We start from the raw sequence: 56,900 nt of genomic DNA, 5'->3' as shown, positions 1-56,900 counted from the left end.
CTTGCTGCTGAAACGGCCAGAGAGGTCAATCACGCTACCTTGGTCCTCAAGCCAGATTTTGTTGCCCTTTTCTGCCGTCGTGTTGCCGTGGACTTTAGCGCCCGGTTCACCTGTGGCTATGGACGTACTACTGTCAACTTGCTTAACAAAGGGACCGTTAAACAGATTCGGATGGAGTTGGCCCGAAGGCAAAATAGTTGGCATAGACATAATGAAATCCTCCTAATTTAGAAACTAAAGCTATGAGTAACTTACTTGCTGTTGAATCGATAGAAAACGTAGTTTCCAGCACTTTGTTTGAGCGGAATTTACTCTGCATCGTTGCTAACGCTCTGTTTGTTTCATCACTGAAACATCGCTCTGGGGATGTGTCCGCTGAAAGCGATTGAGGGCGGCATCGCTGATTTCCACCGTATCAGTGCTATCTTGGGTGGAACATGCCTGTTTGCTGCGCTCTCCCAAAGTCGTACCCTCTGTGGCATATAGTAATTCAGAAACCCTCTGCTGTGCGGCAAAATAGGCATCCGTCAGTTTATGCCGCTCTTGCAAATAGCTTTCAAAATCATATGGAGTCAGACCGTACTCCTCACAGTAGGAGGATACGCGATCACGCCATTGTTTAGCCCCTGTTTCCATACGGTCAATCATGCTGGTAGTTTGGGATACAAAATTTTCCTCGGTATATTCAGTTTGATCCTGATACTCATATGCGGCATATCCGCCCTGGTCGGTGTTCTTCAAATAATCCGCATATTGCCTTTGCGAGTTCGTATATCGGTTTGCCTGCTCCACAAGGGCGGAGATGTCATGGTTTACCGCTGCAAGCTCGTTCTCCAGCGAGGACACACGCAGGGATAGCCTGTTGTGTTGGGTAATATCCAATGTGGTTTCAGCTGCGGCGTAAGCCTCATAATCAGCTCTGGCGGCAGACAGTTCATCTGTAAGTTCATCACGGCGGCTACTCAAGGTCTGAAAATTCTCTAACTGCTTTTGTTGTACGTCCAGTTCACCCTCATAGGAGGTCTGTCGAGAGCGCAGGGCGCGGTAGCCGCTCAATGCGTTTTCAATTTTCTCGTTTCGATGTTCATCCAACTTGGCCTTTGCATCAAGAAGGGCCTGTTTCGCGGCCTCCAGCGGAGACTGTCCCTCCGCTTTGTCGTTCAGCATGGAAACAAGCCGATCCATAGGAGCGGTCTGCTGTACCTGCTTTTGCTGGATGTTATAAAAATTAGGGAAGTTTGCCACATTCATAATATCATATACCAACCTTTCTCTTTATACCTTTACATCAGAACTATTCTATCTCAAAGGTATTATATTTGCATATCCACACCCTGCCGGTAGCCGTCAAGAATGCTGGTATCAAAGGGCTTTCCCCAATCCCAACTTGGGTCTTGCTGATGGACAAACTCGCCCAGCCGAACGGCCTCGCTATGGAATATCTCATTCAGCGTCCATGATGCACTGAGCCGTTTTTCTGGGGACAGGGACATGGTATAGTCCCGGATGACCTTGCTGGTGTCCTCGCCATCGCTGACCCCGTAGCCGTTTTTCATGTGGTCGAAAGCGATTTGCTTGACCTGCTGCACCACGCCCTCATCCACGGGGACAATCTTGCGGTAGTCGCCGGCATCGTTCAAGCTCATGCCAGGTGTGCCGTAGGGATTGACATGAGGCTTGCCCTGCCGCTTCTGGGCCAGCACACCGATGCGCTGCTGCTGATGGTTCTGTACTATCTGTGTGATTGTCATAGAAGTTCCCCCTTCGCTTTTACGGAAATGTAGAAAGGCGCATTATACCTGCGGTAAACCGCAGGCACAACACGCCCGGCAAAGCAATATTTTCAACGGCAGGACAACACAAAAGGACAGACTTACCCTACTGTCTGTCTGTCTGTCTGTCTGTCTGTCGTAAGTATATTGCGGTAAGTCATAGCTTGTCAAGCCCTTTCTGCAACTCTTATTATCTATGTCGGCATATTGTTGTCAAAAATTAAGAGGATGACTGTAAATGCTTCAACCATCTTAATTTTAGCAGAAATTTGTCCACTACGCAAGAGATAAAAAACATATATGCTTGGATACTTCAAAACGTCAACAGCAGCTTTTGAGGCAGATGGTCTACATCACAAGCCCTAACGTACACTATTACTCTTTCTGCGAACACATGGCTATTCATCGTATCCCACTCAGCCAGTCGGATGATCTCCGCTGTGCCGCTTACAAAGTCAAACCGAATTTCTCCCCACTCGCCGTCGCAGTCTGCCTGATACTCATAGACTGCGGCGGCGATTTTCTTTTTTATCTGCTTCACCGATTTCCGTTTGAGCCGGACGGCGTGGAGCGCACCGGCCTCCACCAGCAGGGCAGTCAGTTTCTCCACCGCCTTGCGGTAGGCCCTTTCTGCACCGCTGACGGTACTGCCCTCAAACATCACCGCCAATTCCTCAAAGGACTTGCGCTCGGATATTGGACTGACCCGGCCACAGGTCATGCAGATGGCATTGCGTTCCTCCAAAAGCCGCTGCTCCCGATAGGTCAGCTTTTCAAAGGCGGCTTGAACCGCTGCCGCCTGAGTACCATTCCAGAGGATCGCCGTATAGTCCCAGGAATCGTCCCTGGTCACATCCTCGCCAGTTTCCTCTCCGTCCTCGTCCTGGGCTGTGACATAAAGTGAAACCTGGCTACGGTTGAGCCGGGCCACGGTCAAATACTGCTCCGCCGTTTCATCCGAACAGCCCTCTTTTTTGGCATACTCGCTTACCACCTCGCCCATAGATTTGCCTGTTTCATTGTAGAGCCACGCAATACCCCTCACCCGCTTGTACTCGTCCAGAGAGGAAAAGGAACCGCTTTCCTCTATCACCCGGCATTGGATTAGAGCGTTTCCAATGGCGTGATGAGCATATGTAAGGAACTCCGCGCCCTTGTACGGGTCGTAACTTTCCAGACATTCCAGCATGGCGAGAACACAGTTTTGTTTATAGTCCAGAAACCGCTCCGGGTCATACCTGTTCAGCCCCTCCCGCAAGAGAAAGTTTGTAACCCGCCTATTCAGACGAGGTTCAATGTGGTGCAGGAAGAAAGCGAAAAAGCGGAGATCATGCCACGTTTGCGCGGCAACGATATACTCGTTGACTGTATACAGTTCCGGCGGCGGGGGCGTAAGCTGGTACACATGGGTGACTTCAAACATGGTGAGGCCGTGGGCATTTCCTTGAAACGGATATTTTGCAAATCGCTCTTTCACAGCCTCACCACCTCCGTCATTTCAAATAGTTCTGCGCCTCTGCCAGTAGTGCCTCCTGTGTCATTTCCGCTTCATAAGAACCGGCGGCATACTCCTGGTCAGCGATGGCTCGTTCCAGCTTGTTCTTAGCCAGTCGCTTCATCACGGCAGCGGTCTTTTCGTCCAGCGTTCCCCGGTGCAGTTTCTGGATGATCGTATTGGTGCGGCGCTCATAGATTTTCTTCAGCGGGTGATCGTCAGCCCGTTCCCGTTGCTCCCGCCCCCGGAGGTTGCCGACCTGACGGCAAGTGCGCCCGCGCCTGTCCCCCGGAGCCAGACCACCGCAATATTTTGTGGGCCTCGCGTCCGTAGTCAGAAACCATGTTCCGCAGATGGGGCATTTGCGGGGCGCATGGCCTACGCACAGCCCCTCAAACAAGTCAGAGCGGAACATTCCCACAAAAGAAACATAGTGCATCCGTTTCACAAGCTGGGATTTCTCTTTGCCGGGAATGGTCGCGGCGGCATACTGAACAGAGGCGTTGGCAAGAGACATCCAGCCAGGATTGTCCGCCGCTATATCAGGATTGCTGGAAAAGTATTGCCCAAAGCTGGCGGCGTATCCGTCCGGCGTTCTGTCGCTCTCATGGAGTTTTTCCGCAAACGGCAGAAGCTCCCGCTTGAACTCTGCCAGGGAGAAACCCAGGTGTGCCATGACAGGCAGTACCCGCAGCAGAGTGAGCGCCTTTTGGTATTCCGGCGAAACCGCCCCGGCAAGATTTCCAGACTTAGCAAAGTCCGTTGTGTTTCGCAGATAGTCCTCCGTAAAAACGGCATCGACATAGCTGCGGACAATTTCATATTCCAGGCAGGAGAACGGCGGTACATTCCGCAAAAGCTCCACGATCTGAAAGGCGCTCTCCCTCGCCGCTTCCATCTGCGCCATGTCTGCCTGTCCAAGTTGGAGCGACCCCATATACAGGTTGAGCGGCGTACAGAGCTGGGACAGCTTTGCTATGACCTCATCGGAGAGGTTCAGCGCGGCACAGGCCAGCGTTCCGGTCGGCATAGACTTCCCCTCGTAGGTCACATTGTCCTGCCAGAAATCCAGTGTTAGGAGCGTGTGTTCAATCAAATTCAAGTGCGCTGCCTCCTGTCATGTTTTTTCATTTTCCATTATACCACAGCCAACTTCGATTGGAAAGATGGCTTGTCATGTTTTTTGAAACGGGGCTGTCATGCTGTTAGCCTGTTTTTCTCGATTTTGCTCATAACCATAATAGAAAGCCGTTGGCTGGATGCGTGGGAGCGTACCAGCCAGCGGCTCTTTTTCGGAAGTCCTCCGACTTCCGAAAAATGCGGGAGTGCAGAGGGCGGCAGGCCCTTTGCGCCAAGTCCAGAGCGGCGAGCGTCTGGTCAGTGTCCAGAGGTGAAACCTTTGGGCCGGGTGCAGGGCGGCAGCGCCTGCTGGGTGTCCAGAGGGCGAAGTCCTTTGGGTCGGGTGCAGGGTGACAACGCCTGCTCCGGTGTCCAGAGGGTGAAACCCTTGGCCCAGTAAAGTGATGCTCTGCGTCACTTTATACTGGGTTATTATCTGGCGCAAAGCACGCAGATTCGGCGGCTTCGCCGCTCCCTGGTCACTCCCGGAACAGCAAAAAATGAAAAGCAGGAAGGAGAGCAGAATGGCAAAAAGACTGACCCGGCACAACGGGAGGGCCGGAAAAAGCGGCGTCTACAAATCAACGCACAACGACAGAACCTTCAATACCGAACACGCAGATCACATTGACGGTGAGCGCATTCAGCAGAACATCTATTGGGATTGCTTTCGGGGTGCGACCTATCCGGCCCAGCAGGACGGTGAGGTGTCCTTTGCGGATGTGGAGCGGGCCTTTTATCTGAGCCGCTACTCGGATTACCTTGACGGCCAGCATAAGCGGAACGCCAAACGCCGTCACTCTGAGCGTGACCGGAGCGTGGATGATCTGCTGGCGGACAAACGCTTCTGCCCGGAGGAGACCATTTACCAGATCGGCACAATAGAGGACTCCGTTTCCCCGGATGTGCTTCTGGAAATTGTCGGGGAATTTATGATGGAGCTGGAACGGCGCTTCGGTGAACGCATCCATGTTATTGACTGGGCGCTTCATCTGGACGAGGCCACGCCCCATATCCATGAGCGTCATGTGTTCGACTATGTGAACCGCTACGGCGAGGTGGAGCCAAAGCAGGAAAAGGCGCTGGAGGCCCTTGGCTTTGAATTACCTGACCCTGAGAAAAACCAGGGGCGCACCAACAACCGGAAGATGGTTTTCGATGCGGTCTGCCGGGTCATTCTGTTTGATATTTGCAAAAGGCATGGTCTGGCAGTAGAGGAAGAACCTGACCCCGGCAACCGTGGGCGCAGCTACCTGATGAAGAACGACTATATCATCCAGAAGCAGAAGAAATTGATTACAGAGCAGGAGACGGCGATTGAAGAAAAGGCACAGGCGTTAGAGGCCATGTCGCTTCGGCTGGAAGATGCCGAGACTCTTATTGATGCAGTTACAGAAATTGCCTATGACAAGGCCGTGGAGCTTGTGACCGATGCCGTCCACGCCGAGACACAGTTGCAGGATGAGAAGATCGTCTCCGATTACAAGGATTGGTGTCTTGCCCCGGAGCGGCGCTTTTCCCCAGCAGAGAAAGGGCTGATCGGCAGGGTGTTGGGAAAGGCGCAGGAGCTGATCCACAAAGCCGCTCAGAAGGTGCTTGCCAGAGTGCAGGCCGTTTTGCGAAAGCCGGAGGTCAGAGCCGCCGCCACCAAACAGATCAAGGAGAAAGCCAGAGCGTCCGTCCTCGCAAAATTGGAGCAGGGCAAGGCCGAGATTGCCAGACAGGATGCGGAGCGCAGGGCGGCACAGTCCACAACGAGGCACAGCATGGAGAGGTGATCGCTATTACACTGACAGAGGGAATTATGGTAGCCGCTGCCGAAATTCCCTCTGTCATGTTTTTTGAAACGGGGTTGTCATGCCATTAGCCCGTTTTTTTCAAATTTGCTCATAACCACAGCAGAAGGGCGCGGTGGCCGCTCGATTTTTACAGATTGGAGGTATGCAAGAATGAATGAAAATGAAGAATTGCAGTCCGGTTTTCCCGACTGGCTGACGGAGGACTACAAGGTTTTGGAACCGGTTTTCTGCCGGACATTCCTTCGGGAACATCCCATGCGCTGTATCCGGGGGCGGTTCTACACAGTGGACGGGCTGGTGGCGGACGAGAGCGTCTTGAAAAAAGAAATCTATGACCAGGTCAGCCCGTGGCTGGAAACCAAAATCGCCAGGAAGGTGGACGAGCTTCTGAACGCTCTGCGGATGGCGGCGTATTCTGAACCGATAGCGTTGGAGTGCGACCGTATCCATGTTGCCAACGGCACATTATTTGTAGATGGCCGGTTTACGCCGGAGAAAGCCTACTGCAACAACCGCCTGACCGTCAGCTACCGCCCCGATGCGCCGCCGCCGGAGAAATGGCTGCGCTTTCTGTCGGAGCTGCTCTATCCAGAGGACATCCCCACTTTGCAGGAGTACCTGGGCTATTGCCTGCTCCCCACCACCAGGGGGCAGAAGATGCTCATGCTTATTGGCAAGGGTGGCGAGGGCAAGAGCCGGATTGGATTGGTGATGCGTTCCATCTTTGGAGACAGCATGAACACCACCAGCATCCAGAAAGTGGAGAACAACCGATTCAGCCGCGCCGACCTGGAAAGCAAGCTCCTGATGGTGGACGATGATATGGATATGAGCGCCCTGCCCAAGACCAATTATATCAAATCCATTGTAACCTCGGAATGCAAAATGGACATGGAGCGCAAAGGGGTACAGAGCTACCAGAGTCAGCTTTATGTGCGGTTCCTCTGCTTCGGCAACGGAGCCTTGACCGCCCTCCATGACCGGTCTGACGGCTTCTTCCGCCGCCAGATCGTGCTGACCACCAAGGACAAGCCCCCAGGTCGGACGGATGACCCTTTCCTCTCTGAAAAGCTGATTGCCGAGCGCGAGGGGATATTCCTCTGGTGTCTGGACGGACTTCACCGCCTGCTGGTCAACAACTACCGCTTCACCATCAGCGACCGGGCCAGGGAGAACATTGCGGTCGTAGTTCGGGAGGCCAACAACATCGTGGATTTCCTGACCTCTAATGGCTATGTCCAGTTCAAGGCGGACAGCGAGGCCGCTACCCGTGACCTCTATGCCGCCTATAAGGTCTGGTGCGAGGATAACGCAGAGAACCCGCTTTCCCCCAAGAGCTTTTCCGGCTTCATCGCCCAGAATGTCGATGCCTACCGGCTGGAGGCCACCAATAATGTGTATATCGGCAGTGGCAAGCGGTGCCGGGGCTATGTGGGCATCGAGGTTCTGATAAGACCGACTGCATTATAAACAGAGAAATAAAATCATCCGTACATGCGTACACGAGTACACGGCACAGCCTTTGTACCGATGTACGCATGTACGGATAGTTTTGAGTTCGTTCTTATTCTTTATAGGCAGTCTCGTTCGACTGCCCCAAAAAGCTAACTGACCCAACAAACTACGAATTATGGAGGTACTATGACGAAAAATTTTGAACTGCTGACCTTTGAAGAACTTCTGAACCTGCCCATCGACATTGAGAGCTGCTTTGACCCCATCTTCGAGCCGCCTGCCGACTTCGTTGAGGAATGGCGCAGAAAGCGAGAACAGGAGAACCCGTTTTCCTGCACTGTGACCCGCAAAATCGGCAACACCTGGTATAACATCGAAACGGAGTGCGCCGGGGACGAGCCGCTTCCCAGTTTGATACGCCGTATGATTTTTTCGGATAAGGGGGCGGTTTGATGTCGACAAAACGGGAAGATCATGCTATCATAGAACCATGCACTACGGTACTGTCAGCTGACCCACAGAAGAAAGGAGAAGACAACGTGGATCAGCAGAAAATCACGATTTTGTACTGCCGCCTCAGTAACGAGGACACCCTTGATGGGGAGAGCAATTCGATTGCCAATCAAAGGGCTATTCTGACCAGATACGCCGCTGACCAGGGCTTCACGAACACCCGCATTCTGGTGGATGACGGGTATACCGGAACGAACTTCAACCGCCCCGGCGTACAGGAGGGGCTTTCCCTTGTGGAGCAGGGCTTGGTCGGCACTTGGATCGTCAAAGACATGAGCAGATTCGGGCGCGACTACTTGCAGGTGGGCCGGTATACGGAAATCGTTTTTCCCAGCTATGATGTGCGGTTCATTGCCGTCAATGATGGCGTGGACAGTGCCAGGGGAACTGACGATTTCACCCCGTTTCGTAATCTTTTTAACGATTTTTATGCCAAAGACACCAGTAAAAAGGTTCGTTCTGTGATGAAAACCCGTGGGACCAGTGGCAAGCACCTGGGCAAGCCGCCCTATGGCTACCAGCCTGACCCGCAGGATAAAGACCACTGGATTCTGGACGAAGATGCCGCCCCGGTTGTCAAGCGTATCTTTGACTTGGCGATTGCCGGAGCAGGCCCGTCCCGGATTGCCCGAATCCTGGAAGCGGACGGTGTGCTGACTACCAAGGCCCTCTACGCCCAGCGCAAGGGCAAGCCCATGCCGGAGCGTCCCTGCCACTGGGTGGAACAGTCTGTTGTCGGCATTTTGGAACGGATGGAGTACACCGGCTGTGTCTGCAATTTCAAGACCTACTCCAAGTCCTATAAGCTCAAGAAGCGCATCCCCAACGCCAGTGCGGATATGTTTATCCTGCCTGACACTCAGGAGGCCATCGTGCCGAAAGAGCAGTGGGACAGGGTGCAGGAGCTTCGCCAGCACAAGCGCCGCATGACCAAAGCGGAGCGGCAAGGACTGTTCTCAGGTCTGGTGGTCTGCGCTGATTGCGGGAGCAAACTCCACTTTGCCACTTGTAAGAACTTCGACGGCAAGCAGGATCACTACGTCTGTGCCAAGTACAAGAGCGGACGGGGAACCTGTTCGGCGCACTATATCCGGGAGGATGTTCTGCGGGATGTGGTGCTGGAACGCATCCGGGCCGTGACGGACTATATCCGGGCCGATGTGGAGGGCTTTCAAGAGGACTGGCTGATGTGCCGGAGAGACGAACAGGAGAAGTCCATCCGGGAGGACAAGCGGCGGCTGGAAAAGGCAAAGAAGCGTCTGGCGGACATCGACAAGCTCATCACCCGTATCTATGAGGACATGGTACTCGGCAATCTGAGCCAGGAGCGTTACCAGAAGATGCTGGAGGGCTACGAGGCGGAGCAGGCTGCGCTCAACAATGAGGTCATTGGTCTTGAGGACTGGGTAGCGACCCGTGAGGAAATGGAGGACAATGTTGACCAGTTCCTCGCCCTGCTGGAAAAGTATGTGGACATCCCGGAGCTAACGCCGACCATTGTGAATGAGTTCATCAAGCAGATCATCGTCTACGCCCCGGACAAGTCCAGTGGCAAACGGACGCAGGAGGTCAAAATCGTTTTCAACTTTTTAGAGGAAGTGGAAGTACCGGAAATCAGCGAACCTGTAATTACGCAAACTACCTATGGACGCAGAAAGACGGCGTGACACTCGGTCACGCCGCCCTCTGCGGCAAATAGTTACTTGTCACTATTAAGCCTTGATAAATCAGGACTTTCTAAGGAGATGTAAAGCAATATGAAATTAGGAATCGTAGGACTTCCGAACGTTGGAAAGTCCACTCTGTTCAACGCCATTACAAACGCCGGCGCGGAAAGCGCCAATTACCCTTTCTGCACCATCGACCCTAACGTGGGCATGGTGGCGGTTCCCGACGAGCGGCTGGACAAGCTGGCGGAGATGTACGAACCGGACAAGAAGACCCCTGCGGTGATTGAATTCGTAGATATCGCGGGCCTGGTGAAGGGAGCCTGCCGGGGCGAGGGGCTGGGAAACAAATTCCTGGCCAACATCCGGGAGACCGACGCGGTGGTGCATGTGGTCCGCTGCTTTGACGATGAGAATGTCGTCCATGTGGAGGGCTCGACCGACCCGAAACGGGACATTGACATCATCAACATGGAGCTGGTGATGGCGGACCTGGAAATGGTGCAGCGCCGGGTGGAGAAGGCGGCGAAGGCCATGAAGGGAGACAAGAAGTTCGCCCATGAGGTGGAGCTGTTCACCGCGCTTCAAAAGCATCTGGATGAGGGAAAGCTGGCCAGGACCTTTTCGTGCGGAGAGGAGGACGCGGCGCTTCTGCGGACCAGCGAGCTGCTGACGCTGAAGCCCGTCATCTATGCTGCCAACACGGATGAGGACGGATTTGCCGGCCTGGAGCACAACGCCTACTACCAGCAGGTTCGGGAGATCGCCGGGGCTGAGGGCAGTCAGGTTCTGCCCATCTGCGCCAAGCTGGAGCAGGATGTGGCCGAGCTGGAGGGCGAGGAGAAGCAGATGTTTTTGGCGGAGATTGGAGTGGAGGAGTCGGGATTGGACCGGCTGATCAAGTGCTCCTACTCTCTGCTGGGGCTGATCTCGTTTTTGACCTACGGGAAGGATGAGTGCCGGGCGTGGACGATCAAAAAGGGCACCAAGGCCCCGCAGGCCGCCGGAAAGATTCACTCCGACATTGAGCGGGGATTTATCCGGGCGGAGGTGATTGCCTACAGCGACATGGCCGCCTGCGGCAGCGTCGCCGCGGCCAGGGAGAAGGGCCTTCTCCGCAGCGAGGGCAAGGAATACGTGGTCCAGGACGGCGACATGATTTACTTCCGCTTTAACGTGTGAGGCGGGGAGAAGGACAATAGAGGGAACGGGCGGACGCAGGGCGTCCGCCCGTTTTAATAAAAATTTCCCGGTAGAGTGAACAGAAGGCCATCCCCAGACGTGTTAGTAGTGAAAGGCGCTTTTCAGACGAAGGAAAGGAGGCATTGCCTTGACAGAGCAGGAATTGAGCAATGCCATGAAAACCTACGGCGACACCGTGTACCGCCTGGCCCTATGCCGGCTGCAAAACGCCGCCGACGCGGAGGACGTCTACCAGGACGTGTTCCTCCGCCTGCTGGAGCAGCAGGCGGGGCGCTGGGACGGGGAGCACATGAAAGCCTGGCTGATTCGCACGGCACTGAACCGCTGCGCCGACCTGGGGCGGCTCCGCCAGAGGCGGGGGACGCTGTCCCTGGAGGAGGTGCCGGATATGGCCCGGCCCGCAGACGAAGGGGCGGCGGAGCTGTGGGACGCGGTGGGGCGTTTGCCGGAAAAGCTTCGGACGGCAGTCCACCTTTTCTACGGCGAGGGCTATGAAAGCGGCGAGATTGGGGCCTTGCTGGGCGTTCCGGCGGCGACAGTGCGGAGCCGCCTCCGCCGGGCCAGGGCGGAACTGAGAGATTTATTGGGAGGGTTTGATGATGAAAAACCGCTATCAGAAACTGACGGAGGCCATCCATACGCCCGCCGGGCTGAATGACCGGGTGCTCTTTGAGGCCCGCCGCCGGGCGGCGGAAGCGGAGCAGGCGGAGGTTTCCCGCCGGAGACGGCGAAACTGGGGAAGGCCCTTCCTGCGGACGGCGGCCTGCGCCGCCTGTGCCCTGGCGCTGGTGCTGGGAGGCTTCTCCCTCCGGCCCGCGCCCACGGCGGGCCCCGGGGTCTCCGGTCCCGCCGGAAGCGCCGCCCCGGGCGCGGAGCAGAGCCCTCCGGCCCAGGTGCTGGTGCCCACCTTCGGCCTGACGGCTTACGCCGCCATGACCGAGAACGCCTACGGCCCGGCGGAGGACGGCAGCCTGGCCTTTGCTATTGGGGAGGGCTGCACGACGCTGGAATTCGGCGACTTCACCGGGTGTCTTTTCCAGATCACCGGGGAGAACATCGCCCAGGTGAGGATGTCCATTGACCGGGGCGGATTGTACCGTTACCAGCTCCGGGACAACCTGACGGAGGAGCAGATGGCGGAGTACCGCCAGGCCATGGCTGATGGCAGCCTGGCCCCCGCCGCCATCAGCCAGCGGGACGACGGGACCTGGTACATGCCGGAAATGACCGCCCTGGGTCAGAGCGTCCAGGAGGACTATGACCCCGAGGCCCGCTATGGCTTCTGGGTGCCGCCGGAGGACATGGCCGTCAACACCGGCCTGGGCATCTCTACTGAGGCCCAGATGGATGCGGACTACTTCGACGGCGCGCTGCTGACGGTGACGGTGGTTTCCTCCGACGGGACGGAGAAAAGCCAAAGCTACCACCTCCACAGCGGCGCGTTGAAGATGGAGTTTGCAGAAGATAACTCCATCACCGTCCTGCCGGAGCTGGCAAGCCCGGAGGAGCAGGAGAAGAATTCCTTCATCTACGGCATTTACGCCGCGCCGGAGGATTAAAAGGAAAGCCACGCCCGAAAGGCGTGGCTTTCTCCGCTGAATCCGTGGTGGTCTCGTGGGGCCGGTCCTGAGTGCCGCCGGAATCGGTCACGTTGCATAGCCCATCCCAGCCAGCTTCTCCGCCGCCTAGGCGCTACGGCGGCCGGAGCGGCAGTACACCATAATTTCCGCCTCCTTCTCAAAGGGGAGCGGAAGCTCCGGCAGGATGCCCTCGTTGGGAAAGCACACCGCGCCGGGGATGTGCTCTCCGTCATACTTTTCCTGGGTCCGCAAGTCCAGCGGAAAAAGCTGCGGATCACAAAAAAACCCGAAAGGGGCGCCCGGAGGGACATGCGGCCGTCAAATCCTTCGGGCCCCTTTCCGGGGTTTTGTTCGCGGCGGGTGTTTTGGAGCTCGCATAATCCTCCGGCTCAGGCGGAGGATTTTTTCTTGACCGCCCAGAGCTCAGGGCGCGGGGCTTCGGACCAGGTTCATGGGCTGCAGATCGTAGGCCGTGACACGTCCCCTTCCCTCCAAAGCGAGCGTCCGGCGGCGGTCCTCCGGATACCATTTGGCAGTCAGAACCGTCTCGCCGTCGTTCACAAAAATCTCCAAGGTGCTGGCATCTGCCAAAATGCGCAGATTCCGCAATGTGTCCACCGGCGCCGTCCGGCGGGTCCGTCCGCAGCCGCCCTCCCGAATGGTCAGAGCCAGCGTTCCCTCTTCCGTGCGCAGCTCCGCTCCGGAGAGGTTCAGAGACAGGTCCCCCTCGCAGGAAACCAGCAGGTCGGACATGGGGGAGACCTCCATCTCGCAGCGGCCCGAGAACGCCGTTTCCCGTATCCTCCCGCGCAGTGCTTCCAGCTCCCTCGCAGGCCGCATCCGCAGCCGGCCGTCTTCCCAGCGCAGCTCCCGAGGGACCGTCAGGCAATGCTGCCAGCCTTGGGCAGCGGTGGGATTTTTATAATCCGCGTCCGGCATTCCCATCCAGCCCACCAGCAGACGGCGCTGGCCGTCGGTGAAGGTCTGGGGCGCGTAGAAGTCAAATCCGTAGTCCAGGGGAACGAACTCACCCAGGGCGCAGCGGCTCCGCACATCGCCGGAGACGGGGAAGTAGCCGCAGGCGTAGGGATTTTCAAACCCGGGTCCCCGCCGCCGCACGCCCTGGGGACAGGTCAGAAGCAGCTGCTGTCCGTCGATCTCAAAGATGTCCGGGCACTCCCACATATAGCCGAAGGGCTCCTCGGTGCGAAGCGTGTGGATGTGGGTCCAGCGGAGCTTGTCTGTGGATTCGAATAACAGCGCCTCTCCGGCGTCCTCCCGGGTGCGGGCCCCCTGGACCATGTAATACCGTCCGTCCTCTTCCCAGACCTTCGGGTCCCGCACGTGGAGCGTCAGCTCCGGCGGATAGTCCTCATTCCGCATCAGCAGACGCTTCCAGGCAAGGTGCACGCCGTCCGGGGAATAGGCCAGGACGGTGTTGCTCTCCCGGCCGGTGAGGATGTAATCGCCCTCCTCCTCCTTGACGTTCCCGGTGTAGTAGAGGTACAGTCCGTCCTCCCCGCACAGGGCCGAGCCGGAGTAAACCCCGTGGAGGTCGAAGGGGGCGTCCGGGCAGAGCATCACCGGACATGTTTCCCAGTTCAGAAGGTCCCGGGACTTATAGTGCCCCCAGAACCGGACGCTGCGGCCCTCCGGGTCGAAGGGCGCGTATTGGTAGAAGACATGATACTCCCCGCGAAAACGGCACAGGCCGTTGGGGTCGTTGAGAAAGCCCACTGCCGGGGCCAGATGGAAGCCCGGCCGCCAGGGGTCCGCCGGAACGGCTTGGTCTGCGGCTGGGGCGGCCTGTTCCGCCAGGGCGGCCAGCCGTTGAAGGTCCTGTCGTAAAACGTTCATGAAAGCTCCTCCTGGAACAGCCCCGCCCGCGTCCGCCGGAGGGCGGGCGCGGGAGTGGGCGCGTATTTATTTTACCTGAATCACCGAGTCCATCGCCTTGCAGCTTCCGGTCTGAATGGCCAGCTCCGCATAGTCGTCGGAGTTGGTCACCAGCACCACCACCACGTCGGGATGTCCCGCAGCGGCGATCTTGGCCCGGTCGAAGGTCAGAAGCCGGTCCCCCGCCTTGACCTTCTGCCCCTCTTGCACCAGGGCAGTGAAACCGTCGCCGTTCATGGCCACCGTGTCCACGCCCACGTGGATTAAAAGTTCCATGCCGTCGGGGGAGGAGAGGCCCACCGCGTGCTTGGTGTCGGCGACCGTCGAAATCTCGCCGTCGAAGGGGGCGGCGATCACGCCCTCGCCGGGCTGGATGCCCACGCCCCGGCCCAGGACCCCGGCGGCAAAGGTCTCGTCGGGAATCTCCTCGGAGGGAATGACCGTGCCGGAAACGGGAGCATAGACCGTGCCGGGCTGGCAGTCCACGGCGGGAAGGGACGCGTCCGCCTTGGCGGGTTCGGTAGAGGCCGGGGCGGCGTCCTTATAGCCGAACATCCAGGTCAGGGCAAAGGCCACGGCAATGGAAACCGCTGCCATGATGATGTAATGAATCGGGCTGTGGAGGCAGAGCAGCAGGCCGAACAGGCCGGTCACGCCGGTGCCGCTGGCCCCAAGGCCCACCAGGGAGGCGTACATGGCTCCCGCGGCCCCTCCCACGGCGCCGCAGACGAAGGGCTTGAAATGCCGCAGGTTCACGCCGAAGATGGCGGGCTCCGTAATGCCCATGAAGCAGGAGAGGGAGGCGGGCAGAGCCATGGACTTCAGCTTGCCGTTTTTCGTTTTCAGGGCCACTGCCAGGGCGGCCGCGCCCTGGGCCATGTTGGCGGCGGAGGCCAGGGGAAGCCAGTAGGTCAAACCGAACTGGGAGAGCTGACCCACGTCAATGACCGTATACATGTGGTGAATACCCGCCACGACGGTGGTGGAGTAGAGTCCGCCCATAATCAGGCTGCCAATGCCGAAGGGAAGGGCCAGCAGGGTCTGGATGCCGCCGATGATGCCGTGTTCCACTGTGGAGAAGATGGGGCCGATGATGGAGTAGGTCAGGTAGCCGGTGGCAAAAACGCTGACCAGGGGCGTGACAAAGAGGTCGAACATGGCGGGGACCACCTTATGGAGGCGCTTTTCAATGAAGCACATGACCCACACGGCGATGATCACCGGGATGACGCTGCCCTGGTAGCCCACCAGATTTACCTCGTAGAGACCGAACCAGACGCTCTGCGTCCGCAGGACGCCCTCCGTTGCCACGGTCCAGGCGTTTTGCAGGTCCGGGTGAATCATCAGCATGCCGATGACCGCCCCGAGATAGGGGTTTCCGCCGAAGGCCTTCGCGGCGCTGTACGCGATCAGGATGGGCAGGAACACATACGCAGTGTTGGCGAAGAGATTGGCGAACACATAGATGGAGCCGGTGGTGTCGATGTTCAAAAAGCCATTGTTGACCATGAAGTTCAGGGCCTCCATGATGCCCATCAGGAAGCCGGAGGCCACAATGGCGGGGATGATGGGGACGAAGATATCCCCCAGGCATTTGATGGCCCGCTTGAAGAGGGGCTGCTTTGCGGCGGCGGCGGCCTTCACCTCTTCCTTGGTGGCGGCCGTCAGACCGGAGACTTTCAGGAACTCGTCGTAGACCTTGTTGACGGTGCCGGTGCCCAGAATCAGCTGGAGCTGTCCGTTGGAGCTGAAAACGCCCTTTACACCGTCCACATTCTCCAGGGCCTTCATGTCGATCTTTCCGTTGTCCACCGTCACCAGCCGCAGCCGGGTGGCGCAGTGGGCCGCGCTGACCAGGTTCTCCCGCCCGCCGAGGAGGCTGAAAATCTCCCGGGCGCATTTTGCGTAATCCATTGCCATAGCCGTTTCCTCCCATGTTGTGAATTGGTTACCCTGTTCTGAAATCAATTTCACTTGATGCCTTGATTATAAGCCTGGATATTCAAAATGTAAATTGACAGCCCGGCTAAAGTTTGGATGGATTCTTTATGCAAAGTACTGAAATCAATTTCATACGATATTCCATGGAAAAGCGTTGGCGGCGGCGGAAGTTTGTGGTATACTATGAAATGGATTTCAAAACGACCGGGGGCGGCTTATGAATATTTCGGAAATCGCGAAAATGGCGGGGGTCTCGCCCTCCGCCGTGTCCCGCTATTTAAATCAGGGATATCTCTCCGAGGAGAAGCGGGAGGCCATCCGCAAGGTGATCCAGGAGACGGGATACCGTCCCCTGGTGCAGGCCCAGATTCTGCGCACCAGAAAGACCAAAACCATCGGGGTCATTCTGCCCAAGATCGACTCCTTTTCCATTGGCAGCGTGGTGTCCGGCGTGGATTCCGTTCTGGAGCCCAAGGGGTTTCAGATTCTGCTGGCGGATACCCATAACAGCCCGGAAATGGAGCTGAAATATCTGGACCTTTTCGATGACCAGCGGGTGGACGGCGTGATTCTGATTGGAACTGTGTTCACGCCGGGGCATCTGTCCGCCGTGAAAAAAAGCCGGGTGCCCATTGTGATTGTGGGCCAGCATCTGGCAGGGGCGTCCTGCGTTTATCACGACGACTACCATGCCTTTTGCGACATCACAAGGCTGGTGCTGAATAAGGGCTGCCGCCGCCTGGGCTATATCGGCGCGCTGCCCCAGGACAAGGCCGTGGGACAGGAACGGAGCCGGGCCTACCAGGATGTGCTGCGGGAGGCCGGTCTGGCGGACCAGGCGGACCATACCGTGGTCGCGGACTTCACCATGGGCTCCGGGAGGGAGAAGGCCCGGGAGCTGTGGGAGGTTTACGGCCCTCTGGACGCCCTGGTCTGCGCCACGGACAACATGGCGGTGGGGGCCCTGCAATACTTGAAGAGTCAGGGCATCCAAGTGCCGGGACAGGTGCGGCTGACCGGGCATGGCGCGTCCAGCCTCTGTGAGGTCACCACGCCCACCATTACGACGATTCGGTATTTCTATGAGGAGAGCGGGGCCAATGCCGCTTCTCTGCTGCTGGAGCGGCTGGAAAACCCGGATACCCCGGCGAAGGAGATCAAGCTGGGGTATACGATTGTGGAGCACGCGTCCACCCTGTAAAAGCGATCGTTCCCGGCGGTTCTTCGCCGGAAGAAAAAATTATTAACAGACTCTTTACATTTTGGAAAAAATTCTGTACAATAGGCACAATAGCCCTGAGGGAGAAAGGAGATGGTGTGTGCAGTTCCACAGCTTTCCGCAAAAAGAAAACTGTTAGATGTGAGGAGAAAAATATGAAATTCAATCCAATTGTTACGGCGATCGTGGTAGTTTACTTGCTGGTAATGCTCCTTATCGGCTGGTATTCCTCGAAAAAGATCACCTCCAACACAGACTTCATGGTAGCCGGACGGCGCTTGGGTCCCCTTTTGATGGCTGGAACGCTGGCCGCCACGGAAATCGGCGGCGGCAGTTCCCTGGGCGTGGTTCAGCAGGGCATGCAGAGCCACGGCATTTCCTCCGCGTGGTATATCATCACCATGGGTTTCGCCTTTGTGATCCTGACCTTCCTGGCCCCGAAGTTCCGGGCGGCCACGGTGAAGACTGTGCCGGAGTATTTCCGCCGCCGCTATGGCAAGAGCGCGGGCATCATCACGGCCATCATCATGCTGCTGCCTTTGATTGGCCTGACGGCGGGGCAGTTCATCGCGTCCTCCGTCATCCTCTCCACCATGCTGGGCATCAGCTATAAGCTGGCCGTGGTCATCGTGGCGGTTGTGGTTACCGCCTACTCCATTATGGGCGGCCTGTGGTCCGTGACGCTTACGGACTTTATCCAGGTCTTCCTGATCGTAATCGGCATGATTATCGCCGTGCCCTTCGCCCTGAATCAGGCCGGCGGCTGGGGCAACGTGGTGGCCAATGTGCCCCCGGAGACCTTTGACATGTTCAAGGGCTATGATCCCCTGGCGGTGATTTCCCTGACGGTTATGTATGTGGCCACCTTTACGGTGGGTCAGGAGGCCGTCTCCCGCTACTACGCCGCCCGGGACGGCAAGGCCGCCCGGCAGGGCTCCATCCTGGCCGCCATTGTGAATTTTATCTATGCCTTCATTCCCGCCGTGCTGGGTATCATCACCCTGGCCCTGATGAACATGGGCCGGTTCAGCGCGGACGACTTCGCCTCCGTGGGCGCCCGGTACGCGCTGCCCATACTGGCGATGGAGGTCATGCCCGCCGTGATCTGCGGCTTCCTGTTTGCGGGCATTATTTCCGCCACGATGTCCTCTTCCGATTCCGATCTGCTGGGCGCGGGGTCGATTTTCGCCAACGATATCTATCACGCGGTGCTGAAGCCCGACGCCACCAGCGATCAGGTCATGCGCATGACCCAGGGCGTCATGGCCCTTGTGGGCGTGGCCGCCATGTTCATCGCCCTGTTCAATACCTCCAGCATCGTGGATATTCTGATGTTCTGCTTTACCCTCCGGGCTGCGGGCGCGTTCTTCCCCTATGTGCTGGGCCACTATTGGAAGGGCTCTTCTCTGGGCGGCACCATCGCCTCTTTGATCTCCGGGTCCATCGTGGTGGTGTATATGGAGAAATTCTCCGGCGGCTATCTCTTCGGCATGAAGATCAGCCAGCCCATTATTCCCGGCCTTGTGGCGGGACTGGTGTTCTTCCTGGTATTCTCCAAGCTGTTCCCGCCCAAGGAGCAGACCACGGAACTGGCCTATGAGGAGGACTGATTCCAGGCCGCTGAGGACGGAAAAAGGACAGCCGGATAGGCTTGAAATCTAAATTGCATGAAGGCCGGCGCAGATCAAGCTGCGCCGGCCCCCATGATAAATGCGCTGTGTAACGGTCCTGTTTCCCGGTTTTCCCCTATGCCGGTACGGAATTTACTCGGTTTCGTAGGGCCAGTCTTGAATGCCGCCGAAGTCGGAGACATGGGTATAGCCCATAGAGGCGAGCTTCTCCGCCGCCTCGGCGCTGCGGCGGCCGGAGCGGCAATAAACCAGAATTTCCGTGTCCTTTTCAAAAGGGAGGGGGATGTCCGGCTGGATGTCCTCGTTGGGCAGGCAGACGGCGCCGGGGATATGTCCGCCGTCGTATTCCTCCTGCGTGCGCACATCCAGAAGAATTGTGTCTTCGTTGGCGTCCAGCCGTTCCTTGGCCTCTTCGGCGGTGAGGGTGGCCCAAGGCTTGCTGGCGGCTTGAGTTCCGGTGGAACTAGAGCGGTTCATCCGGGCGGAGTAAAATTTAAGGATGGCCATACCAAAGCAGATAACGGCGGCCAGAAGAAAGAGCTGTCTCATAAAGCGCCTCCTGTGAGTGTAAAATTCGGGAAACTGACGAATAGTTTACAGGAAATTCCCCGGAAAATCAACCTTTTTGCGGAAAAAGCCGGTACGGATAGAATCCGTACCGGCTTTTGGTGTGCGGGGACGCTTAGAATTCCAGGTTTTTGCCCGCACTGTCGAAGAGGTGGCAGACGCCGCCATCAAAGGTGAGATGAATCGGCGTGCCAGGGGCAAAGCTGACGCTGGAGAGGTCCAGAGTGGGGACAATGACCACCACGTCCCGGCCCTCAGCGTTGGCATGGAGGTGAACCTCACTGCCCATCATCTCGCTGACGTCTACCGTAGCCGTCAAGGTGTTCGGGCCGTCGCCCAGGGTGATGTGGCTGGGGCGAACGCCCAGGGTAATGGCCTGGGAGCCCACGTTCTTGGCCGCCAGAGCCTTCTGCTTGGCGTCGGCCAGCTCCACCTTGATGCCGCCCACAGACACGCTGTACTTGCCGTCCTCCTTCAGAAGCTTCGCGTCGAAGAAGTTCATCTGCGGCGTGCCGATGAAGCCCGCCACGAAGAGGTTGGCCGGATGGTCAAAGACCTGCTGCGGCGTGCCGATCTGCTGGATGAAGCCGTCCTTCATGATGACAATCCGGTCGCCCAGGGTCATGGCCTCAGTCTGGTCATGGGTGACGTACATGAAGGTGGTGTTGATCTTCTGCCGGAGCTTGATGATCTCGGCGCGCATCTGGTTGCGGAGCTTGGCGTCCAGGTTGGAGAGGGGTTCGTCCATCAGCAGCACCTTGGGCTCCCGGACGATGGCACGGCCGATGGCCACGCGCTGGCGCTGGCCGCCGGACAGAGCCTTGGGCTTCCGGTCCAGGTACTGGGTGATGTCCAGGATTTCGGCCGCCTCCTTGACACGGCGGTCGATCTCCTCCTTGGGGGTTTTGCGGAGCTTCAGGGGGAAGGCCATGTTCTCATACACCGTCATGTGGGGGTAGAGGGCGTAGCTCTGGAAGACCATGGCGATGTCCCGGTTTTTGGGCTCCACGTCGTTCATGAGCTGGCCGTCGATGTACAGCTCGCCCTCGCTGATCTCCTCCAGACCGGCCACCATGCGCAGCGTGGTGGACTTGCCGCAGCCGGAAGGACCAACCAGAACAATGAACTCCTTGTCGGCGATGTCCAGATTGAACTCCTGGACCGCCACAACGCCCTGTTCCGTTACCTGAAGGTTGACCTTCTTCTCAGTATCATCCTTCTTTTTCTTGGCCTTCTTCTGGTCGCCGCTGTGGGGGTAGATCTTCTTGATGCGCTTCAGGTTCAGAGTAGCCATAGCGTTTGACTTTGACGAAGCGGCCTCCGCCGTCTCCGCCTCGCCCCGGGAAGCGTGTTCCCTGGGACATTACGGCAGGTCTCCACACTGCCGCACCGCAAGTCCGCGGGGGGTTCCTCCTTTTTGTTTGGTACCGGGGGCTATGGGAATGGAGTAGCCCACCGGCCCGTTGATTTATGGAAAGGCGGAGAAATCCGCCGGTTCCATCGTTGAGAGCGGGGAATCAGACAGCCTTCCCCTTGAAAATGATCTTCCGGATGGACAGGTCCTTTTGGTCCAGGAGAACGATGCTGGCCTCCTTGCCTGTATCCAGGGTCCCGGTCCGGTCCTCGATGCCGATGGACTGGGCGGGGTTGTAGGTGCAGGCCCGCACCGCATCCGCCGCCGGGATGCCGAAGTTGATGGCCTGGCGCAGGCAGCCCATCAGGCTGGTGACGGAGCCCGCCAGGGTTTCAGGATGGTGCAGGATAGTAGCCCGGTTGCCGTGAACCTCGATCATCTGCCCGCCGAAGGGATATTCGCCGTCGGGCATGCCCGTGGCCCGAAGAGAGTCGGAAACGAGGATCATCCGCTCCTTTCCGAAAAGGCCGAAGGTAAGGCGCACCACGGAAGGATGAATGTGAATGCCGTCGCAGATCAGCTCCGGCTTGACCGTGGGAACCTCATAGGCCGCGCCGATGACGCCGGGGTCCCGGTGAGCCAGGGGCGGCATGGCGTTATACAGGTGGGTGGCGTGGTCGGCCCCCGCATCAAAGGCGGCCTTGGCCGTCTCGTAATTGGCCACGGTATGGCCCACGGAGACATGCACCCCCAGCTCCTTGGCCGCCTGGATGAACTCCACGGAGCCGGACTGCTCGGGAGCCAGGGTGACCAGCTTCACGCAGCCTTCCGCCGCCTCCTGGAGGCGTCTCAGCATGGGCGCGTCAGGGGCGTGGAGGAAGGCGCCGTTCTGCGCGCCCTTTTTGGCCTCGCAGAGGAAGGGACCCTCCAGGTGCGCCCCCACCACCTCCGCGCCGCCGGAGTTCTGCTTCCGGTGGGCGGCGGTGGTTTTGCAGATGGCGGTCAGCTGGTCCTCCGGCAGGGTCATACCCGCCGGGCAGATATAGGTGACGCCCTGAGACAGTTCGTAGTCCGCGATTTTTTGCAGGCCCTCCGCCGTGGCGTCGCTGAAATCCTCGCCCACCGCGCCGTGGAAATGCACGTCCACCAGGCCGGGAATGACCCAGCAGCCGGAGGCGTCCAAAACGGTTTCGTCGCCGCTGGCGGCGGAAATCAGAGGACCGTCGGTGCAGACCTCCCGGGCGGTAAAGCCCTGTTCCAGGTCAAAGACCTGACCGCCCGTTATTCGCATACGGGCACCCCGGCGGCTTTCAGCTTGCTTCCGGCGGCCTCGTCTACGACGACCGCCACATGGGGATGAAGCTGGAGAACGGAACCGGGGCAGCGGGGCGTGATGGCTCCGCAGACGGCGCCCAGGATGGCGTCGGCCTTCTCCGCGCCGCTGGCGGCCAGAAGCACCTTCTTGGCCCCCATGATGGCCCCAATGCCCATGCTGATGGCCTGCCTGGGCACGTCGTCCCGGGTGGCGAAGAAGCGGGCGTTGGCGTCGATGGTGTTCTCCGTCAGGTCCACCACGTGGGTCTCCTTAACGAAGCAGTCGCCGGGCTCGTTGAAGCCGATGTGGCCGTTGCGGCCGATGCCCAGGAGCTGGAGGTCCACGTAGCCCAGGGAACGGATATAGGCGTCATACTCAGAGCAGAAGGACTGGGGGTCCTTGGTCAGACCGTCGGGCACCCGGGTGTTCTCGGGGACGATGTCCACATGGTCAAAGAGATTGCTCTGCATGAAATAGCGATAGCTCTGGTCATGGGTGGGGGCCAGTCCTACGTACTCGTCCAGATTGACGGAGAGCACGTCCTTGAAGCTGAGGAAGCCCTTTTGATGCCAACCCACCAGATACTTGTAAGCGCCCTCGGGAGTGGAGCCGGTGGCCAGACCCAGAACGCAGGCAGGATTGTGAACGATTTCCGCAGCAATGATCTGAGCCATACGGCGGCTCATGGCGTCGTAGTCTTTCTCCAGATAGATTCTCATAATGGCATTTCTCCTTTCCTGATTCCAAAGGGGGATGGTTGCTGCTGCTTCTGACAAGGGAATTATACCAGATTTTCAAAGCAAGGGGAAGCGGCTAAGGGATGTTTTTTTATAAAAATTGGGGACAAAGCGCCGCCGCGCTGTGCCGGCCGGGGGAATTGCGCGCTTGGAAAGGATGCGTCAGCCCTTGACGCCTCCGGAAGCGAGGCCGCTGACCAGATTCTTCTCGATGCACATGAAGAGGATAACCACAGGAATGATGGCGAAGATGGAGGCGGCGAAGAGGTACTGCCACTCAATCATATTGTAGCCGTTGAAGGTGTTGATGCCAACCGTCAGGGGCCGGTAGGTATCCGTGGAAATCAGGCACAGGGCGACCGTGTATTCATTCCAGGCGTTGATGAAGATGAAGATCAGCGTGGTGACGATTCCGGGGGCGGCCACAGGAAGCAGGACCTTCATCATGGACTGAATGCGGGTGCAGCCGTCAATGGTGGCGGCCTGCTCCATCTCCGCGGAGATGCCCATAAAGGTGCCCCGCAGCAGCCAGACGGTGAAGGCCTGATTGAACGCCGCGTTGATAAAGATCAGGCCCAGGATGCTGTCCGTCAGGCCCAGGGTCATCATGACCTTGTAAATGCCGATCAGCAGCACCACGGGGGCGAACATCTGCGAGACGATGACAAACCCCAGAAAGGCGGTCTGCCCCTTGAACTTCATGCGGGCCAGGGCATAGGCGGCGGGAATGCCGCAGAGCATGGCGATGACGGTGGAGCCGCCGGCGATGAGAATGGAGTTCAGAAGATACCTGGCCATAGGCGCCCGGCTCCAGATGTCGATGAAGTTGGACCACAGCGCCGTCACCGGAAGGATGGTGCCGTTTACGGAGAAGATCTCCGCCCGGCTTTTCAGCGCGGTGCAGAGCATGGCGAAATAGGGATAGAGCGTGATGACGCAGACGTCCAGCACAACGAAATAGAGCAGGACCCGCAGGATCACCTTTTTCACAGAGACCGGTTTTTTCACAGCCGTGCCGTTCATCAGTTGTCATCTCCTTTCCGAAGGGTGTAGATCATATACGCGCTGGCGCAGACCAGAAGGATGAGAAAGCCGATGACGGAGACCGCCGCCGCTTCGCCCTGCTTGCTGTTGTAGAAGGCCAGCTTATAGAGGTACGTGACCAGGGTGTCCGTGTGGTTGGCGGGGTCGCCCTTGGTCATGGTCCAGATAATGGGGAAGGAATTGAAGACGTAAATGATGTTGAGGACGGTGCTCACCGTCAAAGAGGATTTCACCAGCGGCAGGGTGAGGCTGAAGAGCTTCTGCCAGTAGTTTGCCCCGTCGACGGTGGCGGCTTCGTAATAGGTGGAGTCGATGCTTTGAAGGCCGGAGAGAACACAGAAGGTGACAAAGGGAATGGTGACGAAGATGCCGCAGGCAATCTCCCAGGCGAAATAAATCTCTGGCGAGGGGGTCCAGTTCACCGCTGTCTTAATAATGCCCAGTTTTATAAGGAGTGTATTCAACGTTCCGTAATCGGTGTTGATGATGAAGTTCCAGGCGCTGGCCTGAATAACCAGCGTGGTGGCCCAGGGGAAGACCACAATGGCCCGGGCTATTTTCCGGCCCTTGAAGTTGTTGTTCAGCACCAGGGCCAGGATGAAGCCCAGCACGGTGGAGATTACCACCACGGCGATGGTCCAGATGATGGTGTTTTTCAGCACCAGGCCGAAGGCGGAGCTGTTCAGGACCTTGGTGAAGTTTGCGAAGTTGTTGAAGCCCTTGAGCTTACCCGCCTTGCTCACGTCGTTCATGGACATCTGGAAGACGGAGAGGATGGGCGTCAGGATGAAAACCGCCATCAGGATAACGCTGGGCGCGATCCAGATATAGGGCTCAATCCTGCGGAAGAGCTTTCTGCTTCCGGAGGAGCGGAGAGTCCGTTCCGGTTCGGAGGGGGCCTTCTTCATGGGGGCGGCAGGGGTTTTCGTACTCACGGGGACACCTCCCTAATAGTCGTCGGTTTGGCGTCTTCCGGCCGCTTTCAAAACCCGGCGGGAACGCCGCGCTTAGAAAACGGCTGGAAGAAAACCTGCGGGGCCGGACCGTGTCGGCCCGGCCCCGCAGCTTTTGTGTGCGTTGCTTCTGTCGTGTTTAGCCGGCAATCTCAGCCTGCAACTCGTCCAGCAGCTCCTGAACGTTGCCGCCCATGAGAGCCTGCTGCTCCACATTGATCACGCCCTGCTTCACGTCGGCCCATTCGGCCTTGGCGGTGGGATAGAACTTGCAGCTGCCCACGATCTCAACCCAAGGCGCCATGCTGGGATCGGAAGAGGCCACGATCTCGCCGCCGGCGGAGGTGGCGGGGAGGAAGCCCTCCATCAGCACCCAATCGGAGTACCGGGCATCCTCATAGAAATAATCGAAGAAGGTCTTGATGGCTTCCAGCTTCTCGGGGGAGTGGCCATTGTCGAAGCACATGAAGCGGTCCATGACGCCGGCGGAGACGGAGGCGTTGCCGCCGTTGGTGGGGATGGCGGCGAAGGCGTAGTTGATGGTGCTGCCGCCCTCGGCGATGTAAGTGGGGATGCTGTTGGGGCCGATCATCATGGCCAGCTTGCCCGCGCCGAACAGGTCCTGCAGGGTGTAGCGGGTCTCGTTGGCGGGATCGGTATTGGTGTAGCCGGAGTTGACCAGATCGATGGCGTACTCAATGGCCTCGACGTTCTCGGCGCTGTTCAGGGTCCAGTTGCCGTCGGCGTCGGTGAAGTCGCCGCCGTTGTTCCAGATGTAATAGGCAAAGGCGGCCTGGCCTTCGTCGGTGGTCATGTCGATGCCCCAGGGATAGATGCTGGAGTCATAGGCCTTGATCTTCTCGCAGGCGGCCTTCAGCTCGTCCCAGGTGGTGGGAACTTCCACGCCGGCGGCTTCCAGAATGTCCACGTTGTAGTACATGGCGCGGGCGGAGGCCAGATCGGGCACGGCCCACACGGTGCCGTCCACCACGGACTGCTCCAGGAAGGCGGGATACATCTTGGCGTAGGTCTCGGCGGAGACGTAGTCCTCAGCGGGGAGGAGCAGATCGTCGGCCTGATAATCGGCGAACACGTCGATATTCAGGATGTCGGGAGCGGCGTTGCCGGAGATGCGGGTGTTGACCACGGTGTAGATGTCGTTCCAGGAGACGACCTCCACGGTGAGGTTGATGTCCTCATGCTCTTTGTTGAAGTCCTCCTGGAACTTGGCCCACCAGTCGCCGGTGTTCTGGCCGTACTGAGCGGCGATCACATTGATGTCGATCTTCTCGCTGGAGCCTCCGGAGCTTCCGGAGTCGCCGGCGTCACTGGAGGCGGGAGGGGGCGTGCCGCTGTCACCGCTGCCGCCGGTGGAATCGCTGCCGCCGCCGCAGGCGGCCAGGGACAGAACCATTACAAGAGCGAGCAGCGCGGCAAGAAACTTTTTCATCGTCATTCTCCTCTATACAAAATTTCATGTGCGAAATACACATGTGAGGGAGCAAGCGGAAAAAATCCACAAACGCAACCCTCATATCTTCATTATACTTGTAGATTTTGTAAATAATAGGGACGTGCGTTCGGTTTATAGAAAAATCGTACGAATTATGAAAATTCGTACGATTTCGCAACCGATTAATGATGCTTGACCGCCGCGCCCCGCCCGTTTTTCCGGAATGTGCTGGGCGTCATGCCGGTGACGGAGCGGAAGACCTTTGAAAAATAGTTGTAGTCGCTGACGCCCACGGACTCCCCGATGGTGGAAATGGGAAGGCTGCTTTGCAGCAGCAGACGCTTGGCGGCGCTGATGCGCCGCTGGGTGATCAGATAGGAGAGGGTGTGGCCGCCGGAGAGCTCCTTCGCCAGGGAGCAGAGCTTGGTCCGGCCGATGTGCAGCTCCTGGGAGATGGATTCCAGGGACAGCTTTTCCATATAGTGCTGGTTCAGATACAGCTCCAGCTTCTGAAGGTCGGTCTGTTCCGCCGTCAGGATCATGCCCTTGAGCTGGATGTAGGCGGACAAGGCCTCCAGGGTTTCGGCGTAGGCAAGGAGCTCCTTATCGGAGTACTGCCGGAACTGGAAAAAGGCGGGGCGCAGGACGTCGGCCCCACCGGGATACCAGTCCAGCAGGGGGCGGCTCTTCTCCCACTGTTCCTCTATGGGGGAGTCATCCAGAAAGCAGCCGAAGGCCAGGTAGGCCAGCGGCTGTTTCTTGTCGAAGAGAGGCATGATGGCCTCGCAGATGCCGGCGTGACAGCGGTAGAACTGGAACCCTTTTTCCACATGGTAGTGCTGAATTTTGCATCGGTCGCAGGCGACGCAGCGCTCGTGTCCCTCGGGAAGATCGTTGAGCATCCGGCAGAAGGGCGGATGCCCCCGGAACAGGTTGATGTCCCGGCCCTCCGGGTCCAGAATGTTGGCGGGCAGGCCGGTGAGGATGTTGAGGTTGGCGATGAGCTTGCGCAGCCCCTCTTCATCAAATAGAATGTTCATTTCTGATATTGCTTTACAATGGCTTCCAGCTCGCTCCAGCATTCCTCCATATCCCGCACCAGCTTGAACTGGGTGCGGCAGCGGTCCAGGTTGTGGCGTTCCCGGCTGATATGGAAGTATTGGTCGCCCACGATGTAGTCCGTCAAAAAGCGGATGCCGCACTCCAGAGTCATCAGCTTGGCGCCCCAGGGAAGGTATTCGATTTCTGTATTGGACAGCGTGCCCCCCACGCCTTCTAAAAAGGCGGCGGTGTACACGGCGAAGAGGTCCACGTCCAGATGGACCGCGGAAAGGTCCGTTTCATCCTCGGCGCAGTGGTTGGCGCCGAAGCGGATGGAGTCGCCGAAGTCGTAGAGAACCAGACCGGGCATGACGGTGTCCAGATCGATGATGCAGACGCCCTCGTGGGTTTCCTCGTCCATCAGCACGTTGTTCAGCTTGGTGTCGTTGTGGGTGACCCGGAGGGGAAGTTTTCCCTCCCGCATGGCGTCCAGGGCGACGGAGCAGTCCGCCTCCCGGTCCAGCACGAATTGAATCTCCGGCCCGCAGTCCTTGGCCCGGCCCAGAGGGTCCTCTGCCAGGGCGGCCTTGAACTTGGCCAGCCGGTCCTCCGTATTGTGGAAATTGGGGATGGTTTCGTGGAGCGTGGCCGCCGGATAGTCCCCCAGCAGCCGCTGGAAGCGGCCGAAGGCCCGGCCCGAGGCGGCAAACAGCTCCGCCGACTCCGCCGCTTGATAGCAGATGGTGCGCTCCACAAAGGGATAGACCCGCCAGGCGCCTCCGGCGCTGTCGGTAAAATAGGGCTGGCCGTTCCGGGGGCGGAGAACCCGCATGGCCTCCCGGTCCCGGTCACCGCCGTGCTTCTCGATCTCGCGGCCCAGATACTCGGTGACGCCGATGATGTTTTCCATCAGCTCCTCGGGATGCTTGAAGGCGGCGGCGCTCATCCGCTGGAGAATGAAGCGGCGGCAGCAGAGGTCCTCCGGCTGGGTGTGGACCACGAAGGTGTCGTTGATGTGCCCCTGCCCATAGCGCAGAGCGCCCACCACGGGGGCCCCGAAGTCGAAGGCGGCCAATGCCTCCTGCAGGGTCTGTTCAGCCTGCGCCATCGCTCACACCTCCCACAGCCGGTCCGGGTAGAGGCCGGATTTTGTTTTCCCGGCGATGGCGTTTACCACCGTGGGCTTGTCCTCCCGGTAGGTGACGCCATACCACTTGTCCTCGCTCCGCAGCACCTTGACCCGGGCCTTGCCTTCGTCGATGAGCTGGCTGACCACGCTGGGGAGGAAGTACTCCGCCTTGGCGGGATTCTCCGTCAGGGCCTTGTCCAGGAAGGCGGGGAAGCGCTTCCACGCCTCGTCCAGGAAGCTCCGGGTGAAGCCCCACATGTTCATGGAGACGATGGTGTCTCCCGGCAGCTCCGTCCAGGTCTGCCCGCCGTCCTCGGTGAAGCGGGGGGGCTCGCCCTTCTCGATCTTGGTCCGCTCGGTGACCCGGGTGAGGAAGTTGTCCGCGGTCTCCTCACATACGCCCCGGGCCACGGTGCCGTTTTCTGTGACGGTGTTTTTCAGCAGGTAACCCACCATGACGTACTCATAGAGGTCCCCGTCCTCGTGGGAGGAGAGATAGCCGTAAATCTCCCGGAATGCCTCGGGGCCGTAATAGTCGTCGGCGTTGATGACGGCGAAGGGACCGGCCACCACGGACCGGGCCGCCAGGGCGGCGTGAGCGGTGCCCCAGGGCTTCTGCCGCTCCGCCGGAACGGCGTAGCCCTCCGGCAGGTCCTCCTTCAGCTGGTAGACGTAGCGAACGTCCATGGACTTGGATACCCGATCGCCGATGCAGCGCTTGAAGTCCTCCTCGATTTCGGGCTTGATGACGAAGACCACGGTTTCGAAGCCCGCCCGGCGGGCGTCATAGATGGAGTAATCAATGATGAGCTGTCCGTGGTTTCCCACGGGGTCCAGCTGCTTGAGGCCGCCGTACCGGCTGCCCATGCCGGCGGCCATGATGACCAGAACAGGTTTTTTCATTTCCTCTCTCCCGTTTCCTTCTTATCCTTTATAGCCGTTGGGGTTCATGGACTGCCACTTCCAGGAGGAAGCGCACATCTCCTCGATGCCAAGCTCCGCTTCCCAGCCCAGCTCCTCCCGAGCTTTGGCGGGGTCGGCGTAGCACTGGGCGATGTCGCCGGGGCGGCGGGGGTCGATCACATGGGGCAGCGCGTGGCCGCAGGCTTTCTCATAGGCGTGAAGCACGTCCAGCACGCTGTAGCCGTTGCCGGTGCCCAGGTTGCAGATGAAAAGGCCGCACTTGGTCTCCAGCTTTTTCAGCGCCGCCACATGGCCCTTGGCCAGGTCGACGACATGGATATAATCCCGCACGCCGGTGCCGTCGGGGGTGTCGTAGTCGTTTCCGTAGACGTGGACCTTCTCCAGCTGGCCCACGGCGACCTTCGCGATATAGGGCACCAGGTTGTTGGGGATGCCGTTGGGGTCCTCGCCGATGAGGCCGCTCTCATGGGCCCCGATGGGGTTGAAATAACGGAGCAGGGCCACGTTCAGCGTGGGGTCCGCGGCGCAGATGTCCATGAGCATCTTCTCCTGGAAGAGCTTGGAGGTGCCGTAGGGGTTCGTGGTGCCGCCGGTGGGGAAGTCCTCCCGGATGGGCACGGTGGCGGGGTCGCCGTAGACCGTGGCGGAGGAGGAGAAGACAAAGTTCTTCACCCCATGCTTCCGCATGGCCTGGAGGAGGTAGAGGGTGCTGATGAGGTTGTTGGAATAGTACTCCAGGGGCTTGGCGACGCTTTCACCCACGGCCTTGAGCCCGGCGAAGTGGATGACGGAGTCGATGTCCGGGTGCTGGGCGAAGAGGGCGTCCACCTGCTCCTGGTCGCACAGCTCCGCCTTGATGAAGGGAATCTTCTTTCCCACGATCTGCTCTACCCGGCGGATGGCCTCCTCGCTGGAATTGTAGAGGTTGTCCGTCACAAGGATGTCGTAGCCCGCCTGGACGAGCTCCACGCAGGTGTGGCTGCCGATATAGCCCGCGCCGCCGCAAACAAGAATGGACATAAAAACCGCTCCTTTCAAATTATGAAAATTGACCGCTTTGGTGAAATATTTTCAAGATTCATCTGGCCTTATTGTAGGCCGCTTAGGGGAAAATGGGAAGAGAGGATAGTCCCAATTATTAGAAAAATCGTCCGAATTTTGAGCTTATTATACTAAAAAGCCCGGGGTTTGTCCAGAGGGGAAACAGAGGAACGGCCTTTGCCAGGGAAGAGGGGCCATGATATTATGAATGAAAAACAAACGGAGAGGGTGCGAACGATGAGGATTACAGTGAAAGCCATAAAATGGGGGGGCGGCGTCACATTGAGACGAAGCCTGACCGGGCGGTACAAGATCGAATATATCCGGTACGGCGACGGGGGTCTCCGGGATGCCGTTGTGGAGAACGGCGGGAGAAAATACCTCCTGTTGGGAGGGTGGGATGCCGCTTCCCAGGCTGTCAGAGAGACAGCCGCCCTTCTCGTCGTTTTGACGAAAGAATTTTCCCGCCGCCCGCTGGAAACTTTGCTCGAGGTGTGGTATAATCCCTTCCCATGAAAGAAAAAGGAGGGACCGCTATGCAGCGCCCCCTGGCGGACGAGATCCGCCCCCAGACATTGGACGAAGTGGTTGGACAGCGGCACCTTCTGGCCCCCGGTGCGGTGCTCCGCCGCCTGATCGAGAGCGAAACCGAGGCCAATATGGTTTTCTACGGTCCCTCCGGCACCGGCAAGACCACCATCGCCAACATCGTGGCCCAGCGGACTCACAAGACCCTCTACCGTCTCAATGCCACCACCGCCTCTCTCCAGGACATCAAGGATATCATCGCCGACGTGGGCACGCTGCTGGCCCCCGGCGGAGTGCTGCTGTACCTGGATGAGATTCAATATTTTAATAAAAAGCAGCAGCAGAGCCTCCTGGAATTTATGGAGAACGGCAAGCTGACCCTCATCGCTTCCACTACGGAAAATCCCTACTTTTACGTTTACAGCGCCCTGCTCAGCCGGAGCACGGTTTTCGAGTTCAAGGCCGTGGCGCCGGAGGAGGCGGAGCCCGCCGTCCTCCGGGCGCTGAACATTGAAAAAGAGCGCTCTCCCCTGCCGCTGACGTGGGAGGAGGGTCTGCCCCTCCAGATCGCCACCGCCTGCGGCGGGGATGTACGCAAGGCGGTCAACGCTGTGGAGCTCCTCAGCCATGCCGCCCAGCCGAAAAAGGGCGCGCTCTTCATCTCCAGGGAGGACGCCGCCCAGGTCTCCCAGCGTAGCGCCATGCGCTATGACAAGGGAGGCGACGCCATGTATGACATCGCCTCCGCGCTGATGAAATCCCTCCGGGGCAGCGACCCGGACGCCGCCCTCCACTATTTGGCCCGCTTCCTGGAGGCGGGGGACTTGGTGACCCCCTGCCGCCGCCTCCTCTGTTCCGCCAGCGAGGATGTGGGGATGGCCTATCCCCAGGCTGTGGCGATTGTGAAGGCCTGCGTGGACACGGCGATGCAGCTGGGCCTTCCGGAGGCGCAGCTGCCCCTGGCCCAGGCGGCGGTGCTGCTGGCCACCGCGCCCAAGTCCAACAGCGTGGTGGAGGGCATCGGCAGGGCCCGGGCGGACGTCCGGGCGGGCCGCACCGGGGACATGCCCCGGCAGCTCCAGAACGTCCACGCCGACACCACCGGCTTCGACAACCAGCAGCACTATCTTTACCCGCATCTCTTCCCCGGCCACTGGGTGGAACAGCAGTATCTTCCCGACGCGCTGCGGGGCGTGAAATACTATGAGTGGGGGGAGAACAAGACGGAGCAGGCGGCGAAAGCCTACTGGGAGAAGATCAAGGGGCGGGAGCTGTGAAGACCGTCTCCACCGGCGTCTTCTCATAGCCCGGCGGAGAGTAGACCCAGCGGTCCAGCTTCCCGTCGGTGATTTGGTAGCGGATGGGCTCCGGCGGGGCCGGAGGCAGCTTTTCAATGACCTGGAGCTTGACTTTCATCCGCTCCGGGCGGATACTCTTGATGTACACGGACACGCTGTCTCCGGGGGACAGGCGCTCTTTGGCGTCCGCCAGTCCGGAGAGGTTGGGGGCCAGCTCGATGAAGCTGCCGTACTCCTTCACGGTCCGCACCACGCCCTTTACCGTCTCGCCGGGGCGGAAGCGGCTGGCATTTTCCATCCAGGTGCCCAGCAGCTCCCGGTGGGTGAGGGTGATTCGCCGGGACTCACGGTCCACCGCCCACACCGCCGTCAGGATTTTCTGTCCCTCCTGAAAGCGTTCCCGGGGATGGGAGATACGGGAGACGGAGATGTGCTCGATGGGCAGCATGGCCACAATGCCGCAGCCCACATCCACGAACGCGCCGAAGCTCTCCAGCCGGGTCACCCGGCCGGTGAGGATGGTTCCCGGCTCCAGACGCTCCATGAAATGGGTCATGGCGGTCTCCTGGGCGGCCCGGCGGGAGAGGAGGGCCACCGGCGCCCCTTTTTCGTCGGCCTTCAGGGCGGTGACGGTGAAGCAGGTGGGCTTTCCGACGCGGGAGAGGACGGCGATGTCCCGGTCCGCGCCGCTGATCCAGGGGGCGACGGCCTCTTCCCGGGGAATGCGGCCCTGAACGCCGCTGAGGTTCAGATGGAGCGTGTGATCCACGCCGCAGCGCTGAACAGGAGCCTCCAGAATGGCCCCGGTTTCCACAGCTTCCCGCAGGTGTTCAAGGGTGAAGGGAACAGGAGGGCGAAGACCCTCCGGAGGATAGAGTTTGTTTTCCGGCATGATTGATCGCATCCTATCTGCCGCGGGGCGGCTTTGACTTTGATATGCCAATATATGCGGCAAACCAAAATGATTGACAGGAGGACAGGATGGACCTGCAACTTCACGACCGTGTAGAGCTGAAAAAGCCGCACCCCTGCGGCAGCAGCCAGTGGGAAATTCTTCGGGTGGGCATGGACATCAAGCTTCGCTGCCTGGGCTGCGGGCATGAGCTGATGCTTCCCCGAAGCAAGGCGGAAAAGAGCGTCCGAAGGATATTGACGAAGGAGGAGACTACATGAATCAAAAGCTGAAGCGGGCGGTGGCGCTGCTGCTGGCGGTGGTGCTGGTGGTGGCCCTGCTGGCGTCGATGATTCTGCCCTATATTGGGTGAACGTGAAAAAGCGGCTGTCAACGACAGCTGCTTTTTTCAAGTGTTTTTCCCATTCAACGGCATCTTTCGGCTCATCGCCCCGTTTGACGGTTTCCATGGCGTTCCCGCTTCTTGACGGGCCGCCGTTCCATCATGAAAACAGAACGATCTGATTGTAGCATGGACTCTGATCTGACGCAACGGGCTCCGCAAAATTAACAGAGGATTCATGGTCCGGGTAAGGCCCCGGAAGAAAGTCTCAAAGAATTTGAAAAATCATGTGAGAATCCGGCCTCTTGCAGCGTTAGTTATAGTGGGAGGAAGTTCCTATGCCGGGTCAAAGGGCCGTCTCCCATTGGCGCGGAGCCTCAGCACAAGGTGATTCCCCGCAGCAAGATGCGGGAACACGAAATCAGAAACGAAACAAAAAGGAGAAATTGTCATGGGAAATTGGGTATCGATTGTTTTTTGGATCGCGATCATCGGCGCAGTGCTCTATAATGTCTTCGTGAAAAAGAGCAAAAATCGGAAAGCCGCAGAGAGCGGCGAGGACCGTGAGAGCGTCCGGAGGGCTGCGGCGCAGCAGCTGGACGGAACCGTTCCGACGGTTTATGCCCATTGGGAGGAGCGGGAGTCCTACGGCCGCCGGGTCCGGATTACTTACCACCGTTACGCCCTGTCCTTTCAGGGGGAGACGCTGTGGGTGTTCCCCCTGGGCATCGACAAAAAGACTCGCCAAGTTCAAGCGGGCAGGCCGGTGGTTCTCACCCCGGAAAACCTGGGCAAGGTGACGGTGAAGACCAAGGAAAAGAACGGCGCGACAGAGCGTCTGGAGCTCTGGCTGGGCGACAAGCAGGGGCATGTGATCACGGAGCTGACGGTGGACGCGGAGAATCTGCGGAAAAACCGCTGGTATCCCGTCAACATTTTGCAGCGGGAAGAGTGCGCGGCCCTGGAGCGTTTTATGACGGCGCTCAGCCAGCGGGTGGCGGCGGAAAACCCGGGCGTGGATGAACTGATTAAGGCGGAGAGCAACGAGAGCGTGGGTATCCTGGGGGCTGTCCTCTCCGGCATCGGCGCGGTCGTCGGTATCTTCATGCCGCCTGCGGGCCTGGTGCTGTGCCTGATCGGACTGATCATGTCGGTTGTGAGCAAGAAGAGAGGGGCCAAACAAAAAGTGCCTCTGGTGATTAGCGTGCTGTGCACGGCGCTGTGCGCGGGCCTTTGCTGGCTGTTCTTGAAGTACTTTATTTAATTGGCGGAGCATCCCCGGAGCGGCGGTGCGGTATGTCTAGGGCGCGGTCTATCATGTGCCGCATGGAAAGGCGGAGCTCCCTGTCTGAACCGGCTGCGCAAATCACAAGAGGCGTACCGGGGACAGGCCGCCATGGACGATGAATTGAGAGAAGGCGCTCAGGTCCCCGGCAGACCTTTCGAAGCCCCTTGAGGGGCGTTGTGCATAGTATGCCCTTTCAGGGCTGACGAAAGCCTCCGGCTCAGCTGGAGGCTTTGACTTACCAGTTCAGCTCGAACGGCTTATCCAGCCGCCGGAAAGTGAAGGTTCCCACGGCAAAGAGCTCGCCCCGCTCTCCTGTGACCCGGGCCTCCAGCACGCAGACGCTTTTGCCGCTCTGAATTTCCGTAGCCTCCGCCGTCAGGCGGTCGCCCGTTTTGGCGCTGCGCAGGAAGCTGAAAGAGCAGTTGATAGTGACCGCCATGGTTCCATGGGCCACCATGGCGGAGCCGCAGGCGGTGTCCGCCAGGGAGAAGTAAACGCCGCCGTGGGGAACCTGAACGGGATTCAGGTCCTCCTCGGTTAGGGTTTTGACCGCCCGGGCATATCCGGGACGAAGCTCCTCCACGTAAATTCCCAGGCGCTTTCCATAGGGATTTTTATCGTTGCGGTAGGTGCGAAGCTGTTCATAGTCCATGGCGGGGCGTCCTTTCCTCTGTGCTCTCCGGCGGGCGGTATGCAGCAAATCCGCCCCGCCGGCTACGGCCGGAGGGTGAACTGCCGTCCGTCGGAGTGAATGCAGCCCTCCTCGCGGAGACGCTTCAGCTCCCGCATCATGGCGCTGCGGTCGGTGGCGATATAGTCCGCCAGTACGCTGAGGGAGAAGGGAATGGTAAATGTAGAGCTTCCCGACTGTTGGGAGAGCTGACGGAAATAGCACAGCAGCTTTTCCCGGATGGAGCGGCGGGAGAGTACATCCACCCGGCAGGAGAGGGCCTGCGCCTTATCCGCCATCAGCTTCAGCATATTCTGAACCAGGATGCTGTGCCGGTGGCAGGCGTGGCCGCAGCGGCTGAGAATATGGGCGTAGTCGATGAATACCACGTCGCAGGGGTGGCGGCAGATGACCTCCAGGCTGTCTCCCGTGGAGCCGGCGAAGGCCAGGGTCTTGCCGAAAACGCCTCCGGCGCCCAGATCCTCCAAAACGGTGGCCACGCCCTCCTCGTCGATGCGGATCAGGGACGCCTGTCCCCGCTCTACCACGCCGACGGCGTCCGTCGAGAAGTCATAAATCAGCTCGTCGGCGCGAAAAGACCGTGGAATCGCTTGAAAACAAGACAGAATTTCCCGGTAATCCTGATAGCTGATGTCGTGAAAAAGAGGGCTTTTTTCCAGCTCCTGCTCACTAAGCATGTGTTCATCCCTTTCAGTTGTCTATCCCACGCAACAGATATATGATAGCAGTCCACCCCACAAATGTAAAGGATATTTTTTTACTTTCGGTTTTCCGTAACAAACTTTCGGTGCTTTTTGCTGGTCTTTTAGCGCCGCGCAGGCGGGCGGCGTCTTCCCCCTCCTTCCGATGCGTGTTCCCTGGAGGCGGGGCGGAGGGCGGGAGGGAGCCGCGTTCAGGAGAGCCGTTAAAAAGAGCATAGCATACCGCCCCGGAAAAATCTACAGCGGAAAACAAAATTTGCGCCTGGAAAGCGCGTTTTTTTGCCTGGCGGCAGGGCTGGAAAGAAACGGCGGCGCCGGTGTTTTCCTGGAAAGGACAGTGTTTAAAAATCCGTCTTCGTTTGTTTACAATTTGTTTATATCCATCCATTGACAAGAAAAGACTCCGGTGGTAAACTCGCTTTAGCACTCTGGGAAAAGGAGTGCTAAAGCGTTGAAAAAGCCCTCCGCCGGAAGGGGGAGGGGTGGAGGTTACTGTGGAACTCTCGGACCGAAAACGGCAGATACTGAAGGTAGTGGTGGAGGATTACATCCGTACCGCCGAGCCGGTGGGGTCCAAGGCCATCGCCTCCGAGATGGGCGGCAGCGTCAGCTCCGCCACCATCCGCAACGAACTGGCGGACCTGACGGAGCAGGGATATCTGGAGCAGCCCCATACCTCCGCCGGCCGGATGCCCTCCCCCAAGGGTTACCGGCTGTACGTCAACGAGCTGATGGAAGAACAGCGTCTTTCTTTGGCGGAGACGGAGCGGATCAACCAGTCCCTCCAATTGAAGATGGAGGAGCTGAACCGGCTGCTGGCCCAGGCGGGCCGGGCGGTGTCCGCCCTGATGCGCTATCCCGCCTACGCCGCCGCCGCCCGGAGGACCGGCGTGACCGCCCGCCGCTTTGAGCTGCTGCCGGTGGACGAGCGGAACTGCATTCTGGTCATCATGACCAGCGACAACCGTGTGAAGAGCCAGCTGCTGCGCATGCAGCTGAAGGTGGAGGCGGAGCAGCTGCCTGCGGCGGCCAATCTGCTGAACGGTCACTTTACAGGCGCCGCCCCCGGCGAAATGAGCCAGCGGCTGATGGGCCTGGCGGATCAAACAAGCCCCCAGCTGTTTTTGCTGCTGTCTCAGGCGGTCTCCTACGCGGAGGACGTTCTGGAGGAGGCGGGGCAGCGGGAAATTGTCACCGCCGGAGCGAACCGGCTTTTAAAGCTGCCGGAATTCCGGGACGCCGACAAGGCCCACGAGCTGATGAGCTTCCTGGCCGACAGCAAGGAGGAGCTTCCCATGCCGGAGCGCCGGTCCATGGAGATTCTCATCGGGCCGGAGAACGTGAAGGAGGCTTTGCGGGACGCCAGCGTGGTAGTGGCCAGTTATGACATAGGGGACAATATGCGGGGCCTCATCGGCGTGGTGGGTCCCACGCGAATGGATTACGCGGCGGTGGCCGCCCGGCTCTCCGGCTTCGCCGAGGGGCTGTCAAGATTGTTTGGAAAACAGGAATTACCCCCGAAGGAGGAGCAGACATGAGCGAGGAGAACAAGCGGCCCCTGGAGGAGGAGACGCCCGGGACGGAGCAGCCCCAGGAGGCTCCTCAGGCGGAGGAAGCCGCCGGACAGGCGGCCAAGAGCCGGAAGAAGAAGGAGAAGGGCGTTACCTTTACCCGGGAACAGGTGGAGCAGATGGAGCTGGCGGTGAAGCAGCTGGAGACCACGAAGGACCAATTTGCCCGCCTTGCCGCCGAGTATGACAACTACCGCAAGCGCACGGCCAAGGAGAAGGAAACCCTCTATCAGGACGCCAAGGCGGACACCATACGGGAATTTTTGGCGGTGTACGACAATCTGGAGCGGGCCGCCGCCGCCCCCGGAGGGGAGGATGATCCCCACAAGAAGGGCCTGGAGATGATCTTCACCCAGTACAAGGAGCTTTTGAAAAAGCTGGGCGTCACGGAGATCGAGGCCCAAGGCCAGCCCTTTGACCCGGACCGGCATGAGGCGGTGATGCACGTGGACGACGAGAGCCTTGGGGAAAATACGGTGGCTCAGGTCTTCCAGGCGGGCTTTCTGCTGGGTGACAAGGTGATCCGGCACGCGGTGGTGCAGGTGGCGAATTGAGCGGGAGGCTTTTGCACAGAGTCCGCGTTTTCAGGGAGAGAGTCGAGGGTTCGCCCGGTTCTCCATATATTGGTCAATGGAAACATTTTCATAGATTTAGGAGGCTTTCATTATGTCTAAAGTAATCGGTATTGACTTGGGTACCACCAACTCCTGCGTGGCGGTGATGGAGGGCGGCGAGGCCGTCGTCATTGCCAACGCCGAGGGAAACCGCACCACCCCCTCCGTCGTCGCCTTCTCCAAGACCGGCGAGCGCATGGTGGGCCAGGTGGCCAAGCGCCAGGCCATCACCAACCCGGACCGGACCATTTCCTCCATCAAGCGGGAGATGGGCTCCGACCATAAGGTGGGCATCGACAACAAGAACTACACCCCCCAGGAGATCAGCGCCATGATCCTCCAGAAGCTGAAGGCGGACGCCGAGGCTTATCTGGGCGGCGCCGTCACCGAGGCGGTCATTACCGTTCCCGCCTACTTCACCGACTCCCAGCGCCAGGCCACCAAGGACGCGGGCAAGATCGCGGGCCTGGACGTCAAGCGCATCATCAACGAGCCCACCGCCGCGGCCCTGGCCTACGGTGTGGATAAGGAGCAGACCCAGAAGATCATGGTGTACGACCTGGGCGGCGGCACCTTTGACGTCAGCATTCTGGACATTGACGACGGCGTGATCGAGGTTCTGGCCACCGCCGGCAACAACCGCCTGGGCGGCGACGACTTTGACGAGTGCGTCATGAAGTGGCTGGTAAGCGAGTTCAAGCGCAGCGACGGCGTGGATCTCTCCGGCGACAAGGTTGCCATGCAGCGCCTGAAGGAGGCCGCCGAGAAGGCCAAGATCGAGCTTTCCGGCGTCACCACCAGCAACATCAATCTCCCCTATATCACCGCCGACGCTACCGGCCCCAAGCATCTGGACGTGACCCTCTCCCGGGCGAAGTTCAACGAGCTGACCGCCCATCTGGTGGACGCCACCATGGGCCCCGTGCGGCAGGCCATGAGCGACGCGGGCCTGAAGCCCTCCGACCTCAGCAAGGTTCTGCTGGTGGGCGGCTCCAGCCGCATTCCCGCCGTGCAGGACGCCGTGAAGAGCTTCACCGGCTCCGACCCCTTCAAGGGCATCAACCCCGACGAGTGCGTGGCCATGGGCGCGGCCCTCCAGGCGGGCGTCCTCACCGGCGACGTGAAGGGCCTTTTGCTGCTGGACGTCACTCCGCTGTCCCTGGGCATCGAGACCTACGGCGGCGTGTGCACCAAGCTCATCGACCGCAACACCACCATCCCCGTGAAGAAGAGCCAGGTCTTCTCCACCGCCGCCGACAACCAGACCAGCGTGGAGGTCAACGTCCTCCAGGGCGAGCGGGAGATGGCCGCGGCGAATAAATCCCTGGGCCGCTTCCATTTGGACGGCATCGCGCCGGCCCGGCGGGGCGTGCCCCAGATCGAGGTTACTTTCGACATCGACGCCAACGGCATTGTCAACGTCTCCGCCAAGGACCTGGGCACCGGGACGGAGCAGCACATCACCATCACCTCCTCCTCCAACATGAGCAAGGAGGACATTGAGAAGGCCGTGAAGGAAGCGGAGCAGTACGCCGCCCAGGACAAGAAGCTGAAAGAGGAAGTGGAGACCCGGAACCAGGCGGACCAGATGGTCTACCAGACCGAGAAAACGCTGGCGGACATGGGCGACAAGATTCCCGCCGACGACAAGGGCAAGGTTCAGGGAGCTCTCGACAAGCTGAAGGAGACCCTGAAGGGGACGGACTCCGCCGCCATCAAGGCGGACACGGAGGCGCTCCAGCAGGCGTTCTACGCGGTCAGTGAGAAGCTCTACCAGCAGGCCAATCCCCAGGGTGCGCAGCCCGGCGGAGACGCCGGCGCGTCCCAGGAGGGGCAGTACTACGACGCCGACTACAAGGTAGTGGACGACGACGATCAGAAGAAATAAACGGGCTTAATCGTTCAATGGGACGGGGAGAATTCCCCGCCCCATTGAACGGCGTTATTCGCAGGAGGCAACATGGCTGAGCAGAAACGGGATTATTACGAGGTCCTGGGCGTCAACAAAGGCGCCTCGGACGAGGAGATCAAGCGGGCTTACCGGAAGCTGGCCAAGGCCAATCATCCGGACCTGAACCCCGGGGACAAGGAGGCCGAGGCCCGCTTTAAAGAGGTCAACGAGGCGTACGAAATCCTTTCGGACAAGGAAAAGCGGAGCCGGTACGATCAGTTCGGCCACGCCGGAGTGGACCCCAACTTTGGCGCGGGCGGCGGTTTTGACGGTGGTTTTGGTGGCTTTGATTTCGGGGACCTGGGGGATATTTTCGGCAGCTTTTTCGGCGGCGGCTTCGGCGGCGGTCGGCGGACGAACCCCAACGCTCCCCAGAGGGGAGAGAGCATCCGCACCTCTTTGACCGTCAGCTTTGAAGAGGCGGCCTTCGGCTGTGAAAAGACCGTCACCGTGGACCGGACGGAGAGCTGCACGGTCTGCCATGGCAGCGGCTGCGCCGAGGGGGCCACGCCGGAGGTCTGCCCCACCTGTCACGGCACCGGCGTCGTGCAGAACCGGCGGCAGACGCCGATGGGGGTGATTTCCACCTCCTCGCCCTGCTCCCACTGCGGCGGCAAGGGCAAGATCATCTCCCAGCCCTGCAAGGAATGCCAGGGCGCGGGCGTGACGCGGCGGCGGAAAACCATCCAGGCCAGCATTCCGGCGGGCATCGACAACGGACAGACCATCTCCATCCGGGGCCAGGGCAATGCGGGCAAGAACGGCGGCCCCGCCGGGGACCTTCTGATTACGATTGCCGTCCGGCCGCACGAGTTCTTCCGCCGGGAGGGCACCTCCGTTTTGTGCGAGGCGCCCGTCACCTTCGCCCAGGCGGTGCTGGGGGCGGAGCTGGAGATTCCCACCATTGACGGCAAGGTGAAGTACGACCTGCCGGAGGGCACCCAGAGCGGCGCAACCTTCCGCCTCAAGGGCAAGGGCATCCCCTCCATCAATGGCCGGGGACGGGGCGACCAGTATGTCACGGTTTACATTGAGACGCCCCGCAACCTGAACCGGGAGCAGAAAGAGGCGCTGAAGAAATTTGCCGAGACCATGGGCGACAACAACTACGAGGAGAGGAAGAAGTTCTTCGGCAAGAAAAAGAGGTGATTCCATGTATCTGGCGGACTATCACATCCACTCCCGCATCTCTCCGGACGCGGGGGACTCCATGACCGCCCTGGCGGAGGCGGGGCTGGCGGCGGGGCTGGCGGAGGTCTGCTTTACCGATCACGTGGAGCCGGTGGTCTGGGGCGGCACAGCGCTGCGGGAGTCCTATGATTGGGCGGCTCTGGCGGCGGAGTTTGACGCCGCCAAGGCAAATGTGGGAGACCGGATGGTCCTGCGTCTTGGAATCGAGCTGGGGGACGCCTGCTGGAGCGTGGAGCGGACGGAGGCGCTCTTGCGGGACGCTCCGCCCCTGGATTTTGTCATTGGCTCCGTCCACATGCTCTCCCGGCGGTACGGGGGACTGGACCTCTACTATTTTGATCCCAAGACGGAGGAAGAGGCCTATGCCGGCATCGCGGATTATCTGGACCAGGTGCGGAAGATGATCGCGTGGGGGCGGTTTACTGTGCTGGGTCACCTGACGCTGCCGCTGCGGTATCTCAATGAAAACCGCGGGTTTCGCCTGAGCTTTGACCGTTTTGAGCCGGAGATGAGGGAGATTTTCCGTTCCCTGATCGATAAGGGCCTTGGCATTGAGGTAAACACGAACCGGGGCGGCACGCCTCTGCCGGACGGGAAATGGCTGCGGCTGTACCGTGAACTGGGAGGCGAACTGGTCACGCTGGGCACCGACGCGCACTCTGCGGACTTTGTGGGCTGCGCCATCCGTGAGCGGCAGGCCCTCCTGCGGGAGTGCGGTTTCGCCCGGTTCTGCACCTTCGCGGGGCAAAAGCCCGTCTGGCACGAGCTGTGAAGCGGGCCTTCCGGAAAATGTCGTATTTGCGGCGCTGGAAGCTGCGGAAAGCATATTGATTTTTTGAAAAAATTAGGGTACAATATAAGGCACAAAATTATAGGGCATGGGGGAATATGGCCATGAAAATTGCGCTGGGCTGCGATCACGGCGGCTATGATCTGAAACAGCATATCATCCAGGTGCTGGAGCGCCTGGGGCACGAGTATGAGGACTTCGGCTGCTCTTCCAAGGACAGCTGCGATTATCCGGATTTCGGCGCCGCCGCCGCCCGGGCTGTGGCGGCGGGCAAGTGTGACCGCGGCATTGTGATCTGTACCACTGGCATCGGGATTTCCATCTCCGCCAACAAGATCAAGGGCATTCGCTGCGCTCACTGTGCCGACTGCCTCCAGGCGGAGATGACCCGCCGCCACAACGACGCGAATATGATGGCCATCGGCGCGGGCTTCACAGGGCCGAACATGGCCGAGCGGATGGTGGAGGCGTTCCTCTCTACGGAATTCGAGGGGGGCCGTCACGCCCGCCGGGTGGATAAGATGATGTCCCTGGAGGACTGAGCGGCTGCCGGAGGAGCCGGATTTGCAAAATAGGGGGCGCTGCCCCTGAAGAGAGGTGATGCGCATGGCAGGGGCCAAGGGCTACAGCAGTTACCGGGGCCGTGGGTCCAAATGGAAAGTTTTCATGGCGATTTTGCTGGTGCTGGTCATTTTGGCGGCCGCCAGCGTCATCTATCTGGAACAGCACATTGTGTACAGCAGCGGCGGCCGGCGTCAGATCGTGCTGCCCTGGCAGTCGGAGGAGGCGGATGCCGCGCCGGTGGGAGACCAGCAGGGCGCGGAGAACCGTCCGAATGTGGAGGTGGTGGTGGAGCCGCCGAAGGAGGAGGAACCCCAGGAAATCCTTGCGCGGGCGCTTCCCGCCGCCGCCCTGACCCGAGCGGTTTGGGCGGAATTTGAGGCCGGTATGGCCGCAGATTCCGCCATGGGGACCTGCAACGCTGTGGTTGTGCGCCTGAAAACCTCCAACGGAACGGTTTACTTTGAGTCCGCCAATGCCGTCTCCGGCGCCGTGCAGGTGGCGGGGGACCCGGGGGAGACCGCCTCCGTTTTGAATCTCGTTACCTCCCGGGAGGGGCTGCACGCCATCGCCAGCATGTCCTGCCTTCAGGACTTCAAGGCCGCCAATGCCGACGTGGAGGGCCGGGGATTGAAAAATACCGGCGGCTATATTTTCTACGACGGCAACAACAGCCTCTGGCTGGACCCCTGCAAGCCCTCCGCCAGGGAGTATGTCTGCGCCCTGGCGAAGGAGATCGCGGAGCTGGGATTCGACGAGCTGCTGCTCACGGATTTCAGCTATCCTACCGTGGGAAAAATCAACAAGATTTTCTATAATACCGACGTTCCCCTCGCCAACAATCTGGACCAGCTCCTCAGCGAGCTCCGGACGGCGCTGGAGCCTTACGATATTCTGCTGTCTGTGGAGATTCCGAAGGCGGTTATTGCCGAGGGACCCGATCTGACGGCCGGATTGGACCTGAGCCGTCTGGCGGGCCGGGTGGACCGCATCTACGCCGAAGCCGCGCCGGAGGAGGTGGAGACGCTGTCCAATCTGGTGTCCCAGGCGGGGGGAGCGGACGGCGGTGTCCAATTTATCCCGGAGCTGACGGAAGACAGCCCGTCCCTGACGGGCAGCCGCCTGATTCTGGCGGAGTGACGGGGTCCGTATGGAAGATAGGCTCCCGGAGGAAAATCCCTCCGGGAGCTTCCGCCGTTTATCAAGGGAGACTTTCGGAAAGGGGCCGGGTGATGGACATGGGAATCCGATATCGCGTTCCGGCGGACCGGCGGCCGTGAGGCGGCTGGCGGTCTTTGCCGGAGGCGTTTCTCTGGGTATCTTTCTGGCGCAGTACCTGCTGGAGGGCGGCTGGCCTCTGGCGGCGGCGCTGGCCAGCCTGGCCCTGGGCGTGCTGGCGCTGGCCCTGCCTGGGACGTGGCGGAGGAGGGTCCTGGTATTTGCCTCGGCGCTGGCGTTGGGGCTGGGCTACAGCTGGCTCTATGCCCGGCAGGTGCAGCGGCCCAACGAGGCGCTGGCCGGCAGAACGGAGCCTGTCGCCGCCACGCTCTGCGAATACCCGGAGCCCGGCGATTTTGGCGCGCGGGTGACGGTACGGCTGGAGGGCCTTCCCGGCAAGGCCGTGCTTTACGGCGGGGAGGAGCTGCTGGAGCTGGCTCCGGGACAGACGGTGACCGGAACGGCGCTTCTCCGCAGCGCCGCCCGCATTCGGGATGAGGACGTCACATCCTTCACGTCCAAGGGGGTTTTCCTGCTGGCCTATGGCCGGGGGGAATTCACGGCGGAGGAGGGCAGCCGCCGCAGTCCCCGGTGGTATCCGGTCCGCCTGAGACAGGCGATGGAGCGGCGCATACGGGACCTGTTCCACGGCGACGCCGCCGGGTTTCTCATGGCCCTTTTGACGGGGGACCGGGGAGAGGTCTCCGAAGCGGCTTACACGGCGCTTACCGAGGCGGGGCTGAGCCACATCCTGGCGGTGTCCGGGATGCACTGCGGTTTTCTCATGGCTCTGGCGGGGTTTCTCCTGCCGGACCGGAGATTACAGGCCCTGCTGGGGATTCCGTTGCTGGCGTTTTACGCCGCCCTCACCGGGGGCAGCCCCTCGGTGCTCCGGGCCTGTGTGATGCTGTCCTTGCCGCTGCTGGCGATTCTGGTCCGCCGGGAGAGCGACGGGCCCACGTCTCTGCTGGCGGCGCTGTTCCTCATCCTGCTGGCCAATCCCTTTGCCGCCGCTTCGGTCAGCCTGCAATTGTCCTTCGCCGCCATGACGGGGATTCTCTGGCTGTCGCCGAAGGTCTACCAATGGTTGAAGAACGGGAAGAGGCGGGGGAGAGGGTTCCGCTTCCTGGCGGTCTCCTTTTCCGTGTCCATGGGGGCAATGGTGTTCACCGTGCCCCTGACGGCGTATTATTTCGGCGCGCTGGTGCTGATTGCGCCGCTGAGCGCCGCGCTCTGCCTCTGGGCCGCCAGCGGAGCGTTCCTGTTCGGGCTGGCGGCGGTGTTTGCCAGCTTTGTGATTCCGCCGCTGGGAGCGCTGCTGGCTCTTCCGGCACAAGCGGCGGCGGCTTACATTCTCCTTGCCGCCGGGGGCCTTTCCCAGGTTCCCTATCACGCGGTGTATACCGCCAATCCCTATTTGAAATACTGGATCGTTTATGTCTACATCCTCTTTGCCGCCGCTTATCTGGCCCGGCGGGCGGGACGGCGGAAGTACGCGCTGGCCGCCGCGCTGGCGGCGCTGACGCTGGCCCTCACCGTCCGGCTGGGCGAGGAGCGGTATCGCGGCGGCCTGGAGATTCTGGTAATGGATGTGGGTCAGGGGCAGAGTGTGGCGCTGGCCTCCGGCGGGCGCTTCGCCCTGGTGGACTGCGGAAGCGCCAACAGCTGGAAAGCTCCCGGAGAGACCGCCGCCCGGCAGCTTCTCAGCATGGGATGCCGGCGTTTGGACTGGCTCGTGCTCACCCACTGTGACAGCGACCATATCTCCGGCGTGACGGGCCTCCTGGCACGGCTGGAGGTGGGGACGCTGCTGCTTCCGGAGCCGAAAGACGGCCCGGGGCCCCAGGACGCGCTGCGGGCCGCCGCCGGGGAGCACGGCGTCCAGATCCGCTTTGTAACGGAGGAGGAGCGGCTGGACTTTGGGGAGGGAACGCTGACCGTTTTCCCGCCCCTGGGGAACGCCGGGGACAATGACCGCGGCCTGTCCCTGCTGGCCTCCGCCTGGAACCGGTACTTTCTCATTACCGGCGACATGAGCGCCGCCACGGAGGCGGTTTTGCTGGAGTCCTGCGGCCTGCCGGAAATCGAGGGAATGGTGGCGGGGCACCACGGGTCCAGATACGCCACCTCTCAGCTTCTGCTGGAGACGCTGTGCCCGGAGACGGTCTGTATCAGCGTTGGGCCCAACAGCTACGGGCATCCCGCCGGGGAGACGCTGCTCCGTCTGGCCCGGCAGGGCTGTGAAATTTACCGCACGGACCTGCATGGAACCATCCATCTCGCCTGGAATCAGGAGGAATCCCATGGCTAATGCAAAAAGAGCCCCCCGCCGGGGCGCGGCCCTTCAAAAATTGAAGGCGGATCTGTCCGCCGGCACGCCTGCCGCCGCGTATATCTTCTACGGAGAGGAGAGCTATCTTCGGGAGTACTATCTGGGAGAGCTGCGCAAAAAGCTGATTCCCCCGGGTTTCGAGACCTTCAACTACCATGCGCTGGAGGGGAAGGACGTCACGGCGCAGAGCCTGTCGGAGACGGTGGAGGCCATGCCCATGATGGCGGAGCGGACGATGACGGCCGTCACGGACTATGATATCTTCAAATTGGGAGAGGAGCAGCGCGGAAAGCTCATCGCTTTGCTGGAGGACCTGCCGCCTTACTGCTGTTTGGTCTTTGTCTATGACACGCTGGAGTACAAGCCCAACCGGACCATGAAAAAGCTCTGCAAGGCCCTGGACACGTATGTGGAGGCGGTGGAGTTTCCGGCGGCGGAGAACAGCGACCTGCTGCCCTGGATTTCCCGCCGCTTTAAGGCCTTGGGAAAGGAGATCGACCGGCAGACGGCGGAGTACCTGGTCTTCACCTGCGGCGGCCTGATGACGGGGCTGGTGCCGGAGATTCAAAAGATTGCCGCCTACGCCAAGGGACCCGCCGTCACTCGAGAGGACGTGGACGCCGTGGCGGACCCGGTGCTGTCGGCGGAGGTGTTCCGCTTGTCGGACGCGGTGCTCCAGGGTAATTACGATCAGGCGGCGTCCATTCTGGGGGACCTTCTGAAAATGCAGACGGAGCCTATTTTGATTCTGGCGGCCCTGGGCAGCCAGCTCCGCCGCATCTGGACGGCCCGGCTGGCTCTGGACAGCGGGCGGGACCGGTACTGGCTGATGGAGCTGTGGGGCATGAAGAGCGACTATCCCGCCAAGCTGCTTCTCTCCGCCGCCCGGCGGACCACGGGAGAGTGGTGCGCCCAGGCGGTGCGGCAGTGCCAGGTCCTGGACCGCCGGATGAAGAGCGAGCGGGGCGTGGACAGCGCGGGAGAGCTGAAGCTGCTGCTGGTCCGGCTGGCGGCAAGGAGGAGATGAGCCGTGAAACGAATCAGGGAAGTTATTGTGGTGGAGGGCCGCTACGATAAGAACACGATCTCCCAGGTGGTGGACGCCACAGTCGTCACGCTGGGGGGCTTTGCCGTGTTCAACGACCGGGAAAAGCTGGCGTTCCTGCGCCGCCTGGCGGAGAAGCAGGGCCTCATCATCCTCACGGACAGCGACGGGGCCGGGTTTCTCCTCCGGAACTATCTCAAAGGAGCCCTGCCGAAAGAACGGGTGAAGCAGGCGTATATCCCCGATGTGAAGGGAAAGGAGCGCCGGAAGCGCCGGGGCGGCAAGGAGGGGAAGCTGGGAGTGGAAGGCATGTCCCCCGCCGTTTTGCTGGAGACGCTCCGCCGCGCCGGGGCGACGTTTGAGGACGAGCCCTCCGCCGGAGAGAGGGGGGGGCTCACCAAGGCGGACCTGGTTGTCCTGGGACTCAGCGGCGGGGAGGGGAGCGCGGAACGGCGCCGCCGCCTTCTAAAACGCCTGGACCTGCCGGAACATCTGACGGCCAACGGACTGCTGGAGGCGCTGAACCTTCTCTTCAGCCGGGAGGAGCTGGAAGCGCTGCTGTCGAAAGCGCTTTCCGAACAGGAGGATTGCCTGTGACCCGGGCGGTCCTCTTTTTCGACATGCCGCCTTCTCCGCCGCCTTTTTTTCGACAAAATTTGCGCTTTGGACGAACCGGTAAACCGGATTCGACAAAATTCGACAAATTTTGCTGGACAGCCCATGCTATCCTGAAAATAGAAACGGCTCGTTTCCTGAACGGAAGCGAGAGAAATATGAAAAGGGGGCGGCGGCGTGCAGAAGCGGTTGATGAGAGAAACCCAGTGTTTGGCGTCTCAGGCGCGGTACTACCTGCTGGAGGGAACGCCGGAAGAGCCATCGTATGGCATTCAAGTGGAGCTTGACGGAGAGGAGGCGGCTGTTTGGGACCTCAGCCCCTCGCGGGAGAAGGTGCAGGAGCTGCTGGCGTCGCTGATCCGGGGCGGCGTGACGCCCGTGGCCCTGCGGGACATCGTGGACGATTGGCTGCTGGAGTAGACGCGCCGGCACGAAGCGCTTTCCTGAAATGGAACTTCCTGCAACATTTACAAATTCTTCATAACTTTTGAGAAAATCCCCCTTTACAAATGGGGGCGGCTGTACTATGATAATCACTGTTAGCACTCCTGGTATTTGAGTGCTAACAGTGATTATGTTTTTTCAAATTTTTATATTTTAAGGAGGAAACCCAAATGAAACTCACCCCGCTTGCAGACCGTGTCATTCTGAAGATGGTAGAGACCGAGGAGACCACCAAGGGCGGCATCATTCTCACCGGCTCCGCCAAGGAGAAGCCCTCTGTGGCCGAAGTCATCTGCGTCGGCCCCGGCGGCATGGTGGACGGAAAGGAAGTCACCATGACCGTGAAGCCCGGCGACAAGGTCATCACCAGCCAGTACGCCGGCACCAAGGTGAAGCTGGAGGATGTGGAGTACACCGTCGTCCGGCAGAACGATATTCTGGCTATCGTGGAGTAATGCAAGACGCGCTGCTGCGCGTTTCAAGAGGGGACTTCGCCCCCCTTGAGAATCCCCCCTCACCAGTGACGCGGCGTCACCGGTGTGTGCGCCCAGGGCGCACGGGTCGGGGAATTTTCCTGACGCGCATGTTGTCAGGAAAATGATAGAACTTTTTTCTCCGCTTGGCGGAGAAACCAGGGGGACACCCCCTGGACCCCCGGTGAAATCAAAGAGGCTTCGCCCTTTGATTTCACGGTTCTGACAAAACACTGCTATGGAGGTAGATTTATTATGTCTAAGCTCATCAAGCGCGGCGAGGACGCCCGCAAGGCGCTGGAGACCGGCGTCAATACTCTGGCTGATACCGTCAAGATCACCCTGGGCCCCAAGGGCCGGAACGTGGTTCTGGATAAGAAGTACGGCGCGCCCCTTATCACCAACGACGGCGTGACCATCGCCAAGGAAATCGAGTTGGACGATCCCTTTGAGAACATGGGCGCCCAGCTGGTGAAGGAAGTTTCCACCAAGACCAACGACGTGGCCGGCGACGGCACCACCACCGCAACCCTCCTGGCCCAGGCCATGATTGGCGAGGGGCTGAAGAACCTGGCCGCCGGGGCCAACCCCATCGTGGTGAAGAAGGGCATGGCCAAGGCCGTTGAGGCCGCCGTGGCCGAGGTTAAGAAGCAGGCCAAGACCGTGGACGGCTCCAAGGACATCGCCCGGGTCGGCGCGGTTTCCTCCGGCGACGAGGAGATTGGCAAGCTGATTGCCGACGCCATGGAGAAGGTCTCCGCCGACGGCGTCATTACCATTGAGGAGTCCAAGACCGCCGAGACCTACAGCGAGGTCGTGGAGGGCATGCAGTTCGACCGGGGCTATATCACCCCCTATATGGCCACCGATATGGAGAAGATGGAGGCCGTGGTGGACGACGCCTATATCCTCATCACCGACAAGAAGATTTCCGTCATCGCCGACATCCTGCCTCTGCTGGAGCAGCTGGTCCAGTCCGGCAAGAAGCTCCTCATCATCGCCGAGGACGTGGAGGGCGAGGCCCTGAGCACCCTGATCGTCAACCGCTTGCGGGGCACCCTGAACGTGGTCTGCGTGAAGGCCCCCGGTTTCGGTGACCGCCGCAAGGAGATGCTTCAGGATATCGCCACCCTCACCGGCGGTACCGTGATCTCCGAGGAGGTCGGTCTGGAGCTGAAGACCGCCGACATCTCCCTGCTGGGCCGTGCCCGTCAGGTGAAGGTCACCAAGGAGACCACCACCATCGTGGACGGCGCGGGCGATTCTCAGGCCATCAAGGACCGGGTTGCCCAGATCCGCTCTCAGATCGCCAGCACCACCAGCGACTATGACAAGGAGAAGCTCCAGGAGCGTCTGGCCAAGCTGGCCGGCGGTGTGGCCGTTATCAAGGTGGGCGCCGCTACCGAGACGGAGATGAAGGAGAAGAAGCTCCGCATCGAGGACGCCCTGAACGCAACCCGCGCCGCTGTGGAGGAAGGCGTGGTCGCCGGCGGCGGCACCATCTTCGTCAACGTCATTCCCGCCGTGGAGTCTCTGGTGAACGGCGTGGAGGGCGACGAGAAGACCGGCGTCCGCATCGTGGCCAAGGCCCTGGAGGCCCCCATCCGCCAGATCGCCGCCAACGCCGGCCTGGACGGCTCCGTCATTCTGGAGAAGGTCCGCTCCGGCGAGAAGGGCTATGGCTTCGACGCCTATAAGGAGGAATACTGCGACATGGTGGCCGCCGGTATCATCGACCCCGCCAAGGTGACGCGCTCCGCTCTGGAGAACGCCGCCTCCGTCGCCGGCATGGTGCTGACCACCGAGTCCCTGGTGGCCGACAAGCCCGAGCCTCCCGCTCCGGCTCCCGCGGCTCCCGACATGGGCGGCATGTATTGATTGAGAGAGCCCTGAAGAAGTTTCTCTAAGCACGGAACCGGCACTCCGATGAAACGGAGTGCCGGTTTTTCCTCTTGCGAAAAGCAGCGTCACAGTCCGAGTGTGCGGGACATGGCAGACGCCGCAAGGGGAGTCCTCCGGCGGCGCGGAAAGGACGGGCCGGGAGACCACAGCTCCGCGATCAAATACGATCGGGACCTTGCCGGACTGAAACAGCCGGAAGAGACCGCCGGAAATGTCTGATGGAAACGTCGAACGCACAAGGAGGAATACGATGAGAGTACTGATCGCGATGGATTCCTTTAAGGGAAGCTGTTCCGCCCCGGAAGCCGCGCAGGCGGTTTCCCGCGGCGTCCGGTCCGTGTTTCCGCAGGCGGAAACGATTCTGCTTCCGGTGGCGGACGGCGGGGAGGGGACCGTAGACGCGCTGGTGACCATCTTTCACGGGGAAAAGCGCGCCGTTGCGGCGCATGATCCGCTGGGCCGCCCGATCACCGCGGAATACGGCGTGCTGGACGCGGACACCGCCGTGGTGGAAACCGCTGCGGCCTCCGGCCTGCCGCTGCTGCGAGCGGAAGAGCGGGACGCTGTCCGGGCGACTAGCTACGGGACGGGGGAGCTGATCCGCCACGCGTTGGAGCATGGCGCGAAAAAGATTGTCCTGGGCCTTGGCGGCTCCGCCACGACAGACGGCGGCATGGGACTTGCCCAGGCTCTGGGCGTTTCTTTTCAGGACGAAGCGGGGCGGGAGCTGGGCTATGGCGGCGGAGAATTGACCAGGCTCGCCCGCATTGAGACAAAGGGCCTTATGCCGGAGGCCCGCGCGTGCCAATTTATCCTGGCCTGCGACGTAAAAAACAAGCTCTGCGGAGAGCGGGGGGCGGCGGCGGTTTTCAGCCCTCAAAAAGGAGCGGCCCCTCAGCAGGTGCGGGAGCTGGACAGCGCCCTGGCCCACTATGCCGCCATTTTAAAGGACCAGCTTGACTGCGCCGCTGCGGAAACGGAGGGAGCCGGAGCCGCCGGGGGGATTGCCTGTTCCATGCTGGCGTTTTGCCATGCGGAGCTTCGGTCCGGAATCCATCTGGTACTGGACCTTGCCGGATTTGACGCGCTGGTGGAAACGGCGGACCTGGTCATCACCGGCGAAGGCCGGATTGACGCCCAATCGGCGTTCGGAAAGGCGCCCGCCGGTGTTGCCGCCCGGACAAAGGCGGTTCGGGACGTGCCGGTCCTGGCCATTGGCGGCGCTTTGGGAGACGGTGCGGAGGCGCTTTTGAACTGCGGCGTTGAGAGTGTTATGAGCGCCGTGAGCAGAATTCTGCCGCTGGAGGACGCCATGGCCAACGCCGCGCCGGCTTTGGAGGAGAGCACGGCCCGCATGATGCGGATTCTGAAAGCCGGTATGTCTATAGGGATGCAGGCGTGAGTGCATATATCTTGCGCGGGATATGGTGGAAGCGGAAGCGCTGTTTGCCTCTCAGCGGCAGAATGGCAGCTCGTGGGTATCAGTGGCGCCGCTATTGCGAAATTCTGCTCTCCCAGCGGGGACAGTCCCTTCCGCAAGGGAAATCAGTGGGGAGGCTGCACATTTGAACAAACGGAACTGCGGGCGTTCAAAGCATGCTGCACGTTTGAGTATTTCAAGCTGCGCCAGGACCTGAATCATATCTGAATCCAGGCTGCGGGGCATCCTTCCCGCAGGCTGACCGCAGATGAGGGGAGACGGAAACAGCTGGACGGCCTGGAACTGGAAGACGCCGTAATCCAAGCTCTGCTTCATCTGTTGTTCAACAAAGCGGGGAATTTCTCGTTGACGGCTATGAAAAAGATGATCCCCTATCTGGAAAAAGGCGTCAGCTATGACGAGGCGGCCGGCGCTGTGTACGGTTACCCAGGCGATCATACTTTCCCAGGAGGATTATCTATAGTTCCGCAAATATTTTGATTTACAGTTCATATCGTACCTTGCTGGTTATTTTTGCAGCAAGGTACAAGCGCCTCATAAAATCCCGCTTACAACCATGGAGGCGTAAGTAAAAAATTTATGCGGAATTACAGATTATACCACAACAAGAGATTTCAGAGAACTACAACTGCATCGGCGGCGTTAAGGGGCTGGAAATCATGATACCACATTTCTGCCCATGTTGCTTGTATTCCGAGCGGCTTTTGGTTGCGGAGCAAACCTTAACTGCAATGCTGTGAAGTGATTTTCAAGGATTGGGCTGGATAAAGGTCATATCTCGATCTTGCGGTATTCCGCAATGAAATCCGCCAATGTGACGGATTGAAGGCTTTCCCGCATATCGGACTGAACCGCTTCATAGGGCTTTTGCAGAACAGCACGGATATTCCGCCCAATCGGGCACAGCGGTGAGGGCATGGAATGAATCCCAATCAGATTCTGAAGCCCGCCTTCCTCCACCGCCATATAGATACGGTACAAGGTGATCTCGCCGGGCGGAAGGAGCAGCGACGCGCCTCCGCTGCCTGCGGCGACACGGATGATTCCCGCCTTTTTCAAGGCGCTCATAACGCCCCGGATTACTACGGGATTGCAGCCCGCAGACAGCGCCAGAAGACCGCTGGTAACCTTTTGCTTTTCGCCGTACTCGTGCAGAAACAGCAGACAGTGAACGGCAACGGAGCACTTTGTGCTGATGCGCACAGTCCTCCCTCCTTTCCGCTTTACAATACCACACAAAAACTCCGTTGTAAATATTGACATGACAGCGGGCGGCGGGGCCAGCTGCGTCCTGGTTTGCGTCTATGGAAACCGGGCTTACGAGGACACGCTGGTGGAATTACAGGACTGCGCGGAGCGCTGCGGCTTTCTCGTCTCTGCCGCCGCTGCCGCCGTAGCGGAGCACTCGATCTTACATCAATACGCCGCCGGACGGCCTGACACACAGGATACCGAGGAGCTGCAAAGGTTTTCCCGCGCAATCCTGGAGAAATACCGCCAGGGCAAGCGGGAGCTGGCGGTTCCCCTTCCGGGGAACCGGCCCTACAAAAAGACTGGAGGCGTCGGAATGGTTCCGAAAGCCGGAAGCGGCTGCACCGGCTGCGGCCTCTGTGCGAAGCAGTGCCCAGCTCAGGCCATCCGCCCGGACGATCTCCGAAAGGCCGGCGAAGAAAAGTGCATCTCCTGCATGCGCTGCGTCGTCCGCTGCCCCCAGGGAGCCAGGAAGGTCAATGGAGCCATGGTTGCCGCGGCGGGCTTGGCGCTGAAAAAGGCGTGCTCCGTCCGTAAGGACTGCGAGCTGTTTCTCTAAATCATATAGCGGACAGATCCTGTCGGTCTGTCCGCTGCTTTTGATAGACGGGCTTTATAAGGTCCTGCCGGCCGAATCCTGCCGTCGAGTCCAAAGCATCCGCTTTTATAGATGACAAGCGGGCCCTCAACAAGGCGCTGAAAAATGTTACGACAGATGGACAGGCCGTGGCTCTCAACAGTGGCGCCGCTAAGAAAGCGGACTGACCTCACGGAAAAAACCGGCGGCTTCCCCCTTCGGAAGCCGCCGGTTTCTTGCCGCTTACAGGTCTTTACAGGTTCGCCAGCACGTCCGTTTGCCGCTGCAGCTCCCCCACGATCTCCTGGTTCGTGTCCATGCCGGCGGTGATGCCCGACATGTCGTCCACCAGCACCCGGGTGCTGTCCGCCACGCCGGTGACGCCGTCTACCGCGCCGTCCACTGCGCCGGAGATGCTGGAAATCGAGGCGGCCACCTCCGCCATAGCGCTCCGCAGGCGATCCGCCTGGGCGTTGAAGGACTCCATGGAGCCCTGGATATAGGCGGCGTCGTCCCGGTACTGCCGCCCGGACTGGACGGAGCGTTCCAGCTGTGCCATAAGGGCCTTTTCCAGATAGTCCGCCAATTCCCTGGCGCTGCGGGAGAGATAGTCCACCGCGCTGGTGACCACTCCGCTGACCTCCTGAATGTGGCTGGCAGTCTCTCCGCAGGAGTCCGCCAGACGGCGAATCTCCCGGGCCACCACGGCAAAGCCCTTTCCCGCCTCCCCGGCCCGGCTGGCCTCCACAGAGGCGTTGATGGCGATGAGGTCCGTGGAGGAGGAGATGGAGAGGATGTCCTGGGTCAGAATCTCAATGCGGTCCACGCTCCGGCTCTTCTCGATGGCCTCGTTCAAAAGCGCCATGATCTCCGCCGTCTTGGCCTGGACGGTCTCCATCTCCATCTGGGCGGAGCGCTCCATCTCCTCCGCCCGGTTCCGCATCTCTGCGGAGTAGGCGGTGATGGCGGAGCACTCCTCCGCCATGCTGACGGCGTCGTTCTGCGTGCCGGAGGCGCTGGCGCTGATGGAGGCGGTGCTGCCGGCAATCTCCTCCAAAGCGGCGGAGAGCTGCTCCGTCAGTCCGGAGAGAGCCTGGACGCTGCCGCTGGAGGTCCGAGTCCGTTTGCGGACGTCCCCCACCACGCCGCGAATCCGCTCGGAGCTTCCCTGAAGGGTGCCCATGGCCTCCCGCATGGGGGTGAGAACATATTTCCGGATGATCCGCAGGGCCGCCGCCACCAGAAGCACCCCCATCAAAAGCGTGACGGCGCTGATGGCAAGGGCGGTGACATACACCCAGAAAAGGCGGCTCCGGGCCGCCTCCGCCTGGGCGCTCACAGAGGCAGAGAGAGCGTCGATGCTGGTTTCTGCGGAGCTGCTTCGGGCGGCCACGTCCCCGTTGGCCATGGCGTAGGCCTCCAGGGTCTTGCTGTCGGCGCTGGCGCAGACCAGCCGGACCAAGGCATGCTTGAAGGCGTCGTAATCCTCCAGCAGCGAACGGTAGACCGCCTGATCCTCCTCCGCCACGAAACCGGCGTAGTCCGACAGCTTCCCGTCCAGCTCCGCCTCCTCCGCCTTGATCTCCTGAACCAGCCGGATCATGGTGGCGTGATCCGCCGCCACGATATGGCTGAGCGCCAGGCGGTGGATGTCCATCATGGACCAGCGGACCTCCTCCAGCCGGGCCGTGCTGACCATGTACTCGTCCACAATGGTTCCGGCGTTGGCGTGGACGTTGTGGATGCCGGACACCGCCAGGATGTTGGACAGCAGCGTTACCAGCCCCAGCAGGACGATGGGCAGGATCAGGCGCTGCTGCAATGTGAGCTTGCCTTTCATATGTTCCCCTCCAAAATGATTGGATTCCCCTAAACGCTCAGCGCGCCGTCACACCCTCCACCATGCGGTCCAGCTGGGCCTGGAGAGACGCGCCGGAGGGATTCCCCCTGGCGCAGTTGCCGGCAAATTCCGTCACCGGGTCCCAGAATTTTCCCCCCACCCGCTGAAGCTGGGAGAACTCCGACTGGGCCAGCAGCGCCGCGATGGCAGGAGAGGCCTGTACCTCCGGCGAGGCGGCGGCGTTGGCGTTGGCGGGACCCTGGCCCCGCCGCGCAAAGCGGAGACGCTGGTTTTCCTCGCTGGTAATCCACTCCGCCAGACGGGCCGCCCACTCCGGTTCTTTCGAATAGGCGTTCACCCCGATGAGCTTGCAGCCGGAGAAGGAGGCCATCTGTACCGGTTCGCCCTTGCAGGTGAATGCGGGCAGCTTGGCGGCGCCGGCATCCTCGCCCCAGGCCTCCTGAATGGCCACAGCGTTCCACACGCCGCTGACTC

55 protein-coding genes (2 of these 55 cut by a window edge) are annotated in these 56,900 nt (G+C 60.2%); 28 read left to right on the top strand and 27 right to left on the bottom strand.

All coding sequences use genetic code 11. The features are described 5' to 3' along the window. The 5 genes from QZ329_RS00795 to QZ329_RS00775 form a co-directional block, all read right to left on the bottom strand. Positions 1-210 carry the 5' end (the start) of a hypothetical protein gene (locus QZ329_RS00795; protein ID WP_295747311.1) on the bottom strand. The gene continues 918 nt to the left of window position 1, outside the view, so 210 of the gene's 1,128 nt are visible here — the first part of the coding sequence; it begins with the start codon at positions 208-210; its stop codon lies off the left edge, out of view. Positions 211-324: 114 nt separating this feature from the next. After that, entirely contained in the window at positions 325-1,266 is a 942-nt protein-coding gene (locus tag QZ329_RS00790) for a hypothetical protein (protein WP_295747309.1), read from the bottom strand. Positions 1,267-1,313: 47 nt separating this feature from the next. Next, the gene (locus tag QZ329_RS00785; RefSeq protein WP_295747307.1) at positions 1,314-1,751 is read right to left on the bottom strand and encodes a DUF3879 family protein; all 438 of its coding nucleotides are present in this window, start codon (positions 1,749-1,751) and stop codon (positions 1,314-1,316) included. A gap of 334 nt (positions 1,752-2,085) precedes the next feature. Next, a complete protein-coding gene (locus QZ329_RS00780) occupies positions 2,086-3,249 on the bottom strand; it encodes a hypothetical protein (protein WP_295747305.1) in 1,164 nt (387 codons plus the stop codon). A 16-nt stretch (positions 3,250-3,265) separates the two neighbouring features. Beyond that, complete coding sequence (locus tag QZ329_RS00775) at positions 3,266-4,369, bottom strand: DUF6076 domain-containing protein (RefSeq protein WP_365351151.1); 1,104 nt, start codon at positions 4,367-4,369, stop codon at positions 3,266-3,268. A 541-nt stretch (positions 4,370-4,910) separates the two neighbouring features. Between QZ329_RS00775 and QZ329_RS00770 the strand changes: the two genes are divergently transcribed. The 7 genes from QZ329_RS00770 to QZ329_RS00740 all read left to right on the top strand — a co-directional run bounded on the left by QZ329_RS00770 (position 4,911) and on the right by QZ329_RS00740 (position 12,582). Then, positions 4,911-6,164 (top strand): hypothetical protein, encoded by a 1,254-nt coding sequence (locus QZ329_RS00770; protein ID WP_295747303.1) that lies wholly within the window; start codon positions 4,911-4,913, stop codon positions 6,162-6,164. 171 nt (positions 6,165-6,335) lie between these two features. Beyond that, on the top strand, positions 6,336-7,655 hold the full coding sequence (locus QZ329_RS00765) for a phage/plasmid primase, P4 family (RefSeq protein ID WP_295747301.1): 1,320 nt from the start codon (positions 6,336-6,338) through the stop codon (positions 7,653-7,655). A 171-nt stretch (positions 7,656-7,826) separates the two neighbouring features. Then, a complete protein-coding gene (locus QZ329_RS00760) occupies positions 7,827-8,093 on the top strand; it encodes a hypothetical protein (RefSeq protein ID WP_295747299.1) in 267 nt (88 codons plus the stop codon). Further along, on the top strand, positions 8,093-9,820 hold the full coding sequence (locus QZ329_RS00755; protein ID WP_295747296.1) for a recombinase family protein: 1,728 nt from the start codon (positions 8,093-8,095) through the stop codon (positions 9,818-9,820). The genes QZ329_RS00760 and QZ329_RS00755 overlap by 1 nt, the downstream gene beginning before the upstream one ends. Positions 9,821-9,910: 90 nt before the next feature. Next, positions 9,911-11,002: a redox-regulated ATPase YchF gene (ychF, locus tag QZ329_RS00750; RefSeq protein WP_295747294.1), complete on the top strand. Its 1,092-nt coding sequence runs from the start codon at positions 9,911-9,913 to the stop codon at positions 11,000-11,002. A 148-nt stretch (positions 11,003-11,150) separates the two neighbouring features. After that, the gene (locus QZ329_RS00745; protein WP_295747292.1) at positions 11,151-11,681 is read left to right on the top strand and encodes a sigma-70 family RNA polymerase sigma factor; all 531 of its coding nucleotides are present in this window, start codon (positions 11,151-11,153) and stop codon (positions 11,679-11,681) included. Further along, positions 11,623-12,582 carry a hypothetical protein gene (locus tag QZ329_RS00740; protein WP_295747290.1) on the top strand — a complete coding sequence of 320 codons (960 nt, stop codon included), beginning with the start codon at positions 11,623-11,625 and terminating at the stop codon, positions 12,580-12,582. The genes QZ329_RS00745 and QZ329_RS00740 overlap by 59 nt, the downstream gene beginning before the upstream one ends. Before the next feature lie 126 nt (positions 12,583-12,708). Here the strand turns inward: QZ329_RS00740 and QZ329_RS00735 are convergent, their stop codons facing one another. The 3 genes from QZ329_RS00735 to QZ329_RS00725 all read right to left on the bottom strand — a co-directional run bounded on the left by QZ329_RS00735 (position 12,709) and on the right by QZ329_RS00725 (position 16,413). Beyond that, a complete protein-coding gene (locus QZ329_RS00735) occupies positions 12,709-12,855 on the bottom strand; it encodes a rhodanese-like domain-containing protein (protein ID WP_295747288.1) in 147 nt (48 codons plus the stop codon). A 171-nt stretch (positions 12,856-13,026) separates the two neighbouring features. Then, positions 13,027-14,460, bottom strand: a complete 1,434-nt coding sequence (locus QZ329_RS00730; RefSeq protein ID WP_295747286.1) for a glycoside hydrolase family 32 protein — start codon at positions 14,458-14,460, stop codon at positions 13,027-13,029. 66 nt (positions 14,461-14,526) lie between these two features. Next, on the bottom strand, positions 14,527-16,413 hold the full coding sequence (locus QZ329_RS00725; RefSeq protein WP_295747345.1) for a PTS transporter subunit IIBCA: 1,887 nt from the start codon (positions 16,411-16,413) through the stop codon (positions 14,527-14,529). 244 nt (positions 16,414-16,657) lie between these two features. Between QZ329_RS00725 and QZ329_RS00720 the strand changes: the two genes are divergently transcribed. Beyond that, a complete protein-coding gene (locus QZ329_RS00720; protein ID WP_295747284.1) occupies positions 16,658-17,641 on the top strand; it encodes a LacI family DNA-binding transcriptional regulator in 984 nt (327 codons plus the stop codon). 173 nt (positions 17,642-17,814) lie between these two features. Continuing rightward, positions 17,815-19,269 (top strand): sodium:solute symporter family protein, encoded by a 1,455-nt coding sequence (locus QZ329_RS00715; protein ID WP_295747282.1) that lies wholly within the window; start codon positions 17,815-17,817, stop codon positions 19,267-19,269. A gap of 153 nt (positions 19,270-19,422) precedes the next feature. Here QZ329_RS00715 and QZ329_RS00710 read toward each other — a convergent pair whose 3' ends face one another. The 11 genes from QZ329_RS00710 to galE form a co-directional block, all read right to left on the bottom strand. Continuing rightward, positions 19,423-19,839 (bottom strand): rhodanese-like domain-containing protein, encoded by a 417-nt coding sequence (locus QZ329_RS00710; protein ID WP_295747280.1) that lies wholly within the window; start codon positions 19,837-19,839, stop codon positions 19,423-19,425. A gap of 133 nt (positions 19,840-19,972) precedes the next feature. Beyond that, positions 19,973-21,151 carry a sn-glycerol-3-phosphate ABC transporter ATP-binding protein UgpC gene (gene ugpC, locus QZ329_RS00705; protein ID WP_295747278.1) on the bottom strand — a complete coding sequence of 393 codons (1,179 nt, stop codon included), beginning with the start codon at positions 21,149-21,151 and terminating at the stop codon, positions 19,973-19,975. A 223-nt stretch (positions 21,152-21,374) separates the two neighbouring features. Then, entirely contained in the window at positions 21,375-22,502 is a 1,128-nt protein-coding gene (gene nagA, locus QZ329_RS00700) for an N-acetylglucosamine-6-phosphate deacetylase (protein ID WP_295747276.1), read from the bottom strand. Then, on the bottom strand, positions 22,493-23,245 hold the full coding sequence (gene nagB / locus QZ329_RS00695) for a glucosamine-6-phosphate deaminase (protein WP_295747274.1): 753 nt from the start codon (positions 23,243-23,245) through the stop codon (positions 22,493-22,495). Before nagB ends, nagA begins: the two co-directional genes overlap by 10 nt. Before the next feature lie 180 nt (positions 23,246-23,425). Next, positions 23,426-24,286, bottom strand: coding sequence for a carbohydrate ABC transporter permease (locus tag QZ329_RS00690; protein WP_295747272.1), 861 nt, complete (start codon positions 24,284-24,286; stop codon positions 23,426-23,428). After that, positions 24,286-25,242, bottom strand: coding sequence for a sugar ABC transporter permease (locus QZ329_RS00685; RefSeq protein ID WP_295747270.1), 957 nt, complete (start codon positions 25,240-25,242; stop codon positions 24,286-24,288). The genes QZ329_RS00690 and QZ329_RS00685 overlap by 1 nt, the downstream gene beginning before the upstream one ends. 157 nt (positions 25,243-25,399) lie before the next feature. Next, a complete protein-coding gene (locus QZ329_RS00680; RefSeq protein ID WP_295747268.1) occupies positions 25,400-26,710 on the bottom strand; it encodes an extracellular solute-binding protein in 1,311 nt (436 codons plus the stop codon). A 185-nt stretch (positions 26,711-26,895) separates the two neighbouring features. Next, a complete protein-coding gene (locus QZ329_RS00675; protein ID WP_295747266.1) occupies positions 26,896-27,753 on the bottom strand; it encodes a PocR ligand-binding domain-containing protein in 858 nt (285 codons plus the stop codon). Continuing rightward, positions 27,750-28,862, bottom strand: a complete 1,113-nt coding sequence (locus QZ329_RS00670) for an aminoglycoside phosphotransferase family protein (protein WP_295747264.1) — start codon at positions 28,860-28,862, stop codon at positions 27,750-27,752. The genes QZ329_RS00675 and QZ329_RS00670 overlap by 4 nt, the downstream gene beginning before the upstream one ends. A gap of 3 nt (positions 28,863-28,865) precedes the next feature. After that, positions 28,866-29,786, bottom strand: a complete 921-nt coding sequence (locus QZ329_RS00665) for a sugar phosphate nucleotidyltransferase (protein WP_295747262.1) — start codon at positions 29,784-29,786, stop codon at positions 28,866-28,868. Between the two features lie 21 nt (positions 29,787-29,807). Next, complete coding sequence (gene galE, locus QZ329_RS00660; RefSeq protein WP_295747260.1) at positions 29,808-30,827, bottom strand: UDP-glucose 4-epimerase GalE; 1,020 nt, start codon at positions 30,825-30,827, stop codon at positions 29,808-29,810. Between the two features lie 225 nt (positions 30,828-31,052). On the opposite strand from galE, the gene QZ329_RS00655 reads away from it, so the two are divergent. Beyond that, positions 31,053-31,364, top strand: coding sequence for a hypothetical protein (locus QZ329_RS00655; RefSeq protein WP_295747258.1), 312 nt, complete (start codon positions 31,053-31,055; stop codon positions 31,362-31,364). Between the two features lie 20 nt (positions 31,365-31,384). Then, complete coding sequence (locus QZ329_RS00650; RefSeq protein ID WP_295747256.1) at positions 31,385-32,653, top strand: replication-associated recombination protein A; 1,269 nt, start codon at positions 31,385-31,387, stop codon at positions 32,651-32,653. Here the strand turns inward: QZ329_RS00650 and QZ329_RS00645 are convergent. After that, positions 32,634-33,566, bottom strand: a complete 933-nt coding sequence (locus QZ329_RS00645; protein WP_295747254.1) for a S1 RNA-binding domain-containing protein — start codon at positions 33,564-33,566, stop codon at positions 32,634-32,636. The genes QZ329_RS00650 and QZ329_RS00645 overlap by 20 nt on opposite strands. A gap of 89 nt (positions 33,567-33,655) precedes the next feature. Here QZ329_RS00645 and QZ329_RS00640 point away from each other — a divergent pair, with 89 nt between their 5' ends. Further along, on the top strand, positions 33,656-33,847 hold the full coding sequence (locus QZ329_RS00640; RefSeq protein ID WP_295747251.1) for a DUF951 domain-containing protein: 192 nt from the start codon (positions 33,656-33,658) through the stop codon (positions 33,845-33,847). A 513-nt stretch (positions 33,848-34,360) separates the two neighbouring features. Continuing rightward, the gene (locus QZ329_RS00635; protein WP_295747249.1) at positions 34,361-35,173 is read left to right on the top strand and encodes a hypothetical protein; all 813 of its coding nucleotides are present in this window, start codon (positions 34,361-34,363) and stop codon (positions 35,171-35,173) included. A 259-nt stretch (positions 35,174-35,432) separates the two neighbouring features. Here QZ329_RS00635 and QZ329_RS00630 read toward each other — a convergent pair whose 3' ends face one another. From QZ329_RS00630 to QZ329_RS00620, 3 genes are all read right to left on the bottom strand, one after another. Next, positions 35,433-35,849: a PaaI family thioesterase gene (locus tag QZ329_RS00630; RefSeq protein WP_295747247.1), complete on the bottom strand. Its 417-nt coding sequence runs from the start codon at positions 35,847-35,849 to the stop codon at positions 35,433-35,435. A gap of 62 nt (positions 35,850-35,911) precedes the next feature. Continuing rightward, positions 35,912-36,565 (bottom strand): Crp/Fnr family transcriptional regulator, encoded by a 654-nt coding sequence (locus QZ329_RS00625; RefSeq protein WP_295747245.1) that lies wholly within the window; start codon positions 36,563-36,565, stop codon positions 35,912-35,914. A gap of 13 nt (positions 36,566-36,578) precedes the next feature. Next, a complete protein-coding gene (locus QZ329_RS00620) occupies positions 36,579-36,977 on the bottom strand; it encodes a hypothetical protein (RefSeq protein ID WP_295747243.1) in 399 nt (132 codons plus the stop codon). A 106-nt stretch (positions 36,978-37,083) separates the two neighbouring features. Between QZ329_RS00620 and hrcA the strand changes: the two genes are divergently transcribed. The 14 genes from hrcA (at position 37,084) to QZ329_RS00550 (ending at position 52,698) form a co-directional block, all read left to right on the top strand. Then, positions 37,084-38,127 (top strand): heat-inducible transcriptional repressor HrcA, encoded by a 1,044-nt coding sequence (hrcA, locus tag QZ329_RS00615; protein WP_295747241.1) that lies wholly within the window; start codon positions 37,084-37,086, stop codon positions 38,125-38,127. Beyond that, positions 38,124-38,714 (top strand): nucleotide exchange factor GrpE, encoded by a 591-nt coding sequence (gene grpE, locus QZ329_RS00610; RefSeq protein ID WP_295747239.1) that lies wholly within the window; start codon positions 38,124-38,126, stop codon positions 38,712-38,714. The genes hrcA and grpE overlap by 4 nt, the downstream gene beginning before the upstream one ends. 112 nt (positions 38,715-38,826) lie before the next feature. After that, a complete protein-coding gene (gene dnaK, locus QZ329_RS00605; RefSeq protein WP_295747237.1) occupies positions 38,827-40,662 on the top strand; it encodes a molecular chaperone DnaK in 1,836 nt (611 codons plus the stop codon). Between the two features lie 72 nt (positions 40,663-40,734). Continuing rightward, on the top strand, positions 40,735-41,874 hold the full coding sequence (gene dnaJ, locus QZ329_RS00600; protein WP_295747235.1) for a molecular chaperone DnaJ: 1,140 nt from the start codon (positions 40,735-40,737) through the stop codon (positions 41,872-41,874). Positions 41,875-41,878: 4 nt separating this feature from the next. Continuing rightward, positions 41,879-42,688: a histidinol-phosphatase HisJ family protein gene (locus QZ329_RS00595; RefSeq protein WP_295747233.1), complete on the top strand. Its 810-nt coding sequence runs from the start codon at positions 41,879-41,881 to the stop codon at positions 42,686-42,688. Positions 42,689-42,810: 122 nt separating this feature from the next. Next, positions 42,811-43,248, top strand: coding sequence for a ribose 5-phosphate isomerase B (gene rpiB / locus QZ329_RS00590; RefSeq protein WP_295747231.1), 438 nt, complete (start codon positions 42,811-42,813; stop codon positions 43,246-43,248). Between the two features lie 124 nt (positions 43,249-43,372). Further along, on the top strand, positions 43,373-44,407 hold the full coding sequence (locus tag QZ329_RS00585) for a putative glycoside hydrolase (RefSeq protein ID WP_295747229.1): 1,035 nt from the start codon (positions 43,373-43,375) through the stop codon (positions 44,405-44,407). A gap of 136 nt (positions 44,408-44,543) precedes the next feature. Next, the gene (locus tag QZ329_RS00580) at positions 44,544-46,796 is read left to right on the top strand and encodes a DNA internalization-related competence protein ComEC/Rec2 (RefSeq protein WP_295747227.1); all 2,253 of its coding nucleotides are present in this window, start codon (positions 44,544-44,546) and stop codon (positions 46,794-46,796) included. Beyond that, on the top strand, positions 46,789-47,844 hold the full coding sequence (gene holA, locus QZ329_RS00575) for a DNA polymerase III subunit delta (RefSeq protein ID WP_295747225.1): 1,056 nt from the start codon (positions 46,789-46,791) through the stop codon (positions 47,842-47,844). Before QZ329_RS00580 ends, holA begins: the two co-directional genes overlap by 8 nt. Positions 47,845-47,847: 3 nt before the next feature. Beyond that, the gene (locus QZ329_RS00570) at positions 47,848-48,459 is read left to right on the top strand and encodes a DUF4093 domain-containing protein (RefSeq protein ID WP_295747223.1); all 612 of its coding nucleotides are present in this window, start codon (positions 47,848-47,850) and stop codon (positions 48,457-48,459) included. Between the two features lie 195 nt (positions 48,460-48,654). Next, positions 48,655-48,897, top strand: coding sequence for a DUF6514 family protein (locus QZ329_RS00565; RefSeq protein WP_295747221.1), 243 nt, complete (start codon positions 48,655-48,657; stop codon positions 48,895-48,897). Between the two features lie 194 nt (positions 48,898-49,091). Beyond that, complete coding sequence (locus QZ329_RS00560) at positions 49,092-49,376, top strand: co-chaperone GroES (RefSeq protein ID WP_295747219.1); 285 nt, start codon at positions 49,092-49,094, stop codon at positions 49,374-49,376. A gap of 273 nt (positions 49,377-49,649) precedes the next feature. Further along, a complete protein-coding gene (gene groL / locus QZ329_RS00555) occupies positions 49,650-51,272 on the top strand; it encodes a chaperonin GroEL (protein ID WP_295747217.1) in 1,623 nt (540 codons plus the stop codon). Positions 51,273-51,546: 274 nt separating this feature from the next. Further along, positions 51,547-52,698: a glycerate kinase gene (locus QZ329_RS00550; RefSeq protein ID WP_295747215.1), complete on the top strand. Its 1,152-nt coding sequence runs from the start codon at positions 51,547-51,549 to the stop codon at positions 52,696-52,698. Positions 52,699-52,749: 51 nt separating this feature from the next. Here the strand turns inward: QZ329_RS00550 and QZ329_RS00545 are convergent, their stop codons facing one another. Both QZ329_RS00545 and QZ329_RS00540 read right to left on the bottom strand, forming a co-directional pair. Beyond that, positions 52,750-53,175 (bottom strand): hypothetical protein, encoded by a 426-nt coding sequence (locus QZ329_RS00545; protein WP_295747213.1) that lies wholly within the window; start codon positions 53,173-53,175, stop codon positions 52,750-52,752. A 333-nt stretch (positions 53,176-53,508) separates the two neighbouring features. Further along, complete coding sequence (locus tag QZ329_RS00540; RefSeq protein ID WP_295747211.1) at positions 53,509-53,940, bottom strand: Rrf2 family transcriptional regulator; 432 nt, start codon at positions 53,938-53,940, stop codon at positions 53,509-53,511. Between the two features lie 58 nt (positions 53,941-53,998). Between QZ329_RS00540 and QZ329_RS00535 the strand changes: the two genes are divergently transcribed. After that, positions 53,999-54,547 carry a 4Fe-4S dicluster domain-containing protein gene (locus QZ329_RS00535; protein WP_295747209.1) on the top strand — a complete coding sequence of 183 codons (549 nt, stop codon included), beginning with the start codon at positions 53,999-54,001 and terminating at the stop codon, positions 54,545-54,547. A 271-nt stretch (positions 54,548-54,818) separates the two neighbouring features. Here QZ329_RS00535 and QZ329_RS00530 read toward each other — a convergent pair whose 3' ends face one another. Together QZ329_RS00530 and QZ329_RS00525 are read right to left on the bottom strand one after the other, a co-directional pair. Then, complete coding sequence (locus QZ329_RS00530; RefSeq protein ID WP_295747207.1) at positions 54,819-56,405, bottom strand: methyl-accepting chemotaxis protein; 1,587 nt, start codon at positions 56,403-56,405, stop codon at positions 54,819-54,821. A 37-nt stretch (positions 56,406-56,442) separates the two neighbouring features. Continuing rightward, positions 56,443-56,900: the end of an extracellular solute-binding protein gene (locus QZ329_RS00525; RefSeq protein WP_295747205.1), read on the bottom strand. It continues 778 nt past the right edge of the window; only the last 458 of its 1,236 coding nucleotides appear in the window; its start codon lies beyond the right edge, outside the window; the stop codon is at positions 56,443-56,445.

This window comes from uncultured Oscillibacter sp. (assembly GCF_910579365.1).
Classification (GTDB): domain Bacteria; phylum Bacillota; class Clostridia; order Oscillospirales; family Oscillospiraceae; genus Oscillibacter.
Note: the sequence above shows the minus strand (reverse complement) of the source record. Positions and strands in the feature narration are given on the sequence as shown.

What these genes read in the sequence shown, in the direction of transcription:
- QZ329_RS00785 (WP_295747307.1), bottom strand. Translation starts at nt 1,751, where the DNA reads ATGACAATCACACAGATAGTACAGAACCATCAGCAGCAGCGCATCGGT.
- QZ329_RS00770 (WP_295747303.1), top strand. Translation starts at nt 4,911, where the DNA reads ATGGCAAAAAGACTGACCCGGCACAACGGGAGGGCCGGAAAAAGCGGC.
- QZ329_RS00765 (WP_295747301.1), top strand. Translation starts at nt 6,336, where the DNA reads ATGAATGAAAATGAAGAATTGCAGTCCGGTTTTCCCGACTGGCTGACG.
- QZ329_RS00760 (WP_295747299.1), top strand. Translation starts at nt 7,827, where the DNA reads ATGACGAAAAATTTTGAACTGCTGACCTTTGAAGAACTTCTGAACCTG.
- QZ329_RS00755 (WP_295747296.1), top strand. Translation starts at nt 8,093, where the DNA reads ATGTCGACAAAACGGGAAGATCATGCTATCATAGAACCATGCACTACG.
- ychF (WP_295747294.1), top strand. Translation starts at nt 9,911, where the DNA reads ATGAAATTAGGAATCGTAGGACTTCCGAACGTTGGAAAGTCCACTCTG.
- QZ329_RS00740 (WP_295747290.1), top strand. Translation starts at nt 11,623, where the DNA reads ATGAAAAACCGCTATCAGAAACTGACGGAGGCCATCCATACGCCCGCC.
- QZ329_RS00730 (WP_295747286.1), bottom strand. Translation starts at nt 14,460, where the DNA reads ATGAACGTTTTACGACAGGACCTTCAACGGCTGGCCGCCCTGGCGGAA.
- QZ329_RS00725 (WP_295747345.1), bottom strand. Translation starts at nt 16,413, where the DNA reads ATGGATTACGCAAAATGCGCCCGGGAGATTTTCAGCCTCCTCGGCGGG.
- QZ329_RS00720 (WP_295747284.1), top strand. Translation starts at nt 16,658, where the DNA reads ATGAATATTTCGGAAATCGCGAAAATGGCGGGGGTCTCGCCCTCCGCC.
- QZ329_RS00715 (WP_295747282.1), top strand. Translation starts at nt 17,815, where the DNA reads ATGAAATTCAATCCAATTGTTACGGCGATCGTGGTAGTTTACTTGCTG.
- QZ329_RS00710 (WP_295747280.1), bottom strand. Translation starts at nt 19,839, where the DNA reads ATGAGACAGCTCTTTCTTCTGGCCGCCGTTATCTGCTTTGGTATGGCC.
- ugpC (WP_295747278.1), bottom strand. Translation starts at nt 21,151, where the DNA reads ATGGCTACTCTGAACCTGAAGCGCATCAAGAAGATCTACCCCCACAGC.
- nagA (WP_295747276.1), bottom strand. Translation starts at nt 22,502, where the DNA reads ATGCGAATAACGGGCGGTCAGGTCTTTGACCTGGAACAGGGCTTTACC.
- nagB (WP_295747274.1), bottom strand. Translation starts at nt 23,245, where the DNA reads ATGAGAATCTATCTGGAGAAAGACTACGACGCCATGAGCCGCCGTATG.
- QZ329_RS00690 (WP_295747272.1), bottom strand. Translation starts at nt 24,286, where the DNA reads ATGAACGGCACGGCTGTGAAAAAACCGGTCTCTGTGAAAAAGGTGATC.
- QZ329_RS00680 (WP_295747268.1), bottom strand. Translation starts at nt 26,710, where the DNA reads ATGAAAAAGTTTCTTGCCGCGCTGCTCGCTCTTGTAATGGTTCTGTCC.
- QZ329_RS00675 (WP_295747266.1), bottom strand. Translation starts at nt 27,753, where the DNA reads ATGAACATTCTATTTGATGAAGAGGGGCTGCGCAAGCTCATCGCCAAC.
- QZ329_RS00670 (WP_295747264.1), bottom strand. Translation starts at nt 28,862, where the DNA reads ATGGCGCAGGCTGAACAGACCCTGCAGGAGGCATTGGCCGCCTTCGAC.
- QZ329_RS00665 (WP_295747262.1), bottom strand. Translation starts at nt 29,786, where the DNA reads ATGAAAAAACCTGTTCTGGTCATCATGGCCGCCGGCATGGGCAGCCGG.
- galE (WP_295747260.1), bottom strand. Translation starts at nt 30,827, where the DNA reads ATGTCCATTCTTGTTTGCGGCGGCGCGGGCTATATCGGCAGCCACACC.
- QZ329_RS00655 (WP_295747258.1), top strand. Translation starts at nt 31,053, where the DNA reads ATGAATGAAAAACAAACGGAGAGGGTGCGAACGATGAGGATTACAGTG.
- QZ329_RS00650 (WP_295747256.1), top strand. Translation starts at nt 31,385, where the DNA reads ATGCAGCGCCCCCTGGCGGACGAGATCCGCCCCCAGACATTGGACGAA.
- QZ329_RS00645 (WP_295747254.1), bottom strand. Translation starts at nt 33,566, where the DNA reads ATGCCGGAAAACAAACTCTATCCTCCGGAGGGTCTTCGCCCTCCTGTT.
- QZ329_RS00640 (WP_295747251.1), top strand. Translation starts at nt 33,656, where the DNA reads ATGGACCTGCAACTTCACGACCGTGTAGAGCTGAAAAAGCCGCACCCC.
- QZ329_RS00635 (WP_295747249.1), top strand. Translation starts at nt 34,361, where the DNA reads ATGGGAAATTGGGTATCGATTGTTTTTTGGATCGCGATCATCGGCGCA.
- QZ329_RS00630 (WP_295747247.1), bottom strand. Translation starts at nt 35,849, where the DNA reads ATGGACTATGAACAGCTTCGCACCTACCGCAACGATAAAAATCCCTAT.
- QZ329_RS00625 (WP_295747245.1), bottom strand. Translation starts at nt 36,565, where the DNA reads ATGCTTAGTGAGCAGGAGCTGGAAAAAAGCCCTCTTTTTCACGACATC.
- QZ329_RS00620 (WP_295747243.1), bottom strand. Translation starts at nt 36,977, where the DNA reads ATGGATGGATATAAACAAATTGTAAACAAACGAAGACGGATTTTTAAA.
- grpE (WP_295747239.1), top strand. Translation starts at nt 38,124, where the DNA reads ATGAGCGAGGAGAACAAGCGGCCCCTGGAGGAGGAGACGCCCGGGACG.
- dnaK (WP_295747237.1), top strand. Translation starts at nt 38,827, where the DNA reads ATGTCTAAAGTAATCGGTATTGACTTGGGTACCACCAACTCCTGCGTG.
- dnaJ (WP_295747235.1), top strand. Translation starts at nt 40,735, where the DNA reads ATGGCTGAGCAGAAACGGGATTATTACGAGGTCCTGGGCGTCAACAAA.
- QZ329_RS00595 (WP_295747233.1), top strand. Translation starts at nt 41,879, where the DNA reads ATGTATCTGGCGGACTATCACATCCACTCCCGCATCTCTCCGGACGCG.
- rpiB (WP_295747231.1), top strand. Translation starts at nt 42,811, where the DNA reads ATGAAAATTGCGCTGGGCTGCGATCACGGCGGCTATGATCTGAAACAG.
- QZ329_RS00585 (WP_295747229.1), top strand. Translation starts at nt 43,373, where the DNA reads ATGGCGATTTTGCTGGTGCTGGTCATTTTGGCGGCCGCCAGCGTCATC.
- holA (WP_295747225.1), top strand. Translation starts at nt 46,789, where the DNA reads ATGGCTAATGCAAAAAGAGCCCCCCGCCGGGGCGCGGCCCTTCAAAAA.
- QZ329_RS00560 (WP_295747219.1), top strand. Translation starts at nt 49,092, where the DNA reads ATGAAACTCACCCCGCTTGCAGACCGTGTCATTCTGAAGATGGTAGAG.
- groL (WP_295747217.1), top strand. Translation starts at nt 49,650, where the DNA reads ATGTCTAAGCTCATCAAGCGCGGCGAGGACGCCCGCAAGGCGCTGGAG.
- QZ329_RS00550 (WP_295747215.1), top strand. Translation starts at nt 51,547, where the DNA reads ATGAGAGTACTGATCGCGATGGATTCCTTTAAGGGAAGCTGTTCCGCC.
- QZ329_RS00545 (WP_295747213.1), bottom strand. Translation starts at nt 53,175, where the DNA reads ATGATCGCCTGGGTAACCGTACACAGCGCCGGCCGCCTCGTCATAGCT.
- QZ329_RS00535 (WP_295747209.1), top strand. Translation starts at nt 53,999, where the DNA reads ATGACAGCGGGCGGCGGGGCCAGCTGCGTCCTGGTTTGCGTCTATGGA.
- QZ329_RS00530 (WP_295747207.1), bottom strand. Translation starts at nt 56,405, where the DNA reads ATGAAAGGCAAGCTCACATTGCAGCAGCGCCTGATCCTGCCCATCGTC.